Source organism: Bacteroides sp. AF25-5LB (genome assembly GCF_003602965.1).
GTDB lineage: Bacteria > Bacteroidota > Bacteroidia > Bacteroidales > Bacteroidaceae > Bacteroides > Bacteroides uniformis.
The window spans coordinates 1-57,671 of the sequence record NZ_QTMC01000021.1 but is presented as its reverse complement, the minus strand read 5'-3'; the positions used below and the strand labels follow the sequence as shown (position 1 = coordinate 57,671).

General features: G+C 48.0%; 51 protein-coding genes and 1 pseudogene (1 of these 52 running past the window's edge). 17 read left to right on the top strand and 35 right to left on the bottom strand.

Annotated features, from left to right (window positions below):
* Positions 1–983: the 5' end (the start) of a DUF5113 domain-containing protein gene (locus tag DWY57_RS18360; RefSeq protein ID WP_119962222.1), read on the bottom strand. It extends 3,364 nt beyond the left edge of the window; 983 of the gene's 4,347 nt are visible here — the first part of the coding sequence; the start codon lies at positions 981–983; its stop codon lies off the left edge, out of view.
* A 124-nt stretch (positions 984–1,107) separates the two neighbouring features.
* On the opposite strand from DWY57_RS18360, the gene DWY57_RS18355 reads away from it, so the two are divergent.
* A complete protein-coding gene (locus tag DWY57_RS18355; protein ID WP_165491402.1) occupies positions 1,108–2,046 on the top strand; it encodes a ribose-phosphate pyrophosphokinase in 939 nt (312 codons plus the stop codon).
* Between the two features lie 91 nt (positions 2,047–2,137).
* Here DWY57_RS18355 and DWY57_RS18350 read toward each other — a convergent pair whose 3' ends face one another.
* The 5 genes from DWY57_RS18350 to DWY57_RS18330 form a co-directional block, all read right to left on the bottom strand.
* Positions 2,138–3,301 (bottom strand): phosphatidylinositol-4-phosphate 5-kinase, encoded by a 1,164-nt coding sequence (locus DWY57_RS18350; RefSeq protein ID WP_005829069.1) that lies wholly within the window; start codon positions 3,299–3,301, stop codon positions 2,138–2,140.
* A gap of 74 nt (positions 3,302–3,375) precedes the next feature.
* Positions 3,376–4,665, bottom strand: coding sequence for a pitrilysin family protein (locus DWY57_RS18345; RefSeq protein WP_119962221.1), 1,290 nt, complete (start codon positions 4,663–4,665; stop codon positions 3,376–3,378).
* Between the two features lie 12 nt (positions 4,666–4,677).
* Positions 4,678–5,433, bottom strand: a complete 756-nt coding sequence (gene kdsB / locus DWY57_RS18340; protein WP_119962220.1) for a 3-deoxy-manno-octulosonate cytidylyltransferase — start codon at positions 5,431–5,433, stop codon at positions 4,678–4,680.
* An 82-nt stretch (positions 5,434–5,515) separates the two neighbouring features.
* Positions 5,516–5,881 carry a 2-amino-4-hydroxy-6-hydroxymethyldihydropteridine diphosphokinase gene (locus DWY57_RS18335; RefSeq protein WP_016273725.1) on the bottom strand — a complete coding sequence of 122 codons (366 nt, stop codon included), beginning with the start codon at positions 5,879–5,881 and terminating at the stop codon, positions 5,516–5,518.
* A gap of 70 nt (positions 5,882–5,951) precedes the next feature.
* Complete coding sequence (locus tag DWY57_RS18330; RefSeq protein WP_005829073.1) at positions 5,952–8,282, bottom strand: transglycosylase domain-containing protein; 2,331 nt, start codon at positions 8,280–8,282, stop codon at positions 5,952–5,954.
* A gap of 610 nt (positions 8,283–8,892) precedes the next feature.
* On the opposite strand from DWY57_RS18330, the gene pyrB reads away from it, so the two are divergent.
* From pyrB to glyA, 5 genes are all read left to right on the top strand, one after another.
* Positions 8,893–9,840 (top strand): aspartate carbamoyltransferase, encoded by a 948-nt coding sequence (gene pyrB, locus DWY57_RS18325; protein ID WP_005829081.1) that lies wholly within the window; start codon positions 8,893–8,895, stop codon positions 9,838–9,840.
* Positions 9,841–9,866: 26 nt separating this feature from the next.
* The gene (gene pyrI / locus DWY57_RS18320; protein ID WP_005829083.1) at positions 9,867–10,331 is read left to right on the top strand and encodes an aspartate carbamoyltransferase regulatory subunit; all 465 of its coding nucleotides are present in this window, start codon (positions 9,867–9,869) and stop codon (positions 10,329–10,331) included.
* On the top strand, positions 10,328–10,894 hold the full coding sequence (locus DWY57_RS18315; RefSeq protein ID WP_005829084.1) for a flavin reductase family protein: 567 nt from the start codon (positions 10,328–10,330) through the stop codon (positions 10,892–10,894). The genes pyrI and DWY57_RS18315 overlap by 4 nt, the downstream gene beginning before the upstream one ends.
* 23 nt (positions 10,895–10,917) lie before the next feature.
* Complete coding sequence (locus tag DWY57_RS18310; RefSeq protein ID WP_005829086.1) at positions 10,918–11,688, top strand: porin family protein; 771 nt, start codon at positions 10,918–10,920, stop codon at positions 11,686–11,688.
* 102 nt (positions 11,689–11,790) lie between these two features.
* The gene (glyA, locus tag DWY57_RS18305; protein WP_119962219.1) at positions 11,791–13,071 is read left to right on the top strand and encodes a serine hydroxymethyltransferase; all 1,281 of its coding nucleotides are present in this window, start codon (positions 11,791–11,793) and stop codon (positions 13,069–13,071) included.
* A 104-nt stretch (positions 13,072–13,175) separates the two neighbouring features.
* Here glyA and DWY57_RS18300 read toward each other — a convergent pair whose 3' ends face one another.
* Complete coding sequence (locus tag DWY57_RS18300) at positions 13,176–14,846, bottom strand: formate--tetrahydrofolate ligase (RefSeq protein ID WP_119962218.1); 1,671 nt, start codon at positions 14,844–14,846, stop codon at positions 13,176–13,178.
* Between the two features lie 129 nt (positions 14,847–14,975).
* Between DWY57_RS18300 and DWY57_RS21570 the strand changes: the two genes are divergently transcribed.
* Positions 14,976–15,101 carry a DUF3791 domain-containing protein gene (locus DWY57_RS21570; RefSeq protein WP_119962217.1) on the top strand — a complete coding sequence of 42 codons (126 nt, stop codon included), beginning with the start codon at positions 14,976–14,978 and terminating at the stop codon, positions 15,099–15,101.
* 199 nt (positions 15,102–15,300) lie between these two features.
* Here DWY57_RS21570 and DWY57_RS18290 read toward each other — a convergent pair whose 3' ends face one another.
* Together DWY57_RS18290 and DWY57_RS18285 are read right to left on the bottom strand one after the other, a co-directional pair.
* Complete coding sequence (locus DWY57_RS18290; protein WP_222615000.1) at positions 15,301–16,476, bottom strand: TlpA disulfide reductase family protein; 1,176 nt, start codon at positions 16,474–16,476, stop codon at positions 15,301–15,303.
* A gap of 133 nt (positions 16,477–16,609) precedes the next feature.
* Positions 16,610–18,763 carry an outer membrane beta-barrel family protein gene (locus tag DWY57_RS18285; RefSeq protein ID WP_117599734.1) on the bottom strand — a complete coding sequence of 718 codons (2,154 nt, stop codon included), beginning with the start codon at positions 18,761–18,763 and terminating at the stop codon, positions 16,610–16,612.
* A 201-nt stretch (positions 18,764–18,964) separates the two neighbouring features.
* Here DWY57_RS18285 and DWY57_RS18280 point away from each other — a divergent pair, with 201 nt between their 5' ends.
* From DWY57_RS18280 to DWY57_RS18260, 5 genes are all read left to right on the top strand, one after another.
* Positions 18,965–20,659, top strand: coding sequence for a HAMP domain-containing sensor histidine kinase (locus DWY57_RS18280; RefSeq protein ID WP_119962215.1), 1,695 nt, complete (start codon positions 18,965–18,967; stop codon positions 20,657–20,659).
* Positions 20,660–20,732: 73 nt separating this feature from the next.
* A complete protein-coding gene (locus DWY57_RS18275) occupies positions 20,733–21,455 on the top strand; it encodes a response regulator transcription factor (protein ID WP_005829101.1) in 723 nt (240 codons plus the stop codon).
* A 21-nt stretch (positions 21,456–21,476) separates the two neighbouring features.
* Complete coding sequence (locus DWY57_RS18270) at positions 21,477–22,283, top strand: hypothetical protein (protein ID WP_117599587.1); 807 nt, start codon at positions 21,477–21,479, stop codon at positions 22,281–22,283.
* Positions 22,284–22,383: 100 nt separating this feature from the next.
* A complete protein-coding gene (locus tag DWY57_RS18265) occupies positions 22,384–22,980 on the top strand; it encodes an occludin (RefSeq protein WP_119962214.1) in 597 nt (198 codons plus the stop codon).
* Positions 22,981–23,008: 28 nt separating this feature from the next.
* A complete protein-coding gene (locus DWY57_RS18260) occupies positions 23,009–23,908 on the top strand; it encodes an SDR family oxidoreductase (RefSeq protein ID WP_117599585.1) in 900 nt (299 codons plus the stop codon).
* Between the two features lie 34 nt (positions 23,909–23,942).
* Here the strand turns inward: DWY57_RS18260 and DWY57_RS18255 are convergent, their stop codons facing one another.
* The 19 genes from DWY57_RS18255 to DWY57_RS18165 form a co-directional block, all read right to left on the bottom strand.
* Positions 23,943–26,159: an AAA family ATPase gene (locus DWY57_RS18255; protein WP_119962213.1), complete on the bottom strand. Its 2,217-nt coding sequence runs from the start codon at positions 26,157–26,159 to the stop codon at positions 23,943–23,945.
* Positions 26,160–26,326: 167 nt separating this feature from the next.
* Positions 26,327–27,217, bottom strand: a complete 891-nt coding sequence (locus DWY57_RS18250) for a F0F1 ATP synthase subunit gamma (protein WP_117599583.1) — start codon at positions 27,215–27,217, stop codon at positions 26,327–26,329.
* Between the two features lie 93 nt (positions 27,218–27,310).
* Positions 27,311–28,894 carry a F0F1 ATP synthase subunit alpha gene (gene atpA, locus DWY57_RS18245; RefSeq protein WP_117599733.1) on the bottom strand — a complete coding sequence of 528 codons (1,584 nt, stop codon included), beginning with the start codon at positions 28,892–28,894 and terminating at the stop codon, positions 27,311–27,313.
* A 133-nt stretch (positions 28,895–29,027) separates the two neighbouring features.
* Positions 29,028–29,588 carry a F0F1 ATP synthase subunit delta gene (locus tag DWY57_RS18240; protein WP_119962212.1) on the bottom strand — a complete coding sequence of 187 codons (561 nt, stop codon included), beginning with the start codon at positions 29,586–29,588 and terminating at the stop codon, positions 29,028–29,030.
* 11 nt (positions 29,589–29,599) lie between these two features.
* Positions 29,600–30,106, bottom strand: coding sequence for a F0F1 ATP synthase subunit B (atpF, locus tag DWY57_RS18235; protein ID WP_005829120.1), 507 nt, complete (start codon positions 30,104–30,106; stop codon positions 29,600–29,602).
* A gap of 95 nt (positions 30,107–30,201) precedes the next feature.
* Positions 30,202–30,459: an ATP synthase F0 subunit C gene (atpE, locus tag DWY57_RS18230; protein WP_005829122.1), complete on the bottom strand. Its 258-nt coding sequence runs from the start codon at positions 30,457–30,459 to the stop codon at positions 30,202–30,204.
* Positions 30,460–30,515: 56 nt separating this feature from the next.
* Positions 30,516–31,586, bottom strand: coding sequence for a F0F1 ATP synthase subunit A (gene atpB / locus DWY57_RS18225; RefSeq protein WP_119962211.1), 1,071 nt, complete (start codon positions 31,584–31,586; stop codon positions 30,516–30,518).
* Positions 31,570–31,989, bottom strand: coding sequence for a hypothetical protein (locus tag DWY57_RS18220; RefSeq protein ID WP_119962210.1), 420 nt, complete (start codon positions 31,987–31,989; stop codon positions 31,570–31,572). Before DWY57_RS18220 ends, atpB begins: the two co-directional genes overlap by 17 nt.
* 40 nt (positions 31,990–32,029) lie before the next feature.
* Entirely contained in the window at positions 32,030–32,278 is a 249-nt protein-coding gene (gene atpC, locus DWY57_RS18215; protein ID WP_117599579.1) for an ATP synthase F1 subunit epsilon, read from the bottom strand.
* A gap of 19 nt (positions 32,279–32,297) precedes the next feature.
* Positions 32,298–33,833: a F0F1 ATP synthase subunit beta gene (atpD, locus tag DWY57_RS18210; RefSeq protein WP_119962209.1), complete on the bottom strand. Its 1,536-nt coding sequence runs from the start codon at positions 33,831–33,833 to the stop codon at positions 32,298–32,300.
* A gap of 615 nt (positions 33,834–34,448) precedes the next feature.
* Entirely contained in the window at positions 34,449–35,483 is a 1,035-nt protein-coding gene (gene galE / locus DWY57_RS18205; protein WP_025833837.1) for a UDP-glucose 4-epimerase GalE, read from the bottom strand.
* Between the two features lie 132 nt (positions 35,484–35,615).
* Positions 35,616–36,194 (bottom strand): electron transport complex subunit RsxA, encoded by a 579-nt coding sequence (rsxA, locus tag DWY57_RS18200; protein WP_008663551.1) that lies wholly within the window; start codon positions 36,192–36,194, stop codon positions 35,616–35,618.
* Positions 36,195–36,255: 61 nt separating this feature from the next.
* Complete coding sequence (locus tag DWY57_RS18195) at positions 36,256–36,840, bottom strand: electron transport complex subunit E (RefSeq protein WP_117599732.1); 585 nt, start codon at positions 36,838–36,840, stop codon at positions 36,256–36,258.
* Between the two features lie 16 nt (positions 36,841–36,856).
* Positions 36,857–37,522, bottom strand: coding sequence for an RnfABCDGE type electron transport complex subunit G (locus DWY57_RS18190; RefSeq protein WP_005829140.1), 666 nt, complete (start codon positions 37,520–37,522; stop codon positions 36,857–36,859).
* Complete coding sequence (locus DWY57_RS18185; protein ID WP_005829143.1) at positions 37,519–38,511, bottom strand: RnfABCDGE type electron transport complex subunit D; 993 nt, start codon at positions 38,509–38,511, stop codon at positions 37,519–37,521. The genes DWY57_RS18190 and DWY57_RS18185 overlap by 4 nt, the downstream gene beginning before the upstream one ends.
* Positions 38,512–38,517: 6 nt before the next feature.
* Positions 38,518–39,855 (bottom strand): electron transport complex subunit RsxC, encoded by a 1,338-nt coding sequence (rsxC, locus tag DWY57_RS18180; protein ID WP_005829145.1) that lies wholly within the window; start codon positions 39,853–39,855, stop codon positions 38,518–38,520.
* A 60-nt stretch (positions 39,856–39,915) separates the two neighbouring features.
* The gene (locus tag DWY57_RS18175; RefSeq protein ID WP_005836987.1) at positions 39,916–40,818 is read right to left on the bottom strand and encodes a Fe-S cluster domain-containing protein; all 903 of its coding nucleotides are present in this window, start codon (positions 40,816–40,818) and stop codon (positions 39,916–39,918) included.
* Between the two features lie 37 nt (positions 40,819–40,855).
* Positions 40,856–41,275: a SoxR reducing system RseC family protein gene (locus tag DWY57_RS18170; RefSeq protein ID WP_119962208.1), complete on the bottom strand. Its 420-nt coding sequence runs from the start codon at positions 41,273–41,275 to the stop codon at positions 40,856–40,858.
* 230 nt (positions 41,276–41,505) lie between these two features.
* Positions 41,506–42,945, bottom strand: coding sequence for a DUF3078 domain-containing protein (locus DWY57_RS18165; RefSeq protein WP_119962207.1), 1,440 nt, complete (start codon positions 42,943–42,945; stop codon positions 41,506–41,508).
* Positions 42,946–43,216: 271 nt separating this feature from the next.
* Between DWY57_RS18165 and DWY57_RS18160 the strand changes: the two genes are divergently transcribed.
* The 5 genes from DWY57_RS18160 (at position 43,217) to DWY57_RS18140 (ending at position 52,011) form a co-directional block, all read left to right on the top strand.
* The gene (locus DWY57_RS18160; protein ID WP_117966405.1) at positions 43,217–44,836 is read left to right on the top strand and encodes a CTP synthase; all 1,620 of its coding nucleotides are present in this window, start codon (positions 43,217–43,219) and stop codon (positions 44,834–44,836) included.
* 31 nt (positions 44,837–44,867) lie between these two features.
* On the top strand, positions 44,868–46,721 hold the full coding sequence (yidC, locus tag DWY57_RS18155) for a membrane protein insertase YidC (protein ID WP_119962206.1): 1,854 nt from the start codon (positions 44,868–44,870) through the stop codon (positions 46,719–46,721).
* A 102-nt stretch (positions 46,722–46,823) separates the two neighbouring features.
* A complete protein-coding gene (locus tag DWY57_RS18150; protein ID WP_119962205.1) occupies positions 46,824–48,155 on the top strand; it encodes an MATE family efflux transporter in 1,332 nt (443 codons plus the stop codon).
* A 37-nt stretch (positions 48,156–48,192) separates the two neighbouring features.
* Positions 48,193–50,316 (top strand): S9 family peptidase, encoded by a 2,124-nt coding sequence (locus DWY57_RS18145; protein ID WP_117966910.1) that lies wholly within the window; start codon positions 48,193–48,195, stop codon positions 50,314–50,316.
* 201 nt (positions 50,317–50,517) lie between these two features.
* The gene (locus DWY57_RS18140; protein WP_117966913.1) at positions 50,518–52,011 is read left to right on the top strand and encodes a hypothetical protein; all 1,494 of its coding nucleotides are present in this window, start codon (positions 50,518–50,520) and stop codon (positions 52,009–52,011) included.
* Positions 52,012–52,025: 14 nt separating this feature from the next.
* On the opposite strand, the gene DWY57_RS18135 is transcribed toward DWY57_RS18140, so the two are convergent.
* The 7 genes and pseudogenes from DWY57_RS18135 to DWY57_RS18105 form a co-directional block, all read right to left on the bottom strand.
* On the bottom strand, positions 52,026–52,973 hold the full coding sequence (locus tag DWY57_RS18135; RefSeq protein WP_119962204.1) for a glycosyltransferase family 4 protein: 948 nt from the start codon (positions 52,971–52,973) through the stop codon (positions 52,026–52,028).
* A 30-nt stretch (positions 52,974–53,003) separates the two neighbouring features.
* Entirely contained in the window at positions 53,004–53,999 is a 996-nt protein-coding gene (locus DWY57_RS18130) for an NAD-dependent epimerase/dehydratase family protein (RefSeq protein ID WP_119962203.1), read from the bottom strand.
* Between the two features lie 9 nt (positions 54,000–54,008).
* Complete coding sequence (locus DWY57_RS18125) at positions 54,009–54,329, bottom strand: hypothetical protein (RefSeq protein WP_119962202.1); 321 nt, start codon at positions 54,327–54,329, stop codon at positions 54,009–54,011.
* The gene (locus DWY57_RS18120; protein WP_035457993.1) at positions 54,326–54,517 is read right to left on the bottom strand and encodes a hypothetical protein; all 192 of its coding nucleotides are present in this window, start codon (positions 54,515–54,517) and stop codon (positions 54,326–54,328) included. The genes DWY57_RS18125 and DWY57_RS18120 overlap by 4 nt, the downstream gene beginning before the upstream one ends.
* 73 nt (positions 54,518–54,590) lie before the next feature.
* On the bottom strand, positions 54,591–55,823 hold the full coding sequence (locus DWY57_RS18115; protein WP_119962201.1) for a glycosyltransferase family 4 protein: 1,233 nt from the start codon (positions 55,821–55,823) through the stop codon (positions 54,591–54,593).
* Positions 55,824–55,832: 9 nt separating this feature from the next.
* The gene (gene wecB / locus DWY57_RS18110) at positions 55,833–57,014 is read right to left on the bottom strand and encodes a UDP-N-acetylglucosamine 2-epimerase (non-hydrolyzing) (RefSeq protein WP_119962200.1); all 1,182 of its coding nucleotides are present in this window, start codon (positions 57,012–57,014) and stop codon (positions 55,833–55,835) included.
* A 25-nt stretch (positions 57,015–57,039) separates the two neighbouring features.
* Positions 57,040–57,671: pseudogene (locus DWY57_RS18105) on the bottom strand (SDR family oxidoreductase); the annotation flags it as partial.

The window sequence follows — 57,671 nt, the reverse complement described above, 5'->3', positions numbered from 1 at the left end:
TCAAGAGCTTCTGTATAGTGACTGTGGGCATTCAGGTATTTGCCAATGGACACATATGCGCCTGCTATCTGATACAAATCTTTATATTGACTGAACTTCTGCAGAGCCAACTGCCCTAGACGCATTGGCAATAGAGAGTCTACCGATACTCCAAACCGTGTCAGGGCATGGGAACGGCGGTCCTGGAAAAACTCGTAATTCTCCGGTGAGGCCATCAGGTTGGCAAGCCCCTGCACTCCGTTCCCTTCAAAGTAGAGATACCCTTTACGGGATGCCAACCGCCACGTGGTATATAGTTCGTCAAACTCTCGCAGCCTTTGTTCGTCCGGCGTCTCGCCTTCACACAAGGCAGCGGATCCCTTAATGTAATGATAGTACAATAACTGGTTGGTATCTGCCAACAATTTTTGATTATCAGTTACTTCATTGATAGAAGCCACTGCCTCGGGACGTTGTTGCAGATAATAATAATAAACAGCAGATACGATATAAAATTCGGAACGGGCATAATTCAAACGCATTTGCTCGTGTCGGTCCACAAACAGATTGTCATCCTCCGCTATCCTTTTCATACGGCGCAAGGCACTGTTGCGGTAATCATAGAACTCCTTGTTCAACGCCGTCCGCTGATAAATCTTCATCAAGCCGATGTCGGCAACAAGGAGTTCCAGTTCATTCTTGGTCAGATTATAGACATCCATATGAAATTTTTCGGCCTGCTCAAAATCCATACGCATAAAAGCACAAAAGCCCAGATTATTGGATGCTTCCGCTTTTCCTTGTTTATAGAGGCTGACTTCACGGTAGGCCCTTGATGCCGCATAGCAGGATGAATCCAGGTTTTTATAACGATAAGCATAAGCCACCTGGTTTAGAGAGTCGATAAGGCGCACTTCCTTCATGGGTGCCGTTCCTACACACGAAACCATTGCTGTACAAAGGCACAGCAATCCCGCAAAGCATATGGAAGAAAGTCGTTTCATAAAGCAAAGCTACGAATAAATCCGAGAAAGAAAAATAATTTTTATACAATAACTCTTGTTTTATGTAACGGGAAATTCATACCTTTGCATGCAAATTAACAAATAGGTAACATCTATTACACAAATGAGCGAAAAAGCACCCTTTATGGTATTCTCCGGAACAAATTCGAGATACCTTGCAGAGAAAATCTGCGCTAGCCTTGATTGCCCTCTGGGAAAGATGAACATCACCCATTTTGCGGATGGTGAGTTTGCAGTCTCTTATGAGGAATCTATCCGTGGCTCGCATGTATTCCTGGTTCAATCAACCTTCCCTAATTCTGACAATCTGATGGAACTTCTGCTGATGATCGATGCCGCTAAAAGAGCATCGGCAAAAAGCGTTGTAGCCGTTATCCCCTATTTCGGTTGGGCACGTCAGGACAGAAAAGACAAACCCCGTGTTTCCATCGGCGCCAAGCTGGTGGCCGACCTGCTTTCTGTTGCAGGCATCGACCGTTTGATTACGATGGACCTTCATGCAGACCAGATTCAGGGTTTCTTCAACATTCCGGTGGATCATTTGTATGCATCAGCAGTGTTCCTCCCCTATATTGAATCCTTGAAGCTGGAAGACTTGGTAATCGCTACCCCGGATGTCGGCGGTTCAAAGCGTGCCAGTACATTCTCCAAATATCTCGGTGTACCCCTGGTGCTGTGCAACAAGACACGTGAAAAAGCAAACGTGGTTGCCACCATGCAAATCATCGGTGATGTAAAAGACAAGAATGTAGTATTGGTAGACGATATTGTAGATACAGCAGGAACCATTACCAAGGCTGCCAACATCATGTTGGAAGCCGGAGCCAAATCTGTCCGTGCCATTGCCAGCCACTGCGTAATGTCCGACCCGGCTTCTTTCCGTGTACAAGAATCTGCACTGACGGAGATGGTATTTACCGATAGTATCCCCTACTCTAAAAAATGTGACAAGGTTAAACAGTTGAGCATTGCCGATATGTTCGCCGAAACCATCAAGCGGGTGATGAACAATGAATCAATCAGTTCACAATACATTATCTAAACACGAGGCTTTAGATAATTGATAATAAAAAATTAAAGGCTGCGCAGTTCAGACGAATATTGCGCAGCCTTTAATTTTTAATTCTATTTCTTTAATTTTCCAACCTTCCCATTTTGTACGTTCCCTTCCGTATCACTTTTCCGTTCTTGTCCGTTTCCACAAACGGGCCGTGTTTCTTTCCTTGTTTGAAAAAGCCTTCATAACGATTTCCGTTCTTATCTTCCTGGATACCGCTACCTTCTTCCATACCGTTCACAAAACCGCCTTTATATTTGGTTCCATCGGTCTGAATCAGGGTACCTTGGCCGTTGAACTTATTGTCTTTCCATTCACCTTCGTAAGAGTCACCTACATTCCATTTGTAAGTACCGTATCCGTCACGTTGGTTGTCTTTCCAATTACCTTCGTAAACGGCGCCGCTTGCCCACGTAAATGTGCCGTGGCCTTCCTGCTTTCCATCCTTGAAGCTGCCCACATACTTGTTGCCGCTGGCATGGTAATAAATGCCCTCTCCGGTACGTTCACCTTGAACATAAGAACCTTCGTAACGGTCGCCGGTATGGAAAAAGTAAATACCTTTGCCATGCTGCATGTCGTCCTTCCAGTCACCTACATATTTGTCGCCGTTGGCATATTCAAAAGTTCCTTTACCGTCCCGGACATCATTTTTCCACTCCCCGTCATATTTGGAACCGTCATTCCAGGTCAGTGTTCCTTTGCCGTCTTTCTTGTCATTCTTCCACGAGCCTACATACTTGGAACCGTTCTTCCAGGTATACGTTCCTTGGCCTTCGCGTTTATCATTCACCCAGTCGCCCTCATAAATATCACCATTGTAATAGTACATGGTTCCTTTACCGTGCTGGTAATCCTGAAACCACATGCCGTCATAACGGTTGTTATTCATAAAATAGTAGATACCCCTGCCATGCTGCTGGTCTTGAAACCATTGCCCCTCATACTTTTCACCGTCGGGAAACATATATGTACCGTAGCCTTCACGCTTGCCCTTCACATACTCACCCTCGTAGACGTCGCCGTTCTTGAAAACGGTCTTCCCCTTTCCATTGGGCTTGCGGCCTTTTATTTCACCGGTATAGACGGCCCCGTTATCTTTGAACGTATAGGTACCTATCTTTATCTCCGAAGAGAATGTACTTTTCACTTTATCGAAAAAGCCGCTTTTTTTTTCCTGGGCAGTGGCTCCACCTTGGCATAAGAAAGCCAGAATGAGTGCAGTATATAGATATTTCATTAATTGATAATTGATAGTTGATAATTGACAAAGGTAGGATTTATCCGGTAAAATGATGCGATAACTCCCGCTTTTTATGACATTTTTTTGCCGCACACTATTTCTTTTAATTTCTCTTTGCATAAATGCCGCCCTGCAAGTTCACGGATTTCTTGTGGAGTAACCTCCTTGACAGCATCCAGTGCTTCGGCAAAGTAGGTATCCTGCAAGCCCGATACCTGCACAAAAATCCAGGCATCTGCCAACGAGAATGCAGATTCATAACTACGGCACATGTCTCCCAACATATAGTTCTTCACCATGGAAAGCTCTCCATCGGAAGCCAGCTCGTTCTGAAGGCGGTCTATTTCATGATAAACCTCACCGATAAGAGGCTCCACAAATTCGTTGGCGGCTTCGGCACTGACCGCCAACACTCCCTGCCCCGGATAGGGCATGATGGCTGCGGAGATACCGTATGTGTATCCTTTATCTTCCCGGATATTGGACATCAGGCGACTGCCAAAATAACCCCCGAACAGTGTGACCAGTACGCGGGCCTTCAAGTAGTCCGGATGATTACGGTCCAGGGAAAGCATGCCCATACGGACGGCACTTTGCAGGGCGTCCGGACGTTCGATGAAGATACGTTTTCCGGAGGTGGTAACCGGATGGAATTCTGTCTTCTCCGGTTTGCGGAAATCCGTACCGAAAGCCTCGCAGCCAAACAAGGACTCTATCCTGTGGATGCAATCACCGGTTACCTTACCCGAGAGATAGATGCTGCAATTATTGGAATGATAGTAACGGTCATAAAACTCGCGTAGCACCGCAGGGGTGATACGCCGATAATCCTCTTCCTGCACCAGACGTCCGCCGGGATGCTGCCCGCCGTACAGAGCCTTCACCAATCCGCGGTGCGCCAGAAAGTCCACCTTGGAAGAGTTGACAAGAAACTGCTGGATATTATTGTCTACAATCACTCCCAGCTCTTTCTCGGGAAATACCGGCTCTTTGACGATAGATTCCAATACATCAAGCGTTTGGGGAAGGTATTTATTCAGAGAATAAAGGGTGACATAGGCATACTCGGATGCACTGGACAATTCCAGCCAGGCTCCATAATAGTCCAGCTTTTCCGCTATCCGGGCGGCATCGTAGCGTCGGGTGCCCTCGCGAAGCATGCGGTTCGTAAACAACGCCTGCAAGGGCTGTTTCTGTTGCCATCGGCCGCCTGCCATGAGGAGATCGATACGTGTCACTTCATTGTCACCGGCATTGAGCACGCTCAATGGTACGCCATTAGGCAACTTGATACGTTCCGGCCTTTGCACCACCAGTTGTTCCGGTTCGAGAATCCGGGGTTGGTCACTTCGGTTCAGCATGGGCTTTCTAGTTTACTGCCCATGGCTTTTAAGAAATTCTTCTGCCCGTTCCAAATCTTGAGGAGTATCTATGCCGATAGTTTCCACATCCGTGATACCTGCTTTGATAGTGTATCCGTTTTCCAACCAACGAAGCTGTTCCAATGATTCGGCAATCTCGAGGGATGACTGCGGAAGGGCGGTTATCTCTTTCAGTACCTCTACGCGATAGGCATAAAGGCCGATATGCTTATAATACGTATGGTTCTTCAGCCAGTCTTCCTTCGCCGCATTGCGCTGGTAGGGAATGATGGAACGGCTAAAATAGAGGGCATTCCTGTTTTTGTTGAGCACAACCTTCGGAGAGTTCACATTTTCCAGTGCCTCGAAACCATTATCTACCGTAAAGGGTTTCACCAGAGTGGCTATCTGGGTGGCCGGATCGTCGAAACATGCTTTGACGGCTTGTAACTGCGAAGGCTGGATGAAAGGCTCATCCCCCTGGATATTCACCACGACATCAAACTGTCCTCCTATTTTTGTACAAGCTTCCTGACAGCGGTCGGTGCCGCTTTTATGTTCGGTGGAAGTCATTACCACCTTTCCTCCGAATGCTTTTACTGCGACTTCAATACGCTCATCGTCCGTAGCCACGTATGCATCGTCCAAGATTCCTGCCACTTGCTCGTATACTCGCTGTATCACGGTTTTTCCGCCCAACACCGCCAATGGTTTGGCTGGAAAACGCGTAGATGCGTAACGGGCAGGTATGATTCCTAAAAATTTCATTTTCAATCTTCGTTTTTTAAAATGAGAGTGTATCCGAAAGTGTTCATATACTATCGACACATCTCCTTATATTCTTTATTAATTATAACAGTTGTTTCAATCCTCGCAGGATATAATCACGTTTCAAATCTTTTGGCTTATAGACAGTCCCGTCACAAGACAACAAGTCTATATCCAGCCGTACAATTTCCTGCTCCTTCTCCTCGGGCTTCCTTCCGGCTTCCCGTTCGATGGCTTTCAGGCAGGCGGTGACTTCCTCTACCGGATTATCGGAAGCAAAGCATGCCACCTGATTGGAGAACAGATTCGGACGGTGAAAGAACAAAGGTGCCGTCTCCTCCTCTTCCGAGAAACGTATTCCCGAAAAAAGTTCCGTCAAGCGTCTGCGAGCCAGTTCCATGTTCTCCCTCCGCTGCTCGTTGCTCCCAATACTAATCGTATAATCCATTTTTTAAGGTGAAAGGGGAAAAGGTGAAAATTGAAAGTTTACCTTTCCACTTTCAATTTTCACCTTTCAACTAATTAAACAGTTCGTCGAGTCCCTCTATCGGTTCTTCTATATGGGTGTCTCCTTCCAGATTCACATCATCCTTGCACGGGTCATAGCCTTCGGGCAACTGGAATGTTTCATTTTCATCATATCCCAGAGATTTGTCACCGAGCACTTTCACCATGTATTTGGTCCAGATAGGCAATGCCATGGAAGCACCTTGTCCGTGAAGCATCGTATCGAAGTGGATGTCGCGGTCCTCACCGCCCACCCAGCAACCGGACACAAGCGAAGGCGTGAAGCCCATAAACCAGCCGTCGGCATTGTAGTTCGTCGTTCCGGTCTTGCCGCCCATGTCGGCTTTCACACCCAGACGGCGCACACGGCCTCCGGTACCTTCGTTGACAACGGCACGCAGCATGACCAGCATCTTGTAAGCGCTGGATACGCTGATGACTTCCTGCATTTCGGGAGCAAAGGTTGCCAGCACGTTTCCGTCGTTGTCCTCGATGCGGGTCACGAACAGCGGAGCTACCCGGATACCCTTGTTGGGGAATGCGGTATAGGCACTTACCATCTCGCCGACGGAAATCTCGCACGGGCCCAGACAGAGTGAAACGGAAGGTACTATATCACGGTTGCGGACACCGAAAGTATGTATAAGACGTTTCAGATTATAGGGATTCAGCTTGCTCATGAGATAGGCCGTAATCCAGTTGTCCGAGTTTGCCAGCCCCCACTTCACAGTCACCATGTCACCAATCAGCTTTTTGTTGGCATTACGCGGCGTCCACGGTTTTCCGTTTTCATCAATCAGCGTGTATTCCACGTGGCGCACTTCGTCGCAGGGAGAAAAACCGTTCTCCATAGCCAATGTATAAAGGAAAGGCTTGATGGTAGAACCTACCTGGCGGCGTCCCACCATGGCCATATCGTACTGGAAGTAATGGTAGTTCGGTCCGCCTACGTATGCCTTGACATGTCCGCTGCGCGGGTCCATGGACATGAAACCGGCACGAAGGAAGAACTTGTAGTAACGGATGGAATCCATCGGGGTCATAATGGTGTCTTTCTCCCCTTCCCAACTGAATACGGACATCTCCTCCGGGGTATCGAAGGCTTTCTTTATTTCAGCTTCGGTGGCTCCGGCTTTCTTCATAATGCGGTAGCGGTCGGACAACCTCATGGCACGTCCCAGAATCTCGTCCACCTGCTCCTGGGTCAGACGGAAGGTGTAGGGAGCTTTCTTGGCCCCTTTCTTTTCCTTGAAGAAGTAACCTTGCAGTTCCTTCAGATGCTCTGTCACGGCATCCTCGGCATACTGCTGCATACGCGAGTCGAGCGTGGTATAGATTTTCAGCCCGTCGGTGTAGAGGTTGTATTTGGTACCGTCTTTCTTGGTGTTCTTTTCGCACCATCCAAAGAGCGGATTGTTCTCCCAATCAAGTGAATCCTCGTAGTATTTCTGCATCTGCCAACCGCGGTAGTTGGCCTTGTCGGGCTTCTTGGCGGTGAGCACGCCGCGCAGGTATTCGCGGAAATAAGTGGCCAACCCTTCCTTGTGGTCCACACGGTTGTACTTCAGTTTCAGAGGCAACGCCTGGAGGGAGTCGCGCTCGGCTTCCGTAATATATCCCGCTTTCCGCATCTGGTCGAGCACCACATTGCGCCGTCCGCGGGAACGTTCATTGTAGCGCACCGGATTATAGAGAGACGGATTCTTGCACATGCCCACCAACGTAGCCGCTTCCTCAATCTTCAAATCTTTCGGTTCGCAACCGAAGTAGGTAAAGGCAGCAGTCTTGATGCCTACCGCATTGTTCAGGAAATCGAACTTGTTGAGATACATGGTGAGGATTTCCTCTTTTGTATAGTAACGTTCCAGCTTTACGGCAATCACCCATTCGATGGGCTTCTGAAACAGACGTTCCATCACATTGTCGGCACTGGGAGAATAAAGCTGTTTGGAAAGCTGCTGGGTGATGGTACTGCCACCGCCGGCATTCTTCTGCATCAGGATACCGCGCTTCACTACGGCACGCGTCAGGGCGTAGGCGTCAATGCCCGAATGTTCGGCAAAACGTACATCTTCCGTAGCTATCAAGGCGTTAATGATATTGGGCGACAAATCATTGTATCCCACAAACACGCGGTTTTCCTTACTATAGGAATAAGTACCCAATACTTTTCCGTCCTCGGAAAAGACTTCTGTGGCAAATTTGTAATTCGGATTTTCCAGGTCTTCCACCGGAGGCATATAGCCTATCCAGCCCTTGGCTATGGAAAAGAATATAAAGACACACACCAGCGAAATCAGTGCGATGAAAATCCATAGGATTTTGACGACTTTCCTTATCATGTTTCAGTTGCTAAAATCAAAGTTCAATAATAGGGCAAAGGTACGGAAATATATTGGATGTGCCTATGCTTTTTATATCTTTTTCAGGATAAGATTTCCGGCATCCGCAAAAAAAACGCCCGTTTATTTTAATGGAAACTCTCAGTGAAATGCAAAACGATTGCAAAACAATTAGAAAACTTGAAGAAAAAACCGGAAAGGAAAAATACATCGTAATGAGCTATAATACAGATTGGGACAACGAAAACTTGCCCTCGCGCGCGTAAGAGGAGATAAGAGAATAAGAGAAGAGAAAAAACGACGTTGTCGTTAAAAAGAACGACGGCGACGGTGTAAAGAGATACCACACTTCACTGTCCGGAATGCTACACTTCGACAAGGCAAACGCCGCACTTGAATAGGGCAAATGCCACACTTGAACATTCGCGAAATGCGGCGTTTGCCTTGTCGAAGTGTGGCATTCCGAATGATGAAGTGTGGCATTCCGGACAACAAGCCACACGGTTAAAAAAACAGCCCATGTTTCGCAAAAAACTTCCCCGCATATTTCCGTAGCCCGCATATTTTCCGTAACTTTACACTCTCGAAAAGTACAAATGAATTCAACGATATGGAAAACAGAAGTTTAGTCACCATTGCCGAGCATAGCCGGGAAAAAATCCTCTATATGCTCGAGATGGCGAAAGAGTTTGAAGCCCATCCCAACCGGCATATATTGGACGGGAAAGTAGTTGCCACCTTATTTTTCGAGCCTTCCACCCGTACACGCCTCAGTTTCGAGACTGCCGCCAACCGGCTTGGAGCACGTGTCATCGGGTTCAGCGACCCCAAGGCCACCAGCTCATCCAAGGGCGAGACGCTGAAAGACACCATCAAGATGGTGAGCAACTATGCCGACATCATCGTGATGCGCCACCACCTCGAAGGGGCCGCACGCTATGCCAGTGAAGTCACCACCGTGCCCATTGTGAATGCCGGAGACGGTGCCAACCAGCATCCCTCACAAACCATGCTCGATCTCTACTCCATCTACAAGACACAAGGCACACTGGAGAACCTGAACATTTTTCTGGTCGGCGACTTGAAGTATGGCCGTACCGTCCACTCCCTGCTGATGGCCATGCGCCACTTCAACCCCACTTTCCACTTCATCGCTCCCGACGAGTTGCGGATGCCCGAAGAATACAAAATTTACTGCCGCGAGCACAACATCAAGTACGTGGAACATACGGACTTTACGGAAGAAATCATTGCTGATGCCGACATCCTCTACATGACCCGTGTGCAGCGCGAGCGCTTCACCGACCTTATGGAGTACGAGCGGGTGAAGAATGTCTACATCCTGCGCAACAAGATGCTGGAACATACCCGTCCCAACCTGCGCATCCTGCATCCGCTGCCCCGTGTCAACGAAATAGCCTATGATGTGGACGACAATCCCAAGGCATACTATTTCCAGCAGGCACAAAACGGACTGTATGCCCGTGAAGCTATTCTGTGCGATGTACTGGGCATCACGCTGGATGAGGTGAAAAAGAGTAAAGGAGTAATTCAGTAGAATCGTCTAATAACTAATATTTCAAGATGTTAAGCGAAAAGAAACAGGAATTGCAGGTTGCTGCTCTGGAAAACGGCACTGTAATAGACCATATACCCTCCGAGAGACTGTTTACCGTAGTCTCCCTGCTCGGACTGGAACACATGAGCAACAATATCACCATCGGCTTCAACCTCAAGAGCAAGAAGCTGGGCACGAAAGGCATCATCAAGATTGCCGACAAGTTCTTCTGCGACGAAGAGATAAACCGTATCGCCGTGGTGGCTCCCAATGTAAAACTGAACATTATCCGCGACTACGAAGTGGTGGAGAAACGCGAAGTCCGCCTGCCCGAAGAGCTGCGCGGAATCGTGAAATGCGCCAACCCGAAGTGCATCACGAACAATGAGCCTATGCCTACGTTGTTTCATGTCGTGGATAAGGACAATTGCGTCATCAAATGCCACTACTGCGAAAAGGAGCAGACCAGAGAAGATATTGAGATTATATGAAAGAAGACTGGAAACCCGGAACAATGATTTATCCGCTGCCTGCCGTATTGGTGAGCTGCGGAAGCACTCCGGAGGAATATAACATTCTGACTATCGCATGGACGGGGACGATTTGTACGAACCCGCCCATGTGCTACATCTCCGTACGCCCCGAACGCCACTCCTACGACATCATCAAGCGGAATATGGAATTCGTCATCAATCTCACCACGAAAGACATGGCCCGTGCCACGGACTGGTGTGGCGTACGCTCCGGAAAGGACTACAACAAATTCGAGGAAATGCATCTGACACCGGGGAAAAGCACCGTAGTCAGCGCGCCTCTTATCGAGGAATCACCGCTTTGCATAGAATGCCGGGTAAAGGAGATTATGGCTCTCGGTTCGCACGACATGTTTATAGCGGATGTGGTAAATGTACGTGCCGATACCCGTAATCTGAACCCTGAAACCGGCAAACTGGAACTGGCGGAAACGAATCCCTTGGTCTATGTGCACGGTGGATATTATGAGCTGGGAGAAAAGATAGGCAAATTCGGATGGTCAGTAGAGAAAAAGAAGTAATAATGCGATAAAGGTTTTAAGAGATGGAGTTGCGACGAATCTTGATGGGCTTATATCTGTTGGCCTTCCCCGCCATGATGTGGGGACAGACTCCGGTTGTGCCCGGTACTGCCGACGAAGAGCATTCCGGACACCACAAGGAAACTCCGGTCAATTTCGGTTTCAAAGGCGGTTTCACCTCTTCCTTGTTCCTTGTATCCCAGTTCAGCGTCAACGGAGTGCCCATTGACGAAGTGCAGAACAATTACAAAATAGGATATTTCGGTTCCCTTTTCATGCGGATAAACTTCGACCGCCACTTCCTGCAACCGGAAATATCCTACAACATCAACCGGTGCAACATCACCTTCGAGAAACCTCTGCCCGAAGACGCCGCATCAGGAGCCCGGCCGGAGGAAGCCTCCATTACATCGTCCATCCACAGTATAGACATCCCCGTCATCTACGGATACAACTTCATCAAGGAGGGGCCGTACAGCCTTGCCGTCTTTGGAGGACCCAAAGTGCGCTATATATGGGACAGGAAAAGTGACATCGACTTCGAGAATTTCGACCAGGTGAATATCCGTGAAAGGCTGCGTCCGCTCAATCTCAGTTTCACCGTCGGCGTATCCGTCACCATCTCACGCGTCTTTTTCGACTTCCGTTACGACATGGGGCTGCACAACATCTCCAAGAGCGTGACATACGATATTCCGGCCGACAACAACGCTGCTGACGAAAACACGAAAAACGAAATCCGTTTTCACCGCAGGGACAATGTGCTGAGTTTTTCTTTCGGAGTGTTCTTTTGACAGTAAATTTCTTCCTTTTCTTTCAATTTATTCATTTATTTCCCGTAAATTTGTGCGCTTAATAAGAGAACACAGATTTACCAAACTTATCTAATAAGCAGAATGAAAAGAGATGATTTAATTTTCGAACTTATCGAAAAAGAACACCAACGTCAGCTCAAAGGCATTGAACTGATTGCATCAGAGAACTTTGTAAGTGACCAAGTTATGCAGGCAATGGGCTCCTGCCTTACCAACAAGTATGCTGAAGGATACCCCGGCAAGCGTTACTATGGTGGCTGTGAGGTAGTGGATCAGAGTGAACAGATTGCCATCGACCGCCTGAAACAAATCTTCGGTGCAGAATGGGCCAACGTACAGCCGCACTCCGGTGCACAAGCTAATGCAGCCGTATTCCTCGCCGTGCTCAACCCGGGCGACAAATTCATGGGACTGAACCTTGCACACGGTGGTCACCTCTCCCATGGCTCCCAGGTCAACACTTCCGGTATTATCTATACTCCCTGCGAATACAATCTGAACCGGGAAACCGGACGCGTGGACTATGACCAGATGGAAGAAGTTGCCCTGCGCGAGAAACCCAAAATGATTATCGGCGGCGGTTCTGCTTATTCCCGCGAATGGGACTACAAGCGCATGCGCGAAATCGCGGACAAGATAGGTGCCATCCTGATGATTGACATGGCTCATCCTGCCGGACTGATTGCAGCCGGTGAACTGGATAACCCCGTGAAATACGCCCACATAGTGACCTCTACTACTCACAAGACTCTGCGTGGTCCTCGTGGTGGCGTTATCATGATGGGTAAGGACTTCCCCAATCCCTGGGGCAAGAAAACTCCGAAGGGAGAAATCAAGATGATGTCCCAGTTGCTGGATTCAGCCGTATTCCCCGGTATCCAAGGTGGTCCGCTGGAACATGTCATCGCAGCCAAAGCCGTTGCCTTCGGCGAAATCCTGCAACCGGAATGGAAAGAATATGCCAAGCAGGTGAAGAAAAATGCCGCTGTCCTGGCACAAGCCTTGATGGACCGTGGCTTCACTATTGTTTCCGGCGGTACGGACAACCACTCCATGCTGGTGGACCTGCGCAGCAAATATCCCGATTTGACCGGTAAGGTTGCCGAGAAAGCGTTGGTATCTGCCGACATCACCGTAAACAAAAACATGGTTCCGTTTGACAGCCGCTCGGCTTTCCAGACTTCCGGCATCCGTTTGGGTACTCCTGCCATCACAACCCGTGGTGCCAAGGAAGACCTGATGCTCGAAATTGCCGAGATGATTGAAACCGTTCTGTCCAACGTAGACAACGAACAAGTCATCGCAGAGGTACGTGCACGCGTCAATGCAAAGATGAAAGAATATCCTCTGTTTGCTTATTGATAAGCAAACAGCAATTAAGAATTAAAATTAAAGGCTGCGCGATGTTCGCTTTGAACTGCGCAGCCTTTATTCTTGTTTTTTAATTCTAAACGCGCGGAGCGCGTTTAGCTCAGCCCTTCTATATTTCCATCCACAATATCAATGTGTTCGGCTTGTGGTTTCTTTGGTAATCCCGGCATACGAAGAATTTCACCGGCGATGGCTACAATCATTTCCGCACCGTTGTTGACTACAATATCCTTGATATGGAATTCAAAGTTATTGACCGCACCATATATCTTCGGATCGGCAGAGAAGGAGTACTGCGTCTTGGCGATACAGACGGGGTAATGGCTGATACCCATCTGCTCTATCAGTTTGATAACCTTGCGGGAATGGAGACTGTAAGTCACTACACTTGCTCCGTAGAGGTTGCAGGCTACCTTTTCGATTTTGCGTTCCACGCAATCGTTCTCCTCGTAAGTGAAGGTCAGCGGCTCGGATGGTTTGTTCTCAATAGTATCTACTACCAGATTGGCAAGGTCAACGGCTCCCTCTCCTCCTTTGGCAAAGGCGTTGTTCACGGCAAAACCTACCTCGAGCTTTTCTTCGCAATGGCGGCGGATAGCTTCCACCTCCTCGTCCGTATCACTGGCAAAACGGTTGAATGCCACGATGACCTGCTGGCCGAATGAACGCAAATTGCGTACATGCTTGTCCAGATTGCCGAAGCCCTCTTTCAGTCCTTCCATATTGGGTTCCTTGATGCGGTCCAGACTGACGCCGCCATGCATCTTCAATCCTTGTGCGGTAGCAACGATTATCGTCAACTTGGGTTGTAGGCCGCTCTTGCGGCACTTGATGTTGTAGAACTTCTCCGCACCCAGGTCAGCCCCGAAGCCGGCTTCCGTCACTACATAATCGCCGAATGTCATGGCCATTTTTGTGGCAAGAATGGAGTTGCAACCATGGGCAATATTTGCGAACGGTCCTCCATGAACAAAAGCGGCAGTACCTTCGGTAGTCTGCACCAAGTTGGGATTGATGGCATCTTTCAGCAGAACAGTAATGGCACCGGCTACTCCTAACTCTTTCACAGTGAATGGAGTACCATCAAAACGAAATCCCAAGATAATGTTCTCGATGCGACGGCGGAGGTCATCAAGGTCTGTTGCCAAGCAAAGAATGGCCATAATTTCAGAAGCCGGAGTAATGTCGAAGCCCGACTCCTCGGTAATGCCGTTAGTGCTCGGACCCAATCCGGTGACAATACTGCGCAAGGAACGGTCGTTTACATCGAGTACACGCCGCCAGATGATTTCTTTCAGTCCGAAGCCGTCCGCCTGATGTTGGTACAAATAATTGTCGAGTAATGCGGAAATCATGTTGTGTGCCGAAGTAATGGCGTGAAAGTCGCCCGTAAAGTGCAGGTTTATCTTCTCCATGGGAAGCACCTGGGCATATCCTCCGCCGGCAGCACCGCCTTTCATGCCGAAACAAGGACCCAAAGAGGGTTCGCGCAGAGCGACAATTGCCTTTTTGCCTATCTTGTTCAGTCCCAGTGCCAGACCGATGGATACGGTTGTTTTACCGATACCCGCCTTTGTCGCAGTAATTGCCGTCACCAGTATCAGATTACTTTTCTTCACCTTCTCTTCATCAATCAGATGAGTGGGAATCTTGGCTATGTATCGTCCATAGTTCTCTACCTCATCACGTGGGATATCCACACTTTCGGCAACCTGCTTTATCTTCTTCAGCTCTATGCTGCGGGCTATTTCAATGTCCGATTTCATACAGAATCTTTTCTTTAAATAACAACTTTAATGTTTTGAAAGTTGCAAAAGTACATTTTTTGTAGCAAACCACATCAAGGTAGAAATACTTTTATTACATTTACAAGAGACAGAAACGTGGTTCATCTTATGAATAAATCTGAATTGGATGTTGCTTATTTCATCTCGTTCTGCATAGAGCAGTATAAAAAGAAGAACTCTATGCAGGGAAGGGAGGTAATGGAGTTGTTTGACAGATACGGAGTGTTACAATAGAGGCACTAACGTATCTCAATTATATTAAAGCAGAGGAGGTATACTATGAATAGAGAAATTACAGACAATAACCTATATTTATTGCTACCCTCCAAAGTCAGTCTGTTCAATTGCTTGAAAAGGAAAACACCAAATATTGGCATTACGGTCCTGTCGCATTGCATGAAAGTTTCATTAGAGAACGGGAATAATCTGATTATTATTCCATCAGTTTCCCCAGTTTCTCCAACAAACTGCCTTTCCCGTAACCGGACCACATCTCTACAACCTCTCCCTCCGGAGATAAAAACACATAGCGGGGAATGGAGCCTGCGCTATACTTGGCATACAATCCGTGATTGCCTTTCAAGTCATTCAAGTTCCACCAACTGATGGCATGATGGCGCGAAGCTATCTCCCAATTTGTTTTGTCATCAATGCTTATACTTACTACCTCCAAACGGTCTTTATACTTTTGGCTGATTTCCTTCATCTCCGGCAAAGCCTTGAGGCAAGGACCGCAACCACGGCTCCAGAAATCTATCAGCACCGCTTTTCCTTTGAAATCGGACAAGCGGTGTACGTTTCCTTGCAAGTCAAACAAGTCACCATCCGCAGCTTGCTCTTGGGTAGCAACCGTCTGGGCAGGAAATAGATATGCCCGGATATCCAGAGCTTCCGGTGTCTTGCGCTGTTCATCGGTAAGTCTGGCATATAACTCCTCTACTTCTTTGCGATAGGGATATCCCTTGGTGTACCTCACCCCTATCGCCAGACTTTTCAGTTTATCCATCCATACCTCCTCTATCGGCAACTGCTTCATGCGGGCTATAACATTGGAATCTATGCGGATATCCAAATCATTTTCTACTTTCTCCAAGCTGTCACGTAGAGCAACGACCTTTGCCAACACCTCCTTATCATCCGGTTTCCGGGGATATTTGCGCATCAATCGCATGTGCTCCATTCTATTCTCCTGATTATGGTTCCATAAATCCCGTGAATCGTTTACAAAAAGCTGCCATATCTTCTGTTGCGGCATTTCACTTTCCACCTGCCAGGTGTAGATGTTCATATCCTCGCCCGTCAAGCGGATATGGGAACCTTCCTTAGCCCAAAGGGACAATCCCATACTATACAGATTACCGTCACGAATCATCAAACTCAAACGTTCTGTATCTGTTTTAGAGATAGGTATTTCAAAACGAAAACTGTCTCCCTGAAGGGTATCTGTTGCAATACTGTTTCCCACGTCTCCTTCCATCCGAAATAGATTCAGGCAGACTCCTTGCTTCACATTCTTTACTTTTCCTTCAATGACACAAGTACCTTGCGCCTGCATACAAACGCTTACTAATAACAGAAATACAGCGCTTACTACCTTCCTGCAGTTCATATCCTTTATCGATTTTGATTAACAATGAACAATGATACTAAGAATAAAAGGAATTACGAAAATATCGTAACCCCTTTTATTCATATTTAACATCGACCTTTTTTATTGTAACTATTCAGCGAATAATTACTTTTTATTTGAACCGCGACGTATCCACCGCCTCCCGTTGCTTCTCCTTATATCCTCCGAATTTATAGGTAAACGATACGCCGAATTCGCGGAAGCATGAGTAATGATTCGTCACATTCTGCGTCTTGAAACGGATGCGGGGAGAAATCTGTCCCGTCTCAAAAATATCGTTGCAGTAGAGGTTGAGGATGGCTTTGTTCTTGGCAAAGCCGTAGCGCAGGGCAATATTCACATTGCCCGACGTAGGCAGGTCGTAAATACCCTGAATGGCTTTACTATGCACAAAGCCGGTCACCGTCAGCTTCAAGTCGGGTTTGGTGGAGAGAGTAAAAGTATTGCTCATCTGGGCAATGCCATAGCATTGCTTTCTGTCGAAAGGAATATCCCAGAAATCACCATCCTTTTCGCGGTGCCACAAGCCTATGAGGGTAAGGCGAGAATTCAACCAATCCTTCACCTTAAATGGGATAGAGGCTTGTATTCCTGCTTGTTGCTGATAATCAAAATTGAGTGTCTTGTAGATTTCAACCAGACGTTCGGAGGATTGGTAGAGTGTCTGTACAGAGTAGTCCTTGGTGTGGTTGAACCAGGCGCTGAAGATGTATTTGCTCTTCAAAATATAGGTCATTTTCAGCTCATACTCTTGTGCCGGTTTCAGCAACGGATTACCATGCAGCTCAGAGTATCCACCGCCGATGTAAGAGACGGCATCCTGCACCGCCCAGTAGTCGGGATAGTCCTTGTCGCTGCTCAGAGAGAGCTGAAGGATATGTCCCGGTGCCGGCATATAGTTCAAGTTGACGATGGGATACCAGTCCCACTGGTTCCAGACGGGAGTCTTGTAATGCTCCACAGCCAGGGAAGCGTCCAAAGCGAGTTTGTCGCCGAAACTCTTGCTGAAACCTGCATAGATATTCCAGGTCTGTTCGCGGCGGCGGGACTTCATATTGCTTAAGGCATCTGAGGAGGTCAGTTGTTCGCCGGTTTCGGGGTCGTAATAATATTGGTAGCTGTTGTCGATGCTGGTAGTATAGATGGCTCCGTAATTCAAATCCCAACCTTTTCCCAGACTATGCTCTTGGGCCAGAAAGAATTTCCATCGGTTGATGCGTTGGCAATCTTCGGTGTAGAAGTCAAGTTCCTCGTCCTGCATGCGGCTATGCAGCAACTGGTCGGACGGGGAACGGTAGTAGGTCAGTTCGGCACCGGCTTTGAGGCCGAAAGGGGTACGATAGTCCAGACGGCCGTTGTGCAGCCAGTCGGTGCTATTGCCATGAGTTGTGGACACCTGCGTGCCCGTCACGCCCTTCCAGTTGTGGGAGGTGGAATAGCCACCGTTATAGACGAAACTCAGCTGATGGTCCTTGGCGATGTTATAGTCCGCCCCTACCCTGAAATTATGGGTATGGCTGCGGCCACGGCCCACCTCATCTGTTGTCATGGGGTGAACCGAGCCGTCTGCCAGGGTGTGCACAGCCTCTTTGTCGGTAGTAGAGTAGCCCCGGCCATGGCTGTGCGAGTAAAGAAAATCTGCTGAGAATTTATTTTTGCTGAAGAGCAGGCTGGCGCGTTCCTCAAAGCCTTCGTTATGCTTCTGGCGATACTTGGCATAGAGTTCGCCTTGCCAGGAGCCGGGGCCGCCTGCCGATTGTTTCAGGGTGATATTGATCAGTGCGCCACGCACCTGGTAGCGTGCAGGGGCGTTGTACATCACTTCCGCCTTCTCTATGCGGCTGGCAGGGATGCTGCGCAGCAAGGAATAGAGCTGCTCTGTGCTGAGGGTGGTTACTTTGCCGTCCAGGATAACGGTGACTCCCTGGCCTGCCAACTGCAGCCCGCCATTCATCTCGATGACGCCGGGAAGCTCTTTCACGGCATCGTAGGCATTGTCTACAGGGAGGTTCCGGATAAGGCGGGGCAGGTCGTACACCAGCTTGCCTTGCGCTGCCTTAACGATGGGGCGTTCACCGGTAATCATCACTTCCGGCAAGGTCTGATAAAGACTGTCCAGACGGGCATCGGTCGTGATAAGGCTGTCGGCGCTGAGGATGCGGTTGTCGTCCGCACCGGAGGTGGTTGCAGTACCGTTGTTCTCTTGTGCCGAAAGGCTGATGCTCAAAGCACAGCATACAATAGGGAGTAAATAGAATCGTTTCATGTTCTTCTTTTTATTTATGTTTATATTCTTCTTCTGCAAATCTTCGTCTGCAAAGTACGGCAGAATCAGCAGAAACTTGTGTTATCAGCGGCTTACCAAGTGTTATCCAGTGTTATCGGGAGTGTTATTTAGTCTTATCGGATGATAGGTTTCACAATATTAATCTTACCTTTGTATGTATAAAAGTAACCGGAAACAAACATGAAACTGCCATTCAAATATATTGCCATACTTGTCATCGTCTCCCTGGCCGGTATCTTCGCCTACCAAGCCTACTGGCTGACGGGGCTCTACCATACCATGCACAGCGAAATGGAAAGGGACATCACCGAAGCCATGCGCATGAGCGACTATAACGAAATGATGATACGCGTGGATAAAATGAAGCAGGACGACATCAACCACGGTGAAGTCAGCGTATCAGCCGGATACAGCGATGACGGAAAATCATTTGTCCGTAGCAGTACCACCATCTCCCGTGAAGATTCTTTGGACAACGCTACCCTGCACGAAACCTTCATGCCCAAAGGAGACAGTGTTTACGTGACCCACCCGAACGATTCAACCCGCGTGGAAGTCAGTGTCAGGAAGAACGTTCCTTTGCTCACCAAAGAGGACAGTGTGCTTTTCATCGACCAGTACAGGGAAACGGATAAAGTCCGTTGGATGTCTGCCGATTCTGCCCGAGAGCCTCTGGAAGAAGCAGTCAGGGACTCAGACAGCTCTCCCCAATCCGCATTGAGTGCCAAAGAGAGACTGGATGTGATTTTGCGCGACCAAAACAGTATGCTGGAACTCGCCACCTACTTCCAGCGCGGACTGCATTCGGGACTGGACATCATTTCCGACCCCGACGTAGTGCTTTATGACAGCCTGCTGACTTCATTCCTGCACGACCGTAACATCAATCTTCCCCATAGGCTGCTACATCTTCACAAAGGCAGCAAATGGGACTCTACCATTCTCTATATAGATACATTGGTAAACATCGGTACCCCCGGCTATGTGCCTACCTCAAAAGCCGTGGAATATAATTATTCTTTCGACATCAATACAAATCAAAGCTACCGTCTCATCATGGAACCGGCCGGCATGTTGGTCTTGCGACAGATGTCGGGCATTCTCACCACATCATTCGTTATTCTGATCGTACTCGCTTTCTCCTTCTGGTTCTTGATACGCACCATCCTGAAACAGAAGACACTGGAAGAGATGAAGAGCGATTTCACCAACAACATCACCCACGAACTGAAAACCCCCATCGCCGTAGCATATGCCGCCAACGACGCTCTGCTCAACTTCAACCAAGCGGAGGAAAAGGCCCAACGCGACAAATACCTGCGTATCTGCCAGGAACAGCTTCAGCGCCTCAGTGGACTGGTTGAACAGATACTTTCCATGAGTATGGAACGCCGCAGGACTTTCCGCCTGCACCCGGAGGAGTTTGCAATACGTGATATTCTGGAAACGCTCATCGAACAACACAAGCTGAAAGCGGAAAGCTCCGTCCATATATCGGTGGACATCGAACCGGAAGATCTGAGCGTACTTGCCGACCGTACGCATTTCAGCAACATCATCAGCAACCTGATAGACAACGCCATCAAATATTCGCATGGAGAAGCCGAAGTGACCATCCATTGCCGCAAGGTAACCGTCGAAGGGCAGAATGAACAGACTGAAATCTCCGTCAGCGACCACGGTATCGGTATTGCTCCCGAGAAGCAGAAGCACATCTTCGACAAATTCTACCGCGTACCCACGGGTAATCTGCACGATGTGAAAGGCTATGGGCTGGGATTGTTCTATGTGAAGACCATGATAGAGAAGCATGGTGGCAGCGTATCGGTAAAGAGTGAGTTGGGAAAAGGAAGTACCTTTACGATAAGGATATGATAACATTATTTGTTAGGGTACTTTACATTACTTGTTAAGGAGCTTTACATTACTTGTAACAAAAGCGACAATTATGGAAAAGATAACCGTACTTCTGGTTGAGGACGAACAGACCCTCGCCATGATTATCAAGGACACATTGGAAGGGCAGAACTTCATCATCCACACCGCAGCAGACGGTGAAGAGGGATTGCGCAAGTTCTTCGACCTCCGCCCCGACGTGCTGGTGGCAGACGTGATGATGCCCCGCATGGACGGCTTTGAAATGGTGCGCCGCATCCGGCAGACCGACAAACAGACCCCGGTACTGTTCCTTACCGCCCGCTCCGCCATCAACGATGTGGTGGAAGGGTTTGAGCTGGGTGCCAACGACTACCTGAAAAAGCCTTTTGGAATGCAGGAACTCATTATCCGCATAAAGGCCCTGGTAGGCAAAGCTTTCTCCTTTACAGAAGAAAAGCCCAAAGAAACTACCGTTTTTGAAATCGGTGACTACCGTTTCAATTCCGTCACTCAACGACTTGCTTTTGCAGGCAGCACCCCGACTTCACCTAACGCGGATACGGAAGTGGAACTCTCCCACCGCGAGTCCGAAATACTGAAACGCCTTTGCGAGAACCGCAACCAGGTGGTCAACACCCAGAACGTATTGCTCGACCTCTGGGGAGACGACAGCTTCTTCAACTCCCGCAGCCTGCATGTGTTCATCACCAAACTGCGGCATAAACTGGCCGGAGACGAGCGCATCCGTATCGTCAATGTGCGGGGAATAGGATATAAACTAATAGTGAACTAAACTAAAACTAAACTACTATTTATGAGAAAGTTATTATTCATCACTTTTATCTGTTCCTCACTCTGCGCCTATGCACAGAGCGAGATTCCGGAAGACACAATAAAGAACCGGCCTCCCGTAAAGAAAGAGCAGATTCCCTTTTCTCCAAAAGAGAACAAGCGTACGGGCCTTGATGAAAGCCAGCCCCAACAAAGTCTGCAGGGCGAACAGCAGGAAGAGATAAATCTCCATCTCCCTCCCTCCGACTATGTGGAGCCCCTGCCCTGGACGGACATGAAGAAGATACACTTTCAGAAGAACATCTTTGAATGGGACTTCCAGCGTTTCGCCGATTTCCTGCTCTCGCCGGAAGTCGTACTGACGATGTACGGCAGCCATAACACCTATCCTGCAATGGGCTCCATCATGCAGGCTGGCGCAGGAATTACTTATTACAGTCCCGACGGACATTGGGAACTGAGCGGCGGAGTGTATGCCGCCCACTATTCCATCTCTACCCCCTCCTCCATTGCCGGCGCCCGGTATGCCAAAAGGGATGCCCCCCGGGGTACCCAATGGGACGTAGGTTACAATGCCTCCGTATCCTACCGCATCAATCCCTACATGCGCCTGCATGCCTTCGGCCAGTATTCGGGCTACGGGAGAAGCAACTCCTTTCATGGATATATGAACCCGATGTATCCGCAAAGCGGTTATGGCATGGTACTGGAACTGAAAGTGACGGACTGGCTCGACCTCAACGGAGGCCTGGAACGGAGCTACGACCCCACCAAAATGAAATGGGTGACTTCGCCCGTCTTCGCCCCTACCATTCGTATAAAGAAATAGAAATAATACAAAGATATTTCCGGAAATAGAGGGAAACGAGTATCTTTGTTCAGTCCGCCCCTATGCGGCAGACAGCAACTGAAATTGTGAACAAAGAACTATGAAACGAATCTTCTTCTGCATCATCATTTTACTTGCAGGCATGTCATCCGTCAGCGCACAGAGCGAGATGCCTGCCGATACGGTACGTACTGCAGTACATGGCGAAGCGTCTCCCGAAGGCATGTCTCCGTCTGAAAAGGAGCTTCTGCCGGGCGTGAAGAATTACGACGGCTTCCTGCTGGATATGGGGCTGATGAATCTGTCTGCCCCCACTCTTCCCAAATTCACTTTGGAGATACCGGATGCCAGCAAGGACTACAGCCGCATCTTCCGGTTGAACCCGAACGTGACTTATTCACAAGGCCTTTCGAACATATTCTCACTCAGCAACTCCCGGTATTTCAGTTCGAATCCCTTCGGACTGACGGGCTTCTGGGGCTCTACTGACAACCTGCAAATGGGAAGTTTCACTTTGAAGAACGGCATGCGCATCCATACGTACGGCGAATATGACAAGGACGGCTGGAAAGTGCCCAACCCTTCCGCACTGCCTTGGGAAAAGAACAATTTCAAAGGGGCGTTCGAGCTGAAATCAGCCAACGGAGCCTTTGGCATACGCATCGAGGTACAGCAAGGCAGGCATGTGCCCTATTGATGCCCACACCATTTAACAACCAAAGTCAATGGCAAGAAAGAAAATACTGGTGATAGGTGCCAACGGTTTTACCGGCAGGCGCATCCTGGATGATTTGTCCCGCAACTTGTCTTATCAGACAACGGGCTGTTCCCTGCACGACGACATCTGTCCCCATTCGGGCAACTATCGCTTTATCCGCACGGATATATGCAACCGCCAGGCGGTGGAAAAGCTTTTCCAGGAAGTACAGCCGGATGTTGTAATCAATACCTCCGCCCTCTCCGTCCCCGATTATTGCGAAACGCACCATGCAGAAGCGGATGCCGTCAACATCACTGCCGTAGAGCATCTGGCAGAATGCTGTGAGGCGGGAGGCAGCCGTTTTATCCATCTTTCCACCGACTTCGTTTTCGGTGGTGATACGGACCGACCCTATACGGAGGAGGATATTCCCGCTCCCGTTAATTATTACGGCTACACCAAACTGGAAGGTGAGAAACGTATCGCTGCCGTTTGCAAGGATTATGCCATCGTGCGTGTAGTGGTGGTGTACGGTGCCTCCCTGCCCGGACAGCATGGCAATGTGCTCCAACTGGTGGCAAACAGATTAAGGAACAATGAGGAAGTGTTCGTCGTGTCCGACCAATGGCGTACGCCCACCTTCGTGGGAGACGTGTCGCAAGGAGTGGAGAAGCTGATAAATCACCCGCAAAACGGCATCTACCACCTCTGTGGCAGCGAGTGCCTGACCATTGCAGACATCGCTTATCGGGTAGCGGACGTATTGGGACTGAATCGCTCGCTCATCCGTCCCGTCACTACGAAGGAGATGAATGAAAAGACGCCACGTCCCCGTTTCAGCGGGCTGAGTATAGAAAAGGCACGCCGGGAACTGGGATATCGACCGCATACGCTGAAGGAAGGAATAAAGCTGATGTTCGGATAGTAAATAATGCAAGTTCGGATGGCAGCAGATTCGACTACAGCAACTCCGGCTCTGCCAGTCCTTTCTCTTTGCGATACACACGTACCATCTCCAGAATCACATCTCCATATTTCTCCACCCCTTTCTTTCCGAAATACGGAATGCGTACAAGCATGGCCTTATCCGAAGGAAGCAGATTGCTGATACCCAGAATTGCCTTCTGCTGAATGACGGTATATACGGGCAACCCTAATGCGGAAGCTTCTGCATTGCGCCATGCCACCAAGCGGTTGTAAAGTTCCGGATGCAACACATCCGTGGGTACTTCAACAGCCGCAGCATCGCGTTTCCGCTCACGCGGACGTTTCTCTTTATCAGCCTGCTTACTGCTTCCCTGCCCTTCTTTGGCAGCAGCACTTCTCCCTTTGCCTTTACCCTTCTGCGAAGCCGAATCGTCAATGGAAAGCAGTGCTTTCTGCTTCAAGTATCCTGCCACATGGAAACCATTCTCCAGTACATAATCCAGCAAATCAGTCTTCAAGTCAAACATTGCCTCCAGTTCCTCCATGGCATCCCGGAGCTTCTTCTTCAACTCTTTATTGTCGGAAGTTACCGTACTCGCCATCACCGCATCCAGCGGTTGCAACTGCTCTTGAAAATAAGTGGCGGCAGAGTGTATGCGCCCCTGCAAAGTCGGGTCGGCTGCATAGTCCTGCGCAGTATCAATCAGACGGGTATACTGGATACCGAACTTCTGGGCCACTTTCGTCACTTTGTCGTGAAAACGTTCCACTTCCTCCTTGCAGGCTGCGAGTTGCTTGGGAAAGAGCTTGTACAAGTGCTCGTCTATCAGCCGCACATACCGCCGCAAAGCCTGCTCCATGGGCTGGAAATCGAACAAGCCCGACAGCAGTTCCAGGAAATAGGTCTGCTGCAAGGAACGGAAGCGTTTCTCGTCCGGCTCGTTTCTCCGTGCCTCCATCGTGAAGGTTTCCACTGCATTGTCATTGATTATGGCTCTTGCAGAAAGCGGGGCACTGAGCACCACTCCCTCCAATGTCTTGCAGCGGCTCAGGGCCACATACGTCTGCCCATGCGCAAAGGAGGCGCTGGCATCAATCACGGCACGTTCAAACGTCAGTCCCTGGCTTTTGTGGATGGTAATTGCCCAAGCCAGTTTCAACGGATACTGCCGGAATGTTCCTTCAATATCTTCTGTAATCTCCTTGGTTTCCTCATCAAGCACATACTTGGCATTCGTCCACTCTTCCTCCTGAAGTAAGAAGGTAGCGTCGCTTCCCTTGCTGCGCACTTCAATTCCATCTGCCGACACGGCTGTCACCTCTCCAATCATGCCATTGTAGTAACGGTGTTCGCCGGAGGTGTCGTTCTTCACAAACATTACCTGGGCACCGCGTTTCAGTTCCAGCACCTCATCCGTAGGATAGGAATATTCGGGAAACTTTCCGTCAATCTTGGCGCGAAAGGCATACGAGCGTCCCGGAAGTTGTTCCAGCTCATGGTCATTAATCCGTTGGGCCTGATAATTGTGGGTCACCAGGCGGATGTATCCTTCTTCTTTATCAGGTACGAAATTGGGAATATACCGGCGGTTCAAGGCTTCCAGCACTTGTCCGTCACAACGGTTTTCGCGAATGCGGTTCAGTAATTCAAGAAAAGTCCCATCGTTCTGCCGATAGACTTTCTTTAGCTCTATGGTGCAATATTCCGTCTGCTTCAAGGCCTGGCTGGAAAAGAAATAGGGCGTGTCATAGTATTTGCGCAGCATCTGCCACTCATCGTCTTTCACTACGGGAGCAAGCTGCTGAAGGTCGCCAATCATCAGCAACTGCACGCCGCCAAAAGGTTTGTTCCGGTCGCGGAACCGCCTCAAGACGGCATCCACCGAATCGAGCAAGTCGGCACGGACCATACTGATTTCATCGATGACCAATAAATCTATACTGCGTATAATGTTGATTTTCTCTTTCCCGTAACGGAAACGGTAAGATGCTTTGCCATCCGCGCTGAATGAGCTTTCGGGCACATAAGGAGCGAAAGGTACTTGAAAAAAGGAGTGGATGGTGACACCGCCTGCATTGATAGCGGCAATTCCCGTCGGCGCAAGTACAATCATCCGTTTCGGACTCTCTGCCTTCAGTCTTCGCAGGAAAGTTGTCTTACCGGTACCTGCCTTGCCGGTCAAAAAAAGATGAGTGCCTGTGTTTTCAATGAATTGCCATGCAAGCGCTATTTCGGGATTATTCTCCATGGATATGTTTATTATTCAACCAATCCGCTCTCTCTCAGAATGATACGGATTTCATCAGTAGCCATATATGATAATAGGACAAAGATAGCGGTTATTTCGTTATCCTTGTCCTATTATTCCATTTATTTGTACCCATCCTGAGAAAGCCCTTTACGGGGCAATCCGGACTATTTCAAGCTACCGCCGATAATATCGAGCAGCTCATTCGTAATGGCCTGCTGACGGCTCTTGTTATACTGTTTCGTCAAATCCTGAATCAGCTCATTGGCATTGTCTGTCGCCGTCTGCATGGCAAGCATACGGGCAGCATGTTCCGAAGTATTGGAATCGAGAAGCACGGTAAATATCTTCTGACTCAACACTTTTGGCAGAAGTTCCGCTATCAACTCGCCGACGGAAGGTTCCACAATGTAATCATTATTGAAACTGCGGGCATCTTCCGGTACATCTTCTGCCGCCTCCTGCGCCACTTGCGTCAGGTCAATGGGCAGATAATTCTCGCGAAGCAGCACCTGCGAACCCATCGATTTGAAGTGGTGGTAAATCAGCTCCACATGGTCAATTTGCTTTTCCACAAACTCATGCATCAGCTTCTCCGCCAGCTCATACGCTTCAACGTACGAAGGCTTGTCTGCCATCAACTGATAGCTGCCTTGCGGCACATATCCCATTTTCTTGACAGCTTCCTCCACCTTTCTCCCAACGGGATATATCAGAATATTCTCCTTGCCCAGCGACTGGTAACCTTCCAAAGTCCGTTCCAGCATCTTCGCCACATTCGAGTTGAATGCACCGCACAAGGAACTATTGGACGAAAACGCCACGACCGCTACCCTCGTCACGGGCCTTTTCTCGGTATAGGGCGACTCGAAGGAAGCATCCGTACGCAGAAAGTTCGTCAGAATCTCATTCAGCTTCCGTTGATAAGGCAGCATATTCTCAATCCGCCCCTGCGCCTTGTGCAGTTTGGCAGATGCCACCATCTTCATCGCCGATGTTATCTGGCGTGTACTCTTGACGGAGCTTATTCTATTTTTTACCTCTTTCAGTGAAGCCATATATCTATTTACGATTTACAATGTACAATGTACAATTTGCCATGCGGGTTATGGCGCAGCTAAATTGTAAATTGTAAATTGTCTAATTGTACATTACATGAATTGCCTTGCAACCGCCTCTGCCGTCTCCTCAATCTTTTTGCAGACATCGTCGTTGATGACACCTGTCTTTAAAACGTCGAGTACCTCCATGCGATAGTTCATCTCAAGAGACTCAAGGAAGTTGCGTTCAAACTCGCTGACCTTGTCCAAAGGAATATCCCTCAACAAGCCGTGTGTGCCGCAATAAAGAATGGCAATCTGCTTTTCTACCGGCATCGGACTGTATTGGGGCTGTACCAGCAGGCGCGTATTCTTCTGTCCCTTGTCGATGGTCAATGCCGTCACGGGGTCCATATCACCACTGAACTTGGTAAATGCTTCCAGCTCACGGTACTGTGCCTGGTCAATCTTCAATGTACCTGCCACCTTCTTCATCGCCTTGACTTGGGCATTGCCACCCACACGGCTCACGGAGATACCCACGTCAATGGCCGGACGGTTACCCTGGTTGAAGAGATTCGTATCAAGGAATATCTGCCCGTCAGTGATTGAAATCACATTCGTTGGGATATAGGCGGACACGTCTCCTGCCTGAGTTTCGATAATGGGCAATGCAGTCAGCGAACCACCACCTTTCACCTTGCCTTTCAGACTATCCGGCAGGTCGTTCATCTCGCGTGCCACTTCCTCCTGGCTGATAATCTTCGCCGCACGTTCCAGCAAACGGGAGTGCAGGTAGAAAATATCACCCGGATAGGCCTCACGTCCTGACGGACGGCGCAGAATCAGAGACACTTCACGATAGGCCACCGCCTGCTTGGACAAGTCGTCATAGACCACCAGCGCATGACGGCCGGTATCACGGAAATACTCTCCGATGGCAGCCCCTGCAAAGGGAGCGTAATACTGCAATGCAGCCGGGTCTCCCGCCGTAGCAGCCACCACAATGGTATAGTCCATCGCACCGTACTGGTGCAGGGTATTCACAATAGAAGCTACGGTAGAACCTTTCTGGCCAATGGCTACATAAATGCAATATACCGGATCACCTGCTTCAAAATTGGCACGCTGGTTGATGATGGTATCGATGGCAATGGCTGTCTTACCGGTCTGGCGGTCACCGATAATCAGCTCACGCTGTCCGCGACCAATAGGTATCATGGCGTCCACAGCCTTCAGACCGGTCTGAAGCGGCTGATTCACCGGCTGGCGGAAGATGACTCCCGGTGCCTTACGTTCCAACGGCATTTCATAAAGTTCTCCGCCTATCAGTCCTTTGCCATCAAGCGGCGCACCCAGAGGGTCTATTACACGGCCCAGCATACCCTCTCCCACCATGATGGAAGCAATACGCTTGGTACGCTTTACAATGAAGCCTTCCTTGATTTTATCCGTAGGGCCAAGCAACACAGCACCCACATTATCCTCTTCGAGGTTCATCACAATGGCCTTGATGCCGTTGTCGAACTCCAACAACTCGTTGGCTTCGGCATTGCGCAACCCATAGATACGGGCTACACCGTCACTGACTTGCAGTACCGTGCCAATCTCGTCCAACTGTACGCGGGTGTCAATCCCTTCCAGTTGCTTGCGGAGAATATCGGAGACTTCGCTTACTTTTATATTTTCAGACAACATCTTAGTATTTACTATTTTACGATTTACTATTTACTATTTGAAAGAACCCGAATCATATACCGTTTTGACCTCTACAACTTACGCATCACAAGACTATTAAATAGTAAATTGTAAATTGTCAAATCGTAAATCATACGATCCTTCTATTCTTATCAATAAACTGCTGTTTCACTTTCTTAAGCTGCGTAGCAATACTGGCATCCAGACGGAAGTCGTTGATGTCGAAGATAAAACCACCTTCAATGGAGGGATCCACTTCAGTCTGCAGCTCCATGCTGGCATGCAGCAGGGTGGAAGCACTGTTATGGATACGCTCCCGCACTTCCTGGCTGACGGGAACGGCTGTTATCAGCTTTCCTACACCGATATGCTTGTCTTTCCGGTACAAATCCAGAAAACTCAGGCAGATGTACTGGAGAAAGTTTTCCCGCCGGTTCTTCAACACCAAGGTCATGAAACGCGCAAACTCACGGCCCGCAGGAGCATCCCCCACAGCAGCGGTACAGATAAGTGCGAACTTCTCACGTATCGTCAGGATGGGGTTTTCCAATGCCATGCACAAATCCGGATGTTTCCTGAAGCTACGGGCAAGCATACAAAACTCCTTGTACAGAGTATCTTCTACCCCCATACTCTTGGCATATTCCATCAATGCTTTCGCATAACGCATCGAAACGATTCCTATATCCATTTCTTTGAGAATTAATTGTTTCTACTTGCGGCCAGCACTTCATCCAGCATCCGGTCTATCATCTCCATCTGCTCATGTTTCTCGTCCAGATTCTTGCGGATAATTTTCTCAGCTATATCTACGGACAAGACTGCCACCTGGCGGCGAATATCGCGGATGGCCTCTTCCTTCTCTTGCTGTATCTGCTTTTTAACTTCGTCCAGCTCCTTCTGCGCGGCGGCTTCCGCCTGCTTGCGTGCTTCGACGATAATCTTGTCACGCTCATGCATCGCCTCCCGCAGAATGCGTCCTTGTTCTTTGTTGGCAGCAGCAATCAACGCTTCACTCTCCTCTTTCAGTTTGGAGAGCTGGGCATTTGCTTCGCGTGCCACTTCCAAAGACTGGTCGATGTAGGTCTTGCGACCTTCCACCATCTTGGTGATAACGGGAAAACCGTACTTGGCAAGCACCACAAACACCACACCGAATGAAAGAAGCATCCAGAACAGCAGACCACTATCGGGTAATAACAATGACATAATTTTATTTACGATTTGACAATTTACGATTTACAATTTGGCTGCGCGGTGATGCTGCACGGACAAATTGTAAATCGTAAATGGTAGATTGTACATTATAAAAAGAACACCAATAAACACACAACTACTGCCAACAAAGCAACACCTTCAATCAAGGCAGCGGCAATAATCATGTTCATACGGATATCTCCGGATGCTTCCGGCTGACGGGCAATGGCCTCCATGGCAGAACCGCCGATTTTACCGATACCTACACCAGCACCAATAACAGCCAGACCAGCACCAATGGCTGCACCCAGTTTACTAACTCCCACACCTGCCGCAGCAGCTTGCAATAATACAGATAGTAACATAACTTTCAGTTTTTAAATGGTTATTTTTATTAATATTTATATTCCCAATAATCGTATCATTTCACCGCCTTCTCCTTATGCTCTTCCTGCGCCAGACCGATGAACACGGCTGACAGCATGGTGAACACATATGCCTGGATAAAGGCAACCAACAATTCAAGTGCATTCATAAAGATATTGAACAGCACCGAGGCCACGGTAAGCGTTCCGTTCAAAGCAGGTCCCATACTGGCCGAGATGAATATCAGGCAGGTAAGCACCAGCATTGCCATGTGTCCTGCCAGCATATTGGCAAAAAGACGTATCATCAAAGCAAACGGTTTGGTAAAAATACCGAAGAACTCGATAAACGGCATCATGGGGACCGGCACCTTCAGCCACCAGGGCACATCCGGCCAGAAGATATCTTTCCAATAGGTCTTGGTTCCAAAGATATTCACGGCCAAGAAAGTGCAGATGGCCAATACCATCGTAATGGCTATATTTCCCGTCACGTTGGCCCCTCCGGGAAAGAAAGGAATCAGCCCCATAATGTTATTGATGAAAATAAAGAAGAAGGCCGTCAGCAAGTAAGGTGCGAATTTACGGTACTTCGGACCGACACAGCTCTTTATAATATCATCGTTCACCATCATGATAAACATCTCCATAAACCCGATGAAACCACCGGGAGCGGCACTTCCCTGCGGGTGCTTGCGATACCAGTGCGCCACACTTAAAATGATGACAAGCAGCAATGCACTGTTGATGAGCAAAGCCAGTGTCACCTTCGTGATGGAGATATCCAACGGGCGTATTTCGTTTCCGGTGGCATCATGCTCCACCAGCTTGCCTTCGTACTTGCTTCCTGCGGGAGCGATGGAAAAGCCTTCATAACTTCCACCGTTCTCCTCCAGACGTGAGGATAGAAAGACATGCCATCCGGTGGTAGAGCTATGCACTATTACCGGCAAGGGAATCGTAACGTGAGTTTCGCCCCACGTCGTGATGTGCCATTCGTAAGAATCGCCGATATGCCCGAAGACAATCTCCTTCACGTCCACCGTATTCTCAGCCCGCACCGTGGCGGGTAGCAACATGCCCAATGCCAACAGAACTACAGTCAGTATGTTACGCAATCTTTTCATTGTTACTTTTCTTTTTCTGTTTCTTGTTCGCCTCGAAAGTGAAGAAGAACCAGGAATCATAAATCAAATATATCAGATAGTTGGCTATAAACGTCAACAGAAACGCCCTGGCTTCCTCACGTACTGCAACGCAATAAACCAGCATCACAATCATGGAAACCAGCATTCTCATCACACGCATCAGCAGATAAATCTGCAACATTCGTCCCGGCATCCGGTGACGGCAGCTTTCGGTCATATTAATCATGAATATTCCGAAAACAAAGAAGAAAAGCGGAATCAGCGGATAACCGCCGAAATAGTGATGCGGATTTATCGAAAAGTACGTCCATCCGCCTACAATTCCTATCAATACCGTCAAGAGCGCTGTATGCAATAAGTAGTTTCTCTTAGTAATAGTCACGCCAACAACCTTTAATCTTCAATTTCTTATTTTTAATTGCCTATTGCTGTTCTATACAGACGGCAACCCTTCCGTTACTCATCTCTACGAATCCGCTTTGAATATCCAGCTCATGTTCCTCACCGTCCGTTGCGTAAACCAATGTCCCCGTTCCCAACGATGACACAATCGGTGCATGCTGCGGCAGGATAGAAAAAGAGCCCATAGTGCCCGGCAATGTAACACTTTCCACTTCCCCGTTGAAGAGTTCCTTCTCCGGTGAAACAATATTCAAATGCAACTTCTTCATTATCAAAGCTCCCAGAGTTTTAATTTTTAATCGTTTTTTCCCCTGCCTGTTCCAGTAGTTTCTTACCCTTCTCAATAGCTTCTTCAATGGTTCCCACATTCAAGAAAGCTGGTTCGGGCAGGTAGTCCACCTCTCCGTCAAGAATCATCTTGAAGCCTTTGATAGTATCCTCAATGGAAACCATTGTACCGGGGACACCCGTAAACTGCTCGGCAACGGCAAATGGCTGTGAAAGGAAGCGCTGCACACGACGCGCACGGTTCACCAACGTACGGTCGGCATCAGAGAGCTCCTCCATACCGAGGATGGAGATAATGTCTTGCAATTCCTTGTTGCGCTGCAATATTTGTTTCACACGTTGTGCCACTTCGTAGTGTTCCACCCCCACGATGTGTGGGTCAAGAATGCGTGAAGTGGATTCCAACGGGTCTACAGCAGGATAAATACCAAGTTCGGTAATCTTACGGCTCAACACCGTGGTGGCATCGAGGTGGGTAAATGTTGTAGCAGGCGCCGGATCAGTCAAGTCATCGGCAGGCACATATACAGCCTGCACGGAAGTGATGGAACCATTTCTCGTAGAGGTAATACGCTCCTGCATGGCACCCATTTCCGTTGCCAGTGTCGGCTGATAACCCACGGCAGAAGGCATACGGCCCAGCAAGGCCGAAACCTCGGAACCGGCTTGAGTGAAACGGAAGATATTATCAATGAAGAACAGAATGTCACGCGGACCGTCCGTCTCCGCTCCCATGTCACGGAAGGACTCGGCTACCGTCAACCCTGACAATGCCACGGACTGACGCGCACCGGGAGGTTCGTTCATCTGACCGAATATCAAAGACACTTGTGATTTGGCCACTTCGTCATAATCTACTTTGGACAAATCCCAATGGCCCTCCTCCATGCTCTTCTTGAATTCTTCTCCGTAACGGATAACACCGGATTCAATCATTTCTCTCAGCAGGTCGTTGCCTTCACGTGTACGTTCTCCTACACCGGCAAACACAGAGAAGCCGTGCTGCTTCTTCGCAATATTATTGATGAGTTCCTGGATAAGCACTGTCTTGCCTACACCGGCGCCACCAAACAGACCGATTTTACCGCCCTTGCTATAGGGTTCCAGCAAGTCGATAACCTTGATGCCTGTATAAAGTACCTCTTGTACGGTAGTCAAATCTTCAAACTTAGGGGGTTCGCGATGGATGGGATAAGCACCGGTACGGTCCAGTTCCTTCATGCCGTCGATAGAGTCGCCCACTACGTTCATCAGGCGGCCTTTGATTTGTGTACCTATCGGCATGGTGATGGGGCCTCCCAGCGGATGCACTTTCATACCTCTCTGCAGGCCGTCCGTACTGTCCATAGCAACAGTACGCACCGTGTTTTCACCAATGTGTTGCTGTACCTCTACAATCAGTCTTTTTCCGTTCGACCTTTCTATTTCCAGTGCGTCGTGAATACTCGGCAACATCATCTCTGCCTCCGTTCCTTCGAAATAGACGTCTACTACAGGTCCGATTACCTGTGAGATATGTCCAACAATCTGTGACATAAGCAATCTTTTTTATTCTATATTTCCTTAATTATTTTTCCCAATACTAAGTTGTAAGTCGCGTGTATCCTCTAAAACAAATCAGCCAAGTCGCGTCTTTCGTCAGCTATATAAGTACTCGTACCTATTAACGTTTGTCAGCAACGGTTTGTTCATCCCAATAGTTACATAAACAACAACGCAAATGTATAAACAATTTGCATGTAGTTGTTACCGTGTATAGCATTTTTTGAACAAAAAATACTATTTTGAACGATTAATACTACAATTGGAACAAATTGCTACAGACATGATAACGTCAGTTAACAATTGGCAAGAAAAGGAATTGCCCACCCATCTTATGAAAAACCACAGAATTGGCAATAAAGATTCCGTATATAATATACAAAAAAATAAGCCTTGTCTCTCGACAAGGCTTATTCACAACACAAACACAAAATAAAACACGACAAAACTACTATGCAATCTTACCTGTCTATGCCGGGGAGGCATACGTACTAGTTACGGATATTCACATATACATAAACAGCTTCAGGCTGATTTGCACATTATAAACAAATGCGGGGAGGCATTTGTTTATTGCTTATTTGTTAAAAAACACAAATTCAAAGTTTGTCATTGAATACCTCGTTCACGAAGCTTCAACTGCCATTTCCATGCAGAAAGTAAAGTATCTTCAATACTTGTTTCTGCCTTCCAACCCAGTTCATTGTTTGCCAATTCCGGGTTTGCCCATACCTTCTCAATATCACCGGCACGCCGACCTACTATCTGATAGTTCAGTTTTACACCGGTAGCCTTTTCGAAAGCATTAATCAGTTCCAATACGGAAAGTCCACGACCTGTACCGATATTGAATACTTCCACTTTCTCCTTCTGCTTGTTCTCCAAGATACGGCGGATAGCCACTACGTGTGCTTTGGCCAAATCGACTACATTGATGAAGTCGCGGATACAAGAACCGTCGGGAGTATCATAATCGTCACCAAACACGCTCAGTTTCTCACGGATGCCGATAGCGGTCTGGGTAAGATAAGGAATCAAGTTCTGCGGTACACCGTTAGGCAATTCTCCCAGCAATGCTGTGGGGTGTGCACCTATCGGGTTGAAGTAACGCAACAAGATGGCGTTTATCGGAGCACCGGAAGCAACCGTATCACGTACAATCTCTTCATTGATTTGCTTCGTGTTTCCATACGGAGACTCAGCTTTCTTGATAGGTGCCTTTTCCGTTACCGGAAGCTCGTCCGGCTGGCCGTAAACTGTACAGGAAGAAGAGAATACGATACCCTCCACTCCATGCTTCGGCATCAGTTCCAGCAGGTTAATCAGTGAAACCAGGTTATTACGATAGTAAAGCAACGGTTTCTGGACAGACTCACCTACGGCCTTGCTGGCTGCAAAGTGAATGATGGCTTTAATGCCTTTATATTTGGTAAACACAGCGTCAAGACCGGCATAATCCAAGCAATCCAATTTCTCGAATGCAGGACGGATACCCGATACCTTCTCTATGTTATCTACAACATCTGCGCTGGAGTTTGACAAATTATCAATAATAACAACTTCATAACCTGCGTTTTGAAGTTCCACCACCGTGTGAGAACCAATGTAACCGGTTCCACCCGTAACTAAAATTTTCTCTTTCATATTAAATATAGACAATTTAGCTTTTAGGTTATCAATACGCCACAAATGTAAGGAAATAAATTAATAAAAACAGAAAAAGGGGGGATAAATTTTAGCTTATCCCCCCTTCACTTTATTTCCGGTTTTTCTTCTTTAAATCTTCACAACCCCCGAAAAGCCCATGAATGCCATTGCCAGCAGTCCGGCTGTAATCAAAGCTATCGGAGTGCCCTGCATACCTTTCGGCACACTAACCAGGCTCATTTGCTCGCGCAGGCCTGCAAACAGTGTCAGTGCCAAGCCGAAACCAAGTGCCGTGGAGAATGCATAAACCACTCCCGTCAGCAAATCATAATCTTTTTGGATAACAAGGATGGCCACACCGAGAATACAGCAGTTGGTAGTAATCAACGGCAGGAACACGCCCAAGGCCTGATACAGAGAAGGAGAAACTTTCTTCAGGATAATCTCTACCATCTGCACCAATGCGGCAATCACCAGGATAAAGGTAATAGTCTGCAAATAGCCCAAATCAAAAGCGTCGAGCACATACTTCTGAATAAGGAATGTCACGATGGTGGCGATGGTGAGCACGAATGCCACCGCTGCCGACATGCCCAATGCAGTCTCCACTTTCTTGGAAACTCCCAAGAACGGGCAAATTCCCAAGAATTGCGACAATACGATGTTGTTTACAAAGATTGCCGAGATAAATATCAATATATATTCCATTTCTTTAATTTATTAATTGAAAAATGACAATCGATAATGAACCATTATCAATCATCCATTATCAAGCCTTCTTCATACTGTTGATTAAAGCAATGAGATAGCCCAATGCGATGAATGCACCCGGAGCAAGGACAAATACCAACATGCCGTATTCTTCAGGAAGGATACTCAAGTTGAATATCTTGCCGGTTCCCAGGAACTCACGCACGGCACCCAGCAATGTCAGTGCAATGGTAAAGCCCAAGCCCATGCCCAGACCGTCGAACAAGGAAGCCACCGGATTGTTTTTGGCAGCAAATGCCTCGGCACGTCCCAATACGATACAGTTTACAACAATCAGCGGAATGAACAAGCCCAGCGTGGCGTACAATGCAGGAACGTAGGCTTGCATTATCATCTGCAACAGTGTCACAAATGATGCTATGACCACAATGAATGAAGGGATACGCACCATATCGGGAATCAGATTCTTGATGGCAGAAATCACCACATTGGAACATATCAGCACGAACATTGTAGCCAGTCCCATACCCATACCGTTGATAGCAGAGGAAGTGGTACCCAGTGTAGGACACATACCCAGCAGGAGTACAAACGTAGGATTCTCTTTGATAATCCCGTTCATCATAACTTTAAAATTATTCATATCTTCTACTCCTTTCTTATTTAGCGCTGAGTGTATCCACAGCTTCGGGAGCTGCGGAATCAGCAGGTTGTTCAACATTCTTTTGAGTAGCGCCGGTAGTGCCGTCGGCAGTTTCCTGACCGGCATAGGCAGCATAAGCCGCATTCACTGCATTCAAAAAAGCACGTGAAGTGATGGTAGACGCTGTAATGGCATCTACTTTACCACCGTCCTTGCTCACTGTCAATGCCGCTTCACCCGGATTCATGCCGGTGATGTCACCTTTATTGCCTTTCTTGAACCAGTCGGCAGCTTTGGAGCCCAACCCCGGAGTTTCCACATGCGACAACAAGGAGTAGTCGATGATTTTGCCTTCGGCATCGAAACCGACCAACACTTTCAGCTCACCGCCAAAACCCATGGCAACAGCTTCCACAGCAGCTCCGATATATTCTCCGCCTTTGGTGGCAGGATATACAGAATACTGTACTCCGTTTACTTCCTGCATCTTCTTCTCGGCGATGGGGTCATTGTCGAAGCCCGGAACCACCGCACTTACGGCATCGCTCAAGGTCTTTGCATTGGCCTGCGCAATGGGCTCCTTCGTCAATTCGTTTACATAAGCCAGCAACGCTACGGAGATTGCGGTAACGCCCGTAAGTACCAGCAACATATTCTTCAAGGATGATTCTAACTTTTTCATTTCTTCTTCGCTACCTCCCCAAAGCGTTTAGGTTTAACATAGGTGTTGATGAGCGGAGTGAACGCATTCATAATCAGAATGGCAAACGACATGCCCTCCGGATATGCACCGAACAGACGGATGATGACAGTCAGCAGGCCGATGCAAACACCATAAATCAGCATACCTTTGTGGCTCATCGGAGAAGTCACGTAGTCCGTAGCCATAAAGACAGCACCCAGCATCAGACCACCGGACAACAACTGTACGACCGGGGATACATAAAGTTCCGGATTGACCAGATACATGATACCGGAGAACACGAATACCGTCACCAGAATAGATACCGGAATGTGCCAGGTAATGATTTTCTTCCACAGCATGTAGAACAAGCCAAGCAACAGCGCCAAGGCACTCACCTCACCGAGACATCCTCCATTATTACCTATCAGAAGGTCGAAAGCTCCCGGAAGGTCGCTCAGGGACATGCCCGGAGCACCATTGATGACACCTTTCATAATAGCCAGTGGCGTAGCAGCCGTCGTGGCATCCGTATAGGCTGTCAACTGGCCTACAGCCGGCCATGTCGTCATCTGCACGGGGAATGAAAGCAACAGGAACACACGTCCTGCCAGTGCAGGGTTAAAGGGATTGCAACCCAAACCTCCGAAGGACATCTTGCCTACCCCGATGGCAAACAAGGCGCCGAGGATGATTATCCAGATGGGCAGGTTGGAAGGCAGGTTAAAGGCCAGCAACACACCGGTAATGATGGCAGAGCCGTCGGTGATGGTTGTGGTCTCTTTTTTCATGAGGAATTTGCCGATGGCCCATTCAAAGAACAAGCAGGCTGCTACGGAAGTGGCCGTAACAATCAGCGCACCCAGTCCGAAAAAGTAAAGCGAAACGAGGAATGCCGGAATCAATGCGATAAGCACACCGTACATATTCTTCTTCACGCTGTCACCGCCGTGAACGTGGGGCGAAAGGGATACGATTAATTTATTCATACTTCGTTATTTTTTAGCTTGACGTGCACGGATCATCGCTCCTACCTTACCCTTACCCAAGCGGATATAATCCAGCATCGGACGGTTGGAAGGACAAGTGAACTGGCATGAACCGCATTCTATACACGACATAATGTCTTCTTTCTCTACTCTTTCAAAATCTCCGTGGGCCGAAACGGTAGCCAGCAGATACGGCTCCAACCCCATCGGGCAGGCTCCCACGCACTTGGCACAACGGATACAAGGCTGTACTTCGCCGCGCTTGGCTTCCTTCTCGTTCATAATCAGAATACCGGAGCTTCCTTTGGCTGTCGGTACATCCGTATTTACCAGAGCTTTACCCATCATCGGGCCACCGCCGATAATCTTACCCGTATCTTCGGGCAGACCGCCGCAAGCTTCAATCAGCTGCTTCATCGGCGTACCGATACGTGCCAGGAAATTGGACGGCTTTGCCAACGACTTACCGGTCACGGTAATGACACGCTCAAACAGAGGTTTGTTCTTCTGTACGGCCTGGTAAACGGCAAATGCGGTACCCACATTCTGCACCACAGCTCCCGTGGAGATAGGCAACGCACCGGCTGCAACCTGGCGACTGATGACAGCATCAATCAACTGCTTTTCACCACCCTGCGGATATTGTACCTTCAAGGGTACCACCTCGATACCTGCATAGCTGGAAGCAACCTTCGTCATCAGCTGGATGGCATCGGGCTTGTTGTTCTCAATGCCGATGAATGCCTTGTTCACCTTTACCGCCTTCATCAGAATGGATACACCTACCATAATTTCTTCCGCATGTTCCAGCATCAGCTGATGGTCGGCAGTCAGATACGGTTCGCACTCTACGGCGTTGATGATGACACACTCTGCCTTGAATGCAGGAGGAGGACACAACTTGACCTGCGTAGGGAAGCATGCACCGCCCAGACCTACGATACCGGCATCAGCGATTTTCTTCACGATTTCCTCGGAGGTCAGACTGCATTCCTTCACCAACGTTTCGGAACGGTCAATGGATTCTTCCCATTCATCCCCTTCTACGTCAATGAATATAGCAGGCTTGGCGTAACCGCTGGCATCGACAATCGTGTCAATCTTAGCGACTTTCCCGCTGACAGACGAATGAATGGCTGCTGATACAAAACCGCCGGGCTCGGCAATCTTTGTACCCACTTTCACAACATCACCTTTGGCAACGATAGGCTTGGCAGGAGCACCGATGTGCTGTCCCAGCAAGATAGCGGCCTTGGCCGGAATCTCTGCCTTGATGATAGGCTGATGTGCTGAAAGTTTATTTTCGTGTGGATGGACTCCACCAATTGAAAATGTCTTCAACATACAATTCTGTATTTTTAGTCGTTTATTTACTTTATTAATTCATACCTCAACTTGGGAAGTCTAAACCTCTGCTTTAGGAGTCTCAACCTCAGCTTTAGGAACTGCAACCTTTACTTGGGGAGCTGTATCGTCAGCCTTCGGTTTGCGCGGCGGGAAGTTGAGGGCAATGATTGTGTTTTGCGGACAAGCTTCCTCGCACTTGCGACAGGATTTACACTTATTGGGGTCAATGTAAGCCAGATTGTTTTCCAGCGTGATAGCCTCGAACGGACAAACCTTCACACACTTGCCGCAACCGATACATGCCACGGTACAAGCCTTGCGTGCTACGGCCCCCTTGTCCTTGTTTACACACTGTACGTAAATACGACGTGATTTCTTGCCTTGAGGACGGATTTCAATAATAGATTTCGGACAAGCCTTGGCACAAGCTCCACAAGCCGTACACTTTTCCTCATCCACTTCGGGAAGTCCGGTCTCCGGATTCATGTGGATAGCATCGAACTGGCAGGCAGCCACACAGTCGCCGCATCCCAGACAGCCATAACTACAACCCGTTTCACCACCATAGAGAGAAGCCGCAATGGCACAACTCTTGGCGCCATCGTATTGGTTCACACGAGGACGGTTGGCACAAGTTCCATTACATCTCACCACCGCAACCATAGGTTCGGCAGCAGCGGCATCCAAGCCCAGAATCTCGGCAATCTTTGTCATGACGGGCTGTCCACCCACCGGACAAAGTTTACCATCCAGCGAACCTGCCTTTACGCAAGCATCTGCAAATCCGCTACAACCGGGGTAACCACATCCACCGCAATTTGCCTGGGGAAGCACCTCTGCTACCTGGGCAATCCGCGGATCTTCATACACGGCGAATTTCTTGGAAGCCACGTAAAGAATAGCGGCCGATACCAGCGCTATAACTCCCAATGAAATCACTGCAATCAGAATTACATTCATAAATTAGTTGTTTATTAATTATTTGTTTTATTATTAGTTAGTTCATCGGTCGTACGGAGAATGAGAACTTCTTACCCATCCGCGACTTGTTCAGCCACAATATATAATAATAAGGTATAAGAAGTGCCAGCGAACAAAGTGCAGAACGCAGCTCGTCATTCCAGATAGCCATAAAGACAAACAGTGAGATTATCAGAATAAGGAAAGGAAATATAAAGGCAAACAGAACTGCCATCACTCCCATTGAAAGTTCGCCCGTCACCCATACACGGTCGCCGGGCTGGTAGGATGCGGCATTGGCATCGGCCACATCGACAAGTTTCTCTTTCGTATCCGCAGAGGTACAATGTCCCTTGACACTACACGAAGCGCACGCTGAAGTCTGGATGATTCTCACTTGGAGATGAGAACCGTTTATGTTTTCCACAATACCTTGATGTTTTATAGTATTCGTCATTTTGCAAAGTGTGCATTACAAATCTCGGCAAATTTACGCATTATTTGTGAACTGCAAACCTTTCCTATGTATTTTCTGTGTTCGTAAACATGCTTTTTCTATGTTTTTATGTTTTTTCACCTGCCACAGACTACAAAAAGACAAAAAACAGACGGTCTGTCGAGGAAAAACAGACCGTCTGACTAACCAAAACAGATAATCTGTTCACTCCGAACAGACCATTTGTTTATTTACCATTTATAATTGATACCGAAACTGAGCAATTCTTTTACCTGAAAATAGCTGTCCCCTTCCGTCGGCTTGGCACTGTCATCATAGCGGGCGTGCACATAAAGCTTGGTGGAAAGATAGCGGTTCAGCACAAAGTTCACCGTGTTTTCCCATTCGATACGTGTCCACTCATAACTGGTCTGGAAGTCTAGGCGGGAATCCAGCGTAATGGAAGGAATGATGGTCCACGAAAGTGTAGGCTGTATCTGCGAACCGAAGTTATGCTTCACGCACTTGCCCTCCTCAAGACCGAAACTCACTTCATTCACCCCCTTATTCCCTACATAACGCAGCATGTACGTCAGCGGAGCTATGAAAACGGACAAGCTGAATTTCTGCTTTTTCAACTTGTAGTCCATACCGATACTGCTCGACCAATCTGCCGGAGCAAAGAAAGCGGAAACCAGCTCTTCACTGTTGGCCTTGTAGCCATTGCAGAACTGGGTCTTAAACTCAGTCGTGATGGTATAATACCACTTGGATGCAGCCTGAATACCCAGTTTACTGTACAGCCGGAGTTGGTCGGTACTTACCAGATAGTTATGAAACTCGTCGGAAGGTGCCGAGCTGAAGCCTAGCTTGGCATCGAGCAGATTTTCCCACTGCACCTTCTCACGGTCATTATAGTTGGCAAACAATTGCAGGTTGGCAAGCACGGCGTTAGTGCTCTCGCCTCCCTTGTACCAGTTGTCGGAGATATAGTTCTGTGTAATCTGCAACGAACCGTTTCCACCGGTCACCCACCAGTTGGGCTTGTGGATAATTACGTCGGCTTCCTCCTTCACTCCCACCATATTCTCTTGTGCAAACAGTTTCACGACGGACGGTTTGGAAGAAACTTCCTTCTCTATATTATCCTTGAATATCTTCCCTTTCATCACCTCCTTCTCGGTCATTACAACCAGATTGGGACAATCTACATACGTGTTCAGCAGCGTACGGTCCACCAGCTTGTTGACGCGGTCCTTCGAGGTGAAAGTCAGTGTGTCGAACGGCAGCATCTCGCGCGTCATGGCAGGCACCGTATCGGGCATCTGGAAATGCCAGTCCACCTTGGAAAGGCGTCTCATGGGAGCATAATAATAGGTAAGGGGGAGGAACAACCTATAGTAGTTCGGATCGGAAGGTATATAACGTTCCGGGGTCGTGGGGTCATTCAGATAATCCAGCACTCCGAAATACCTTTCATATAATATGGAAACAGTATCCAGCTTGTACCCCGTACCTTCCGGTTTCAATTTCAGAATCATGTATTCTTTCATTATATCCGGCAAGGTGTCGGCTTTGGCAGTTGTTTCCTGTCCACTGTTCTTCGAGGCGGTATCCAGCGTATTCTGTGCCATCACCGACGAAGAGATCATCGTAGCAATTAACCAAAATGCAATGTGTCTATTCTTCATAATGCCCTTAAGTCTATGTTTCGAGCGCAAATTTAGCTTAAAATGTTTAGAAAACATAGAAAAGCCATGAAGAAAAAGGCTAGAGAGAGTTTCTTCGATGAAATCGTATTTTTTAATAATTGTTTCACAGAAACTTTCTCTACTTCCTCTTTTTTTTATAATTTTGCGCTTTTTAAGTTCCACGTGTATTGACGGGAGCAGTATGCACCCTGAACGACAAGCCGTATAGGCTCTTGGAATTAGATTAAACAATTAATAAAATAATATAGTTGTGGGAGAAACAAAGTATATTTTCGTCACCGGTGGTGTTGCCTCTTCACTAGGTAAAGGTATCATCTCATCCTCCATCGGTAAATTGCTGCAAGCAAGAGGTTACAAGGTAACCATCCAGAAGTTTGACCCGTATATCAACATCGACCCGGGTACACTGAACCCTTATGAACACGGCGAATGCTACGTAACCGTGGATGGCCATGAAGCCGATCTCGACTTGGGTCATTACGAACGCTTCCTGGGCATCCAGACCACCAAGGCCAACAATATCACGACCGGACGCATCTACAAAAGTGTCATCGACAAAGAGCGCCGGGGTGACTATCTGGGAAAAACAATCCAGGTTATTCCCCATATTACAGACGAAATCAAGCGTAATGTAAAACTGTTGGGAAACAAATACAAATTCGATTTTGTTATTACCGAGATTGGCGGTACAGTGGGCGACATCGAGTCTCTGCCCTATCTGGAAAGCATCCGTCAGCTGAAGTGGGAATTGGGAAAAGACGCCTTGTGCGTGCACCTTACTTATGTCCCCTACCTGGCAGCTGCCGGTGAACTGAAGACCAAGCCCACCCAGCACTCCGTAAAGGAACTGCAAAGTGTGGGAATTCAACCGGATGTACTAGTGCTGCGTACCGAGCACGAACTCAGCAACAACCTGCGCAAGAAGGTGGCCCTCTTCTGCAACGTAGACGAGAATGCCGTAGTGCAGAGCATTGATGCGCCTACCATCTACGAGGTGCCCATCCTGATGCAGTCCCAAGGGCTGGACGCCACCATTCTGAAGAAGATGGGGCTTCCCGTGGGCGACACTCCGGGGCTGGGACCGTGGCGTGCTTTCCTCGAACGCCGTCACAAAGCCGAAGAGACTGCCCCGCTGCACATCGCATTGGTGGGCAAATATGACTTGCAGGATGCCTACAAGTCCATCCGCGAGGCCCTTTCACAAGCAGGAACCTACAACGACCGCAAGGTATCGGTAGACTTCGTGAACAGTGAAAAGCTAACGGACGAGAATGTGGCAGAAGCCCTGAAAGGCATGGCAGGCGTACTTATCGGTCCGGGCTTCGGCGAACGCGGCGTTGCCGGCAAGTTCGTAGCCATCAAATATGCGCGTACACACAACATCCCCACCTTCGGTATCTGTCTGGGTATGCAGTGCATCGCCATTGAATTTGCCCGTAATGTACTGGGTTACGCCGATGCCAACTCACGTGAGATGGATGAAAAGACACCGCACAATGTTATCGACATCATGGAAGAGCAGAAATCCATCACCAATATGGGTGGGACCATGCGTCTGGGTGCCTATGAATGTGTTCTGCAGAAAGACAGCAAGGCATACGAGGCATACGGTACCGAGCATATCCAGGAGCGTCACCGCCACCGCTATGAATTCAACAACAGCTTCAAGGAGGCCTACGAAGCAGCAGGCATGAAGTGTGTGGGTATAAACCCCGAATCGGATCTGGTAGAAATTGTCGAAATACCCGCATTGAAGTGGTTTGTCGGTACCCAGTTCCATCCCGAATACAGCAGTACGGTATTGCATCCGCACCCGCTGTTCGTAGCATTCGTGAAGGCCGCCATCGAAAATGAAAACGAAAAGAAATAATTTGTAATTAGTAATCTGTAATCAACAAAGAATGGATAAAAATACCATCACAGGTCTTGTTCTGATAGCGATATTGTTAGTAGGTTTCAGCTTTCTGAGCCGTCCCAGCCAGGAGCAGTTGGAAGCACAGCAACGTTACTACGACTCCATAGCCCAGGTGCAACAGCGCGAAGCCGACTTGAAAGCCAAGGCGGAAGCAGCCCTGGCCAACGAAAGCGGAGCGGAAACAAGCGTTGACTCCACTGCCCTCTTCTTCGACGCCCGTCAAGGAACCAACTCGCAAGTAACCATCCAGAACAACCTGGCAGAAATAACCGTAGATACAAAAGGCGGACGCATAGCTTCGGCCACGCTGAAGGAATACATGGGACAAGACAAAACGACTCCCGTCACACTGTTCAGCGGCAACGACGCTTCCATGAATTTCCTCTTTTACAACAAGAAAGAGACTATCCAGACGGAAGACTATTATTTCACCGCAGTAAACCGTACGGACAGTACCGTCACCATGCGTTTGTCGGCAGACAGCAACAGCTATATCGACTTTACATATCGCATGCACAATGACACATACCTGATAGACTTTACTATCCAGGCTGTCAATATGGAAGGCAAGCTGGCGGCTACCAACAATTATGTGGACATCGAGTGGTCTCAGCGTGCCCGTCAAATAGAGAAGGGTTACACCTACGAGAACCGTCTGGCTGAACTGACTTACAAAATCACCGGAGAGGGTACCGATTATCTGTCTGCCAACAAGAACGATGAAAAGGAAGTTCCAGAACGCCTGGACTGGATTGCTTTCAAGAACCAGTTCTTCTCTTCAGTATTTTTGGCAGATGCCGACTTTGAAAAGACCAAGCTGAGTTCCAAGATGGAGACTCAAGGCAGCGGCTACATCAAGGACTATTCTGCAGAGATGAGCACGAAGTTCGATCCTACCGGCAAGGAACCTACCCAGCTGTTCTTCTACTTCGGCCCCAATCACTACAAGACTCTGACCGCACTCGACAAGGGGCGTGACGAGAAGTGGGAGCTGAACCGTCTGGTCTATCTGGGCTGGCCGCTCATCCGCTGGATAAACAAATGGTTCACCATCAACATCTTCGACTGGTTGTCCAGTTGGGGTTTGAGCATGGGTATCGTACTGTTGTTCATGACGCTGATTGTAAAGGCAGTGGTATTCCCGGCTACATGGAAGACCTACATGTCTTCTGCCAAGATGCGCGTACTGAAACCGAAAATCGACGAGATAAACAAGAAGTATCCCAAGCAGGAAGATGCCATGAAGAAGCAGCAGGAAGTGATGGGCCTCTACAGCCAGTACGGAGTCAGCCCGATGGGCGGATGTCTGCCGATGCTGATACAGTTCCCTATCCTGATGGCCTTGTTCATGTTCGTGCCGAGTGCCATTGAACTCCGCCAACAGAGCTTCTTGTGGGCAGATGACCTTTCCACTTATGATGCATTCATCAACTTCCCGTTCCATATCCCGTTCCTGGGCAGCCACCTCAGCTTGTTCTGCCTGCTGATGACGGTTACCAACATATTGAACACGAAGTACATGATGCAGCAGCAGGATACGGGTGCCAATCCGCAGATGGCTGCCATGAAGTGGATGTCATACCTGATGCCTATCATGTTCCTCTTCATATTGAACGATTATCCTTCGGGATTGAACTATTACTACTTCATCTCTACGTTAATCAGTGTGGTAACAACGCTCATCATGCGCAAGACAACCAATGAGGAAGCCCTTCTTGCCCAGTTGGAAGCCAACAAGAAAGACCCGAAGAAGATGAAGAAAACCGGTTTCGCCGCCCGTCTGGAAGCCATGCAGAAACAGCAGGAACAGATGATGAAAGAGAGACAGAACAAAAAGTAGTAAGACTACCGTTCAAGATATTCTTTTGCAGAAAGCCGGACAATGACATTTGCCCGGCTTTCTTATCCTTACGCCAATGAAAAAACTCACAGACTCTAAATTATGCAGACTAAATACACCTACAAACAGATCTGGCTTATAGCCTACCCCATCCTAATCAGTCTCCTTATGGAGCAACTGATAGGTATGACGGACACTGCCTTCCTCGGGCGTGTGGGCGAAGTCGAACTGGGAGCATCTGCCATCGCCGGTGTCTTCTACATGGTCATCTTCATGGTTGCCTTCGGTTTCAGCATCGGGGCACAGATACTCATTGCCCGGCGTAACGGCGAACAGCAGTATAAGGAAATCGGTGACTTGTTCTATCAGGGCATCTATTTCCAAGTCGGAATGGCGGCAGTCATGTTCCTGCTATCCTATTGTTTCTCACCGATTATCCTGAAACGCATCGTCGCTTCGGAACATATCTACGAAGCAGCCACCAGCTACCTGCATTGGCGTGTATTCGGTGCCTTCTTCTCGTTCAGCGCAGTCATGTTCCGTGCCTTTTTCTTGGGAACCACCCAAACCAAGACACTGACACTGAACTCCATCGTCATGGTGTTGAGCAATGTCGTATTCAACTATATCCTGATTTTCGGTAAATTCGGTTTCCCGGCGCTCGGCATTGCCGGAGCCGCCATCGGCTCCTCACTGGCCGAGCTGGTTTCGCTGTTATTCTTCATCCTCTATACCCGCAGCCGCATCGACTGCCGCAAGTACGGGCTGGACCGTATTCCTAAGTTCCGGCTGGACGTATTGAAACGGATGCTGAACGTCTCTTTCTGGACCATGATACAGAATTTCTTCTCCCTCTCCACCTGGTTCCTTTTCTTCCTTTATGTGGAGCATCTGGGAGAGCGCTCGCTGGCAGTGACCAACATTGTCCGCAACGTGTCCGGCATACTGTTCATGGTACTCATGGCATTTGCCTCTACCTGCGGGTCACTGGTCAGCAATCTCATCGGTGCAGGCCACTCCGATTGCGTGGCAGGCACCATCCGGCAGCACGTACGCATAGCCTACGTCTTCGTACTTCCGCTGGCATTGCTTTTCGCGGTGTTCCCCAAGCTGATTCTGGGAATTTATACCGACATACCCGACCTGCAGGACGCTGCCGTACATTCGCTCTGGGTGATGTGCTCCACCTATCTGTTCCTGGTTCCTGCCAATGTCTATTTCCAGGCAGTTTCCGGAACCGGCAACACGCGTACGGCATGGGGGTTGGAGATGGCTACGCTGGTCATCTACACAGCCTATATCACCTACATTATTCTGATTCTGCAACTCGACGTGGCCATCTGCTGGACCTCGGAAATGGTTTATTCCAGCTTTATTCTCATTTTCTGCTGGCTATATATCAAACGTGGAAATTGGCAAGGAAGGAAAATTTAGTATCTTTGCATTGAAATAACCGAAACAAAAAACATATATGAAACAAGTAAATCTACTACTTATGTCAGCAGCCATGACATTGGCCTCTTGCGGAGGCACAAAAGATGCCGGACAGCAGCAGGACGCAGCAACGCTCATCCAGCGGTCGGACATCAAGATTGAAGGAAAGCGTATGACACCCGAGGCACTCTGGGCGATGGGACGCATCGGCAGTGTGGCCGTATCCCCCGACGAAAAGCAGATTGCCTACACGGTATCTTATTACAGCGTGCCCCAGAACAAGAGTAACAGCGAAGTCTTCGTCATGAATGCCGACGGTAGTGACAATACCCAGATAACGCATGACGCCTGGCAAGAAGGACAGCCCACGTGGTTTAAGGACGGCAAGAAGCTTGCCTTCCTTTGCAACGAAAGCGGCAGCAGCCAGGTATGGGAAATGAATCCCGACGGCAGCGGACGCAAGCAGCTGACCCAATACGAGGGAGACATCGAAGGGTTCTCTTTCTCGCCCGACGGCAAGAAACTCCTTTTCATTGCCCAGGTAAAGACCGTAAAGAGTACGGCAGACAAACATCCGGACCTTCCTAAAGCCACCGGCATTATCGTTACCGACCTGATGTACAAGCATTGGGACGAATGGGTGACTACTGCTCCCCATCCGTTTGTTGCTGATTTCGACGGCAATGCCATCAGCAATGTCACCGATATTCTTGAGGGAGAGCCATACGAAAGCCCGATGAAGCCCTGGGGCGGTATCGAGCAGCTGGCATGGAGCCCGTCTTCTGATAAAGTGGCCTATACATGCCGTAAGAAAACCGGACTGGCGTATGCCATTTCCACCAACTCCGACATTTATATCTACGACCTTGCCTCCAAGGAAACCAAAAACATCACGGAAGAAAACAAGGGATATGATACGAATCCCCAATACTCTCCCGACGGCAAATACATCGCCTGGCAGAGCATGGAGCGTGACGGCTACGAAGCCGACTTGAACCGCTTGTTTATCATGAACCTCGAGACCGGTGAGAAACGTTTTGTAAGCAAAGCTTTCGAATCGAACGTGGACGCCTTCTTGTGGAACAAAGATTCCCAGAGCATCTACTTCATCGGTGTATGGCATGGCGAGACACAGATTTACAACATCGACCTTGCCGGAAACGACAAGCTTACCCAGCTCACCGACGGCATGCACGACTATGCTTCACTCGCCCTTTGCGGAGACAAGATTATCGCCAAACGCCACTCCATGAGCATGGGCGACGAAATCTATGCCGTAAACAGTGCACGCAACGGCGACGCTTTTGCAGAAGCAGTGCAACTGACCACAGAAAACAAGCAGATTTACGACCAGCTGGAAATGGGTAAAGTGGAAGCCCGCTGGATGAAGACCACCGACGGCAAGCAGATGCTGACCTGGGTGATTTATCCTCCACAATTCGACCCCAACAAGAAGTACCCCACCCTCCTCTTCTGTGAAGGCGGTCCTCAGAGTCCCGTCAGCCAGTTCTGGAGCTACCGTTGGAATTTCCAGATTATGGCGGCAAACGACTATATCATCGTAGCTCCCAACCGTCGTGGTCTTCCGGGCTTCGGTGTAGAGTGGAACGAAGCCATCAGCGGTGATTATGGCGGCCAGTGCATGAAGGACTACTTCACTGCCATTGACGAAATGGCCAAGGAACCTTTCGTCGACAAAGACCGCCTGGGTTGCGTAGGCGCCAGCTTCGGAGGCTTCTCCGTATATTGGCTTGCCGGACACCATGACAAACGCTTCAAGGCATTCATCGCACACGACGGTATCTTCAACATGGAAATGCAATATCTGGAAACGGAAGAGAAATGGTTTGCCAACTGGGATATGGGCGGCGCTTATTGGGAAAAGAACAACGCTACGGCACAACGCACTTTTGCCAACTCCCCGCATCTCTTCGTCGACAAATGGGACACCCCTATCCTCTGCATCCACGGAGAGAAGGACTTCCGCATCCTTGCCAACCAGGCAATGGCCGCCTTCGATGCAGCCGTGATGCGTGGCGTTCCTGCCGAACTGCTTATCTATCCGGACGAAAACCACTGGGTACTGAAACCTCAGAATGGCGTGCTGTGGCAACGTACCTTCTTTGAATGGCTGGACAAATGGCTGAAACCTGCTAAGTAAAGCCCCTCAAAAACAATAAAAACAAATAATCCCGGATCCTTGACAAAGAATCCGGGATTATTTGTTTTTATTGTACACCGCCCGATTCATTTTTTATGACTATAATTTGGGCAGTTCAAATAAAGTCAATACATTTGTTTTATGCATAAGTTAAAAACGATGCAGACAAATTGTATAACTATGATTAACAACACATAAACAATGAACGAAAACTGGCCGGAAATTGTAGAAACACTGTTGCCCTACTTTGGAGTAAATTCTGCAGAAGGTGACTACCAACGGGAAATAGAAATCTGTCTGAAATTCCTTGGATGGAAGAAAACCAATGAAACGATGAGATCCCAATTGACTCTACCTATAGGAAACAACAGCTCCATACGGCCCGACATCGTCCTCTGGAAAAAGAATGCAAATGGGGTGCCTACTCCCGTACTTCCCATTGAAATAAAACGTCCATCCAATATACGGAACGAAAGGCAAGAAAACCAACTGATGTCTTATATGCGCCAACTCAAACTCAATGTCGGACTATACATAGGAGAAAAGATCGAACTATATTACGATGTTCCCAATGATGGAGAAAGTCCCGTTTGTGTATTTACCGTAGAGATTCAAAAGGAAGATGCCAATGGTTCCACTATTTGCGACCTGCTCACCTACGATACATTCAGTTTAAAAGACGTAGAGGCATTCTGCTACGAACAATATCAAAGGATACAAGCACGCAATAATCTGCACAGACAATTTACCGAGTTCTTGTCTCCCGATAATGGTGTAAAGAACATGCTTTCATTGCTTAAAGAGAAATTCATGAAAGCCGGTTCTGAAGAATCCGCCATCAATGAAGAGATTGCCAATGTCGTGCTCACGGTTCATTACGAGAAGAACAACGCAGTTGCTTCATTATCAGTCAGGAATCCTCAGATACCTCAGCCTTTACCGATCGGTAACCAGACAAAAGACTCTAAAGACCACACCAAATATTCCTTTGACGGGATCAATTTCCATGTAAAAAGGCGCTTCGTACTGGAAGTGATAAAACATTACATAGAAGCTCATCCCAACATCAGATACAAAGAACTGGAAAAGGTATTCCCACCTAGTCTGCACAGTAGGGCACTGGGGGTGGTACGTAGTCTGGAAGAAGTTCGGGAAAAATTGAGACTTCATCCTGATCTAAAGAAGCGCTATTTTCTAAAGGAGGAAGAAATCATCCCATTAGCGGACGGCACGAGAATTGTCGTCAACAATCAATGGGGGACATTATTCCCGAAATTCCTTGCTGCAGTCCAAAAGCTATATACCATTACGGATGATGCCGTACATCATACAGAAAACGCACAGCAAGTCAAAGTTTTGGAAGTAAACAAAAAAAACTCTAGAGAAAATAATACTCCAGTATACCAGTTAAAGATTACTTTTGAAAACGGAAAAGTGATTCAGGAAAAAAAAGCGGCCGAAACCCTTCGCCAATTTATAATGACAGTAGGCATAAAGAAAGTATCTGCCTTAGGTATTAAACAGTGTAATGTTCCATTGGTTTCAAACATACTCGACTCCAAATACGGAAGTGACCAAAAACCAATAGGGAATGGCTGGTATCTGATGAGCCGTAATAACACACATTCCAAGAAGCGTGATATCGAGCGTATTGCCAAAGCTTTAGGTATTCAAGTGACCGTGGAAATTGTATAATGGAAGACAGTAATTCAAGAGATATGTCTTGAAAAGTACTTTTTCATGAAGAGTACGTATATTGCGCTCAACAGTAAGATACACCCTATCAAGAAGATATAGCCATACCGTTGACAATAAATATATCCTACTATTATAAGAGTCTGTATTGTCATATAGGCCAGAGAGACTATGACATGAGGAATCTTCAGTTCATTCGCCATAATCTGATACAGATGCTTGCGATGCGGTAGCCCGATATTCTCATGAAGCATTAGGCGGTGAATGATAGTCAGTACACTATCCACACCATAAACGGATAAAAGGACTATCCAACTGAAATCTTCCGTTTCAATGATGAGCCTGCCTATCAGGAAAAGAAGGATGAAGGCAATGCTCACCGACCCCACATCACCCGCAAAGCATTTGGCTTTCTTACGAAAATTGAAGAAACAGAAGACTAGAACGGAACAGATAACGGTATAGATGAAATCCGCTTCCACAAAAGTAACCACCTCCTTATTGATATAGGCCAACGCAGCAAGAATAACCAGAGAATAACCGCCGGTTATGCCGTTAATGCCATCCATAAAGTTGTAGGCATTGATGATACCCGTACAGACTATCAAGGCTATGACTATCCACCACCAGGACAAGGAGAACAGCCCCCACTGATAAAACATCAAGGCCATGGCAGAGAAATGAAAAAGCAGCCTTGTCATCTGTCCGGTGGATTTCATATCGTCCACGAAGCTGATGAACGTCACCAGTGTCAAGGCAAGCAGGAACCAGGGATATTCAAAGCCACTCGTCAGGAAATAGGCAAACGCCCCGAAATAGAAAATAATCCCACCACCGCGTAAAGTCACTTTCGTATGGGAACTCCGCTCATTGGGCTTGTCGATGATATTGCACCTATCAGCCACTCTAAAATAAAAAAGTTCTGCCAAAAACAGCAGAACCAATATAATCAGATAATACATAACAGTATTTTCCTCTTTAATTTTTAATTCTTAATTGTTTACTTTTATATTTGAGAACGATTTTATCGTTCTCACTATCCCCTCCTCTGCCCTCACCAGCATTCTGTCAATACCCAGGGCAGCCTTTATCTTCGCATTACTCACCACATAATTCTCAGTCAACTTGTGCAGACGCTCTTCATTTAAAGGCAAATGGAGCAGAGTTCCAAGCCGGGCACAGAATTCCATCAGTCCTCTGTTTATCTTCCAGATATGCGGCTTGCGCTCCAAAGCCCGACACATCAAAGCTATCAGCTCATTCGTGGACAAGGCTTCGTCATCTCCCATGTGGTAGATACCACTCGCTACCTCCTTGGTCAAAAGACCTTCCACCACGTAGCAGAGATTGTCTATCGAAGTAAAAGACCTTCTGTTCTCAAAGGCCCCCAAAGGCCAGGGAATGCCTTTCCTCACCACATTATAAAGAAGATTCAGATTGCCTTTGTTGCCGGGACCATGAATCATGCAGGGACGCAGGATATAGACCTGCTTGTCATCATACGGATTAGCTTTCAATTCTCCATTTTCAACCTTCAACTTGCCAAGAATATAATTCTCGGCAGCTATCTTGCTCTCCCCATACGGTCCTATCGGAGCAGGCACCACATCTTCAGCCAGCATATCACCCACCACACTGTCTGCAGCGGCTTTCACAGAACTGAAGAATACGAACTTCTTCGCGGACGATTCCAGAAAGAAATCAAATATCTTTTGGGTCAATCCCATATTGATATCAAAATAGGCTTGGGCAGCAGACCGGTTCTTCGTGTCATGGGCTTTACCAGCCAGATGAATAATGGTATCGAATTCAGGAAGATTCCGCATCGGAAAAGAAGCTGGTTCAATATCCTTCCAGGAGAAAGTCTTTACCACCCCCTCCTTTTCAGGAGCGACAATATCCAGCCCGTAAAGGCTATGACGTTCCTTTAGGGCAACAACGAGATTGGAACCCACAAAGCCGTGGATTCCAGTGATAAGTATGTTCATTGAAATATGCTAAAAAATATACTGACCGGAAACGTGGTTATTGGTTATGTATTTAATAAAATAAGTATCTCCGATGACAGAGAAAAAAATATACCACGTCGTATTAGAATTACGTTGATAAGTGATGTAATACATATCCTTACCATAACGTTCAAAAAAAGCGGGCGCTTTCTTTTTTAATTTAGAATGAATGTTCTGTTGAATATCAGCTATCAGTTCTTCCACATAAGAAATAGCAAAAGGATAAGTACTCAAATACTCCTTCTCAACAAGTATTTTTATAAGTCCATACAAGTCCTCCTCTACTTCGGGAGCGAATACGACTCTCATCCAAACAAAGCCTTTATACGAGGGCAAAGCCTATCCAATAATTCTTCACCGGAAATAGCATGCCTAATGTCATCACGTCCTTCCGTAACGATATTCGGATTATTCTCATTACCCGTATATACAACTACCGGTTCACCAACATTCGGCACCATCGGTTCTTGTTCCTTATATGGCTTAATCTTCCTCATACATCCAATCTTTCCACAAAGATACCCGGAAATATCAAGTTATCCTAATCATTGACTGATAAATATCGTATGTTCATAAAGTTTCAACCAAGTCTACATATTTTTGAGTTACCACATCCTTGGAATATAATCGCTTAATCACCTCTACACCATTTCGACCCAGTAAAGCCAGTTCGCTTTTTGAGACGGAATTCAGCCAGTCCGCCATTTCTCCCACCTTCTTTTCCAAACTCTTCTCTGTAATCAATTTTGCACAGCCATGTTCCTGCAGGAAGTTGATGATAGGCGTATCCTTTCCCGAGCAGACCAATAAAGGCCTACCACATGCCATGATTGTATAAACCTTGGAAGGGAATCCCTGCATCTCCATTTCAGGGTTCATGAAAATAAACTGGATGTCTGAATAGGCAAGAATGGACGACATCAAACTTCTGGGCTGATAGGGCAAAATATGCACATTATCCAGCTCCAACTCACGTACTTTCTCCTCAAGAACGGGTTTCATGACTCCCTCACCGATGATAAAGTATTTAATGGAAACCCCTTTCGTCTTTTCTGCCAGACAAATTAAGGGCTCCCAATCTTGGGCATAACCAATATTCCCGGCATAAAGCAATTTCAAAGAATCTGTGGCAGGGAAAAAATGGGGATTCAGACATTCTACATTTCCACCCTGAGAATTATACAATTCTGTATCTACAAAATTAGGTATTATACAAAGCTTGGACTTATCCTTAAACCTTCCGGCTATTACATTATAAAATACCTGGTCTATTGTCGTTACGGCCGTTGAGTTATTATAAACATACCGTTCCATCCTACGTAGCTGTTCTATAACAAGCCCGTCCTTTCGTTTCAAGATGTCAGGATATATTTCCTGCACATTATATATGGTTTTACATCCCTTGATTTTCGCCAGCCAAATGTTGATTACACCGATAGTCAAAGGAGGGGAAGGTGACAGTATGACATCTATATTTCTCTGGAACAAACCAATCAGGAAAGAGATAATATGCCAATAGACAAATCCCAGGACACGCAGAAATGTATTTCTGAATTTCTTCTGGGGTACATGAAGAACTCTGATTCCATGAAAACAGCTTTCTTTACAAATCCCCCAAACCTTCCATTTCAGAGGTTGTACTGCCAGTTGTGATTCCACAACATTGTAATGAGGCGTAGTTGTCAATACCAATACTTCATAACCGTTTTCTTGGAATTTCAGAGCAATATCATTATAAAGATAGGCTGTCGAAACTCCATCCGGACTGAAAATCAGGCTATGTATCAAGATTTTCTTAGGCATGTCCCACCATTATTTTCTCCAAACCATCTTGTTCACCACCCCCGTATAGCTCTGAATCAACTTCACAACCTTGGCCGATACATTCTCATCCGTATAATTGGGCACCGGCAGGCCATCGTCCTCATTCCTATTCATCTCCACAGCAGTATCTACAGCCTGAAGCAAGGATTTCCCATCAATACCGGCAAGGACAAAGATCCCCTTGTCAAGAGCCTCGGGACGCTCCGTACTGGTACGGATGCATACAGCAGGGAAAGGATGCCCCACAGAAGTGAAGAAACTGCTCTCCTCAGGCAGGGTACCGCTGTCACTCACAACGGCATAGGCGTTCATCTGCAGGCAGTTGTAGTCGTGGAAACCGAGAGGTTCATGCTGAATCACACGACTGTCAAGTACAAAGCCGCTTGATTCCAGACGTTTCCTGCTACGGGGATGACAACTGTAAAGTATGGGCATGTCATATTTCTCGGCCATAGCGTTAACCGCGCTGAAAAGGGACAGGAAGTTCTTCTCCGTGTCAATGTTCTCTTCCCGGTGCGCGGAAAGCAGGATGTATTTACCTTTCTGGAGATGCAATCTCTGATGAATATCGCTGGACTCTATTTCGGACAAATTCTCATGCAGGACTTCCGCCATGGGCGAACCGGTTACGTATGTACGTTCTTTCGCCACGCCCGAAGCGTTCAGGTATCTGCGGGCATGCTCCGAATAGCAGAGGTTCACATCGGAAATGACGTCCACAATACGGCGGTTGGTCTCCTCAGGCAGGCACTCGTCAAAGCAGCGGTTGCCTGCCTCCATATGGAAGATGGGGATATGCAGACGTTTCGCGCCTATCACGCTCAGGCAGGAGTTCGTGTCTCCCAACACCAGCACGGCATCAGGTTTCACCTGCACCATCAGCTTGTAGCTGGCGTTGATAATATTCCCCATCGTGGCACCGAGGTCATCACCGACGGCATCCATATACACATCGGGGGCTTTCAGCTTCAGGTCACGGAAGAAGACACCGTTCAGGTTATAGTCGTAATTCTGGCCGGTGTGGGCCAGAAGACAGTCAAAATAACTGCGGCATTTGTTGATGACAGCCGCCAGGCGGATGATTTCCGGACGGGTGCCCACTATAATCAGAAGTTTCAGTCTGCCGTTCTCCTGAAACCTGACTTGCGAATAATCCAATTTTATATCCATCTGTTCCTATATTCTTTAACTCGTTTCAGACTTTTTCAAAATAAGTGTCCGGACGTGCCGGGTCGAAACACTCGTTGCACCACATGAAGGTCACCAGGTCTTCCGTTTCCGAAAGGTTGACGATATTGTGCGTATAGCCGGGAATCATCTCCACGACCTCCATCCTCCCGCCGTTTACCTCGAAGCTGACAATTTCCTCCGTACCTATCTTGCGGAGCTGTATCAGACCGTGGCCGCTCACCACCACAAACTTTTCGTTCTTGGTATGGTGCCAGTGCTGGCCTTTCGTAACGCCCGGCTTGGAGATGTTCACCGAGAACTGCCCGCGGTCGGAAGTACGGATAATCTCTGTAAAACTGCCGCGGTCGTCCACATTCGTCTTCAGGGGATAGCTGAACCGTTCTTCAGGCAGGTATGAGAGGTATGTGGAATAGAGTTTCTTTGTAAAAGCATCGCTCAAATCCGGGACGGACAAGGTACCGGGCATTCGCCTGAAAGACCTTATCAGTTCCACAATGCCGCCCAGGGTAATGGTATGTACTACGGGCACTTCGCAATAATCACCGTTGCGGTGTTCCCTGCCGCCCAGGGCAGAGACAAGCTCGTCCACCACATCGTCTATGTAAACCAGATGCATCACCACCGAAGGGTCGTTCA

Excerpts from the sequence above, each read along its gene's own strand:
- DWY57_RS18135 (WP_119962204.1), bottom strand. The coding sequence starts at position 52,973 with ATGTATTATCTGATTATATTGGTTCTGCTGTTTTTGGCAGAACTTTTT.
- DWY57_RS18310 (WP_005829086.1), top strand. The coding sequence starts at position 10,918 with ATGGAGTTGCGACGAATCTTGATGGGCTTATATCTGTTGGCCTTCCCC.
- DWY57_RS18130 (WP_119962203.1), bottom strand. The coding sequence starts at position 53,999 with ATGAACATACTTATCACTGGAATCCACGGCTTTGTGGGTTCCAATCTC.
- DWY57_RS18300 (WP_119962218.1), bottom strand. The coding sequence starts at position 14,846 with ATGAAATCGGACATTGAAATAGCCCGCAGCATAGAGCTGAAGAAGATA.
- DWY57_RS18185 (WP_005829143.1), bottom strand. The coding sequence starts at position 38,511 with ATGAATAAATTAATCGTATCCCTTTCGCCCCACGTTCACGGCGGTGAC.
- DWY57_RS18275 (WP_005829101.1), top strand. The coding sequence starts at position 20,733 with ATGGAAAAGATAACCGTACTTCTGGTTGAGGACGAACAGACCCTCGCC.
- DWY57_RS18195 (WP_117599732.1), bottom strand. The coding sequence starts at position 36,840 with ATGAATAATTTTAAAGTTATGATGAACGGGATTATCAAAGAGAATCCT.
- DWY57_RS18315 (WP_005829084.1), top strand. The coding sequence starts at position 10,328 with ATGAAAGAAGACTGGAAACCCGGAACAATGATTTATCCGCTGCCTGCC.
- DWY57_RS18165 (WP_119962207.1), bottom strand. The coding sequence starts at position 42,945 with ATGAAGAATAGACACATTGCATTTTGGTTAATTGCTACGATGATCTCT.
- DWY57_RS18125 (WP_119962202.1), bottom strand. The coding sequence starts at position 54,329 with ATGAGAGTCGTATTCGCTCCCGAAGTAGAGGAGGACTTGTATGGACTT.
- DWY57_RS18145 (WP_117966910.1), top strand. The coding sequence starts at position 48,193 with ATGAAACAAGTAAATCTACTACTTATGTCAGCAGCCATGACATTGGCC.
- atpC (WP_117599579.1), bottom strand. The coding sequence starts at position 32,278 with ATGAAGAAGTTGCATTTGAATATTGTTTCACCGGAGAAGGAACTCTTC.
- atpF (WP_005829120.1), bottom strand. The coding sequence starts at position 30,106 with ATGTCATTGTTATTACCCGATAGTGGTCTGCTGTTCTGGATGCTTCTT.
- DWY57_RS18280 (WP_119962215.1), top strand. The coding sequence starts at position 18,965 with ATGAAACTGCCATTCAAATATATTGCCATACTTGTCATCGTCTCCCTG.
- DWY57_RS18115 (WP_119962201.1), bottom strand. The coding sequence starts at position 55,823 with ATGCCTAAGAAAATCTTGATACATAGCCTGATTTTCAGTCCGGATGGA.
- DWY57_RS18255 (WP_119962213.1), bottom strand. The coding sequence starts at position 26,159 with ATGGAGAATAATCCCGAAATAGCGCTTGCATGGCAATTCATTGAAAAC.
- DWY57_RS18190 (WP_005829140.1), bottom strand. The coding sequence starts at position 37,522 with ATGAAAAAGTTAGAATCATCCTTGAAGAATATGTTGCTGGTACTTACG.
- kdsB (WP_119962220.1), bottom strand. The coding sequence starts at position 5,433 with ATGAAATTTTTAGGAATCATACCTGCCCGTTACGCATCTACGCGTTTT.
- wecB (WP_119962200.1), bottom strand. The coding sequence starts at position 57,014 with ATGGATATAAAATTGGATTATTCGCAAGTCAGGTTTCAGGAGAACGGC.
- DWY57_RS18290 (WP_222615000.1), bottom strand. The coding sequence starts at position 16,476 with ATGAACTGCAGGAAGGTAGTAAGCGCTGTATTTCTGTTATTAGTAAGC.
- DWY57_RS18240 (WP_119962212.1), bottom strand. The coding sequence starts at position 29,588 with ATGGATATAGGAATCGTTTCGATGCGTTATGCGAAAGCATTGATGGAA.
- rsxC (WP_005829145.1), bottom strand. The coding sequence starts at position 39,855 with ATGTTGAAGACATTTTCAATTGGTGGAGTCCATCCACACGAAAATAAA.
- atpB (WP_119962211.1), bottom strand. The coding sequence starts at position 31,586 with ATGAAAAGATTGCGTAACATACTGACTGTAGTTCTGTTGGCATTGGGC.
- atpE (WP_005829122.1), bottom strand. The coding sequence starts at position 30,459 with ATGTTACTATCTGTATTATTGCAAGCTGCTGCGGCAGGTGTGGGAGTT.
- DWY57_RS18150 (WP_119962205.1), top strand. The coding sequence starts at position 46,824 with ATGCAGACTAAATACACCTACAAACAGATCTGGCTTATAGCCTACCCC.
- atpD (WP_119962209.1), bottom strand. The coding sequence starts at position 33,833 with ATGTCACAGATTGTTGGACATATCTCACAGGTAATCGGACCTGTAGTA.
- pyrI (WP_005829083.1), top strand. The coding sequence starts at position 9,867 with ATGTTAAGCGAAAAGAAACAGGAATTGCAGGTTGCTGCTCTGGAAAAC.
- DWY57_RS18260 (WP_117599585.1), top strand. The coding sequence starts at position 23,009 with ATGGCAAGAAAGAAAATACTGGTGATAGGTGCCAACGGTTTTACCGGC.
- pyrB (WP_005829081.1), top strand. The coding sequence starts at position 8,893 with ATGGAAAACAGAAGTTTAGTCACCATTGCCGAGCATAGCCGGGAAAAA.
- DWY57_RS18335 (WP_016273725.1), bottom strand. The coding sequence starts at position 5,881 with ATGGATTATACGATTAGTATTGGGAGCAACGAGCAGCGGAGGGAGAAC.
- DWY57_RS18250 (WP_117599583.1), bottom strand. The coding sequence starts at position 27,217 with ATGGCTTCACTGAAAGAGGTAAAAAATAGAATAAGCTCCGTCAAGAGT.
- DWY57_RS18285 (WP_117599734.1), bottom strand. The coding sequence starts at position 18,763 with ATGAAACGATTCTATTTACTCCCTATTGTATGCTGTGCTTTGAGCATC.
- DWY57_RS18170 (WP_119962208.1), bottom strand. The coding sequence starts at position 41,275 with ATGACGAATACTATAAAACATCAAGGTATTGTGGAAAACATAAACGGT.
- galE (WP_025833837.1), bottom strand. The coding sequence starts at position 35,483 with ATGAAAGAGAAAATTTTAGTTACGGGTGGAACCGGTTACATTGGTTCT.
- DWY57_RS18175 (WP_005836987.1), bottom strand. The coding sequence starts at position 40,818 with ATGAATGTAATTCTGATTGCAGTGATTTCATTGGGAGTTATAGCGCTG.
- DWY57_RS18355 (WP_165491402.1), top strand. The coding sequence starts at position 1,108 with ATGAGCGAAAAAGCACCCTTTATGGTATTCTCCGGAACAAATTCGAGA.
- DWY57_RS18265 (WP_119962214.1), top strand. The coding sequence starts at position 22,384 with ATGAAACGAATCTTCTTCTGCATCATCATTTTACTTGCAGGCATGTCA.
- glyA (WP_119962219.1), top strand. The coding sequence starts at position 11,791 with ATGAAAAGAGATGATTTAATTTTCGAACTTATCGAAAAAGAACACCAA.
- DWY57_RS18140 (WP_117966913.1), top strand. The coding sequence starts at position 50,518 with ATGAACGAAAACTGGCCGGAAATTGTAGAAACACTGTTGCCCTACTTT.
- DWY57_RS18350 (WP_005829069.1), bottom strand. The coding sequence starts at position 3,301 with ATGAAATATCTATATACTGCACTCATTCTGGCTTTCTTATGCCAAGGT.
- DWY57_RS18120 (WP_035457993.1), bottom strand. The coding sequence starts at position 54,517 with ATGAGGAAGATTAAGCCATATAAGGAACAAGAACCGATGGTGCCGAAT.
- DWY57_RS21570 (WP_119962217.1), top strand. The coding sequence starts at position 14,976 with ATGAATAAATCTGAATTGGATGTTGCTTATTTCATCTCGTTCTGCATA.
- yidC (WP_119962206.1), top strand. The coding sequence starts at position 44,868 with ATGGATAAAAATACCATCACAGGTCTTGTTCTGATAGCGATATTGTTA.
- rsxA (WP_008663551.1), bottom strand. The coding sequence starts at position 36,194 with ATGGAATATATATTGATATTTATCTCGGCAATCTTTGTAAACAACATC.
- DWY57_RS18345 (WP_119962221.1), bottom strand. The coding sequence starts at position 4,665 with ATGCTGAACCGAAGTGACCAACCCCGGATTCTCGAACCGGAACAACTG.
- DWY57_RS18330 (WP_005829073.1), bottom strand. The coding sequence starts at position 8,282 with ATGATAAGGAAAGTCGTCAAAATCCTATGGATTTTCATCGCACTGATT.
- DWY57_RS18270 (WP_117599587.1), top strand. The coding sequence starts at position 21,477 with ATGAGAAAGTTATTATTCATCACTTTTATCTGTTCCTCACTCTGCGCC.